The sequence below is a fragment of the Helicobacter sp. 23-1044 genome (assembly GCF_053654695.1).
The window spans coordinates 54,237-110,478 of sequence record NZ_JBSIUQ010000004.1 but is presented as its reverse complement, the minus strand read 5'-3'; the positions used below and the strand labels follow the sequence as shown (position 1 = coordinate 110,478).

Here is a 56,242-nt window from a genome sequence, read left to right as displayed (position 1 = left end):
ACGCGTTCAAAGATAGCGACACTCGCAACAAAGTCTATCCGCAAGAGCTTTCGGCGGATTTGGCGGAGGGGTGCAGGATTTACACGGGCAAAACTCGGGCAAAAAAAGATGGGTGGAGCTATATTGTGAAACTTACCGATTTTGCCCGTGCCACTTATACGAGCGCGTATTTGAGCGAGGCGGACTACTTTGATATCGATAGCGCGCAATCGGTGCATTTAAAGGATATTTGCGGTGTTTGGCTAAATAAGCTTGGCACGAAAGAAGAGATTAGCAGGCTTTACGCGCTCTCTCTTGTGAAAGAAATCAATATTTTGGTAAAACAGAAAAAATCGCTGGTGTTAGAATGAGAATTTTTGTAGCATTATGCTTCGCACTTTTTGCGCTAAACGCAGAATCTAGCGCAGATTCAGCGAATTTATCCGCCGAATCTAGCGCACCAAATCCCGCCGAATCTATCGAAGTTTTAGAAAGCAAACCCCTTGATGATGAGCTAAGTAGTGGCGATGTGCAACGATTTATCCAAGAAGGTTTGGTGGATAAAGAAAATGCGAAAGATTGGGTTAGCAAAAATGACGATGATGATGAAAATGCGCTAGTGAATATCTACAAAAAAATCACAAAAAACGCAGAATCTACCGCAGAATCTAGCGATAAAAACGCCGAATCTACCGACAAAAACGCAGAATCTGACGATGAAATCCCTTCTTTAATAGAAAATGTCTATGGGCATATTGGATTTTTTGGTAAGACGAGCGCGAATCAAAGCGTGGGTGAGCATTTTTTAAATTTCAGCGGTTCGGCGGGATTGCGCTATGATTTTAAAGAAATGGTATTTTTGGATTTGGGCGTGTTTGGATTGGTGGATTTGGTAGGCACACGCAAGATTCGCACTTATGCACTGCCAAATAGCAACTTTGTCCTGCACCGCGCAAATGTGAAATATATCGCAAAAGATGAGTTTCAAAATGAAGTGTTTGACATCACCGCTGGGCGATTTCAAATAAGGCGAGATTGGATTCGCAACTTTGCGCAGGGAGTTAGCGTGAATGCGAATTATGAGTGGTTTAGCGTGTGGATGGATTGGGTAGATGAGATGGCGCGCGCATTTAGGGAGCAAATGAGCGATTTTAATATTTTTAAAACCCGCTATGATGATAGATGGCTCATCGCCACAGGATTGGGCGCAAGTGTCGTGGGCGTGAATGTGGCGCCGTATTATTATTATTTTCATAACAATTTATGGGCGGCAGGTGGCAAGATAAATTATGATATAAATTTCGCGGATAAAAAATGGCAATCCGTTAGCAACGCCCACTTTGCCTACGCGAAAAATAAGCGCGATTTTGACGCTACTTCAAATCATAATGAAAGTCAAATGCTTTGGTTAGAGCAAGTTTTTCGGTGGAGAGGCGAAGATAAAAGGGTTAGCTTTGGCGTGGGGTATGTGCGGATTTTTGGCGGGGCGTTTGAGCTAGCAAATGTCGGCAACTCTTCGCGCTTTGAAGATTATAACACGCAAGGATATGGCATAATTGGCGCAGGTGGCATCGCAAATGGGGGCAATTCTAGCAATATGTTTTTTGCGGAGACGCAGAGCTTTTATGGATTTGTGGGATTTAGGATTGATAATTGGACGATGATGTTTTTAGGGCGCAACTCGCAGGGCAAAAATAGCTATGATTTGCTAAATGATTCTACGATAAATCAGCATCAATACGCACTTGGCGCAAGGTGGCGAATCGTTGAAGGACTTTATTTTGGTGGCGTGGGCGCGTATATGATGGAGAATAAAATCAATAAAAGTTATTTTAAGGGATATTTGGAGTTTAGGATTTGAGATTCAAAGACTAGCGTAAAAATCGCAGAATCTAGCGCAAAAATCGCAGAATCTGTCGCAATTTAGGGGATAAAATGCAATTATTAGAACTTTTACAACGCACAAAAGAGGCGCAAAAAATCATCGCAAATTTAAAAAATACCACGCGAATCGCTGTGCTAGATTCAATGGCAGATGAGATTGTGGCACAAAAAGAGATGATTTTAAAAGCAAATGCAGTGGATTTAAATGGTGCGAAATCTGCGGGGCTACCTGCGCCGATGATTGAGCGACTAAAATTAGATTCGCACGCAATAGATTTAATCGCAAATGCGCTTAAAGACATCGCAAGGCTAAAAAGTCCGCTAGGGCGCGTAATTGAGGGCTGGGTGAATTATAAAGGATTACAGATTCAAAAGGTGAGTGTGCCTATCGGCGTCATTGCGATGATTTATGAATCGCGCCCCAATGTAACAAGCGATTCATTCGCGCTGTGCTTTAAAAGTGGCAATGTTTGTGTGCTGAAAGGTGGCAAAGAGGCGATTAACTCAAACAAAGCCATTGTGGCGATTTTGCAGGGAGTTTTGGAGCGATTTAGTTTGCCAAAAGAGGCGATTTGCTTTGTGGAAAACCGCGAGGCGACAGAAGCGTTGCTAAAATGCGATAAAATTATTGATTTGGTAATCCCGCGCGGTGGGGAAAAACTCATTCGCTTTGTCGCTGAAAATAGCACAATCCCCGTCATCAAGCACGATAAGGGCGTTTGCCATCTTTATATTCATAGCGACAGCGAAGCGCAGTTGGCGATAAAAATCGCCCTAAATGCCAAAATCTCCAAGCCCTCCGCGTGTAATAGCATTGAGTGCATTTTGGTGCATAAGGATTTTGCGCATTTGGCGGAGCTAGTGAGTGCGTTGCAAAAAAATGGCGTGGCGATTCGCGCTGATAAAGATACTGCGAATCGATTCGGGCTTGAAATTGCGCAAGATTCGGACTTTTATAACGAATACAATGATTTGGTTGTAAATCTAAAATGCGTGGATTGCCTTGAGGGCGCGATAGCGCATATCGCCAAATACGGCTCATCGCACTCGGAGACGATTTTGACAAATGATTTGGCAGTGGCGCAAAAATTCGCTGATTGGGTAGATAGCGCGTGTGTGTTTGTGAATAGTAGCACGAGATTTTGCGATGGCGGGGAGTTTGGCTTTGGCGCGGAAATCGGCATATCCACCTCCAAACTCCACGCACGCGGTCCTATGGGGATTGAAAGTTTGGTAAGCTATAAATACAAGATTTTTGGCAACGGCGAAGCGCGCGAGTGAGATTCTGCGAAACAAACATTAGATTCTGCGAAAAATGCTAGATTCTGCGATTTTTATAAAATCTCATCGATTATGTATATTGGACGCCTTTTTACTTCCTTATAAATCTTGCCAATGTATTCGCCAATGATTCCAAGTCCCAAAAACTGCATTCCGCCAAAAAATAACAGCACCATAATCATCGAAGTCCATCCCGCAAGTGGCGTAGCGGTAAAAAACTTCACATAAATCGCATACGCACCATAAATCCCGCACAGCGCAAATAAAATCACACCAAAAACGCTCATAATCCGCAGTGGCGCGATTGAAAAACTAGTAATACCATCTAACGCCAAAGAAAATAATTTCACAAACGGATACTTGCTATCCCCCGCTGCTCGCGCCATTTGCTTGTAATAAACAATCTCACTTTTAAACCCCAAAAGTGGCACAATGCCACGCAAAAATAGATTGACTTCCCTAAAATTTAGCAGTGATTTTATCGCTTTGTGCGAGAGTAGGCGATACTCGATATGATTTGGAATGATATTTACGCCAAGTGCGCGCATAAAGCGATAAAAAGCAAAAGAAGTGTATTTCTTGCGCGCCTTTTCATTTGTATATGCCTTGCGAACGCCAAATACGACTTCATTGCCACGCATAAATTTTTCAATCATCAAATCCATCGCATCAATATCTTGCTGCAAGTCGCCATCAATGCTAATCGCGCAACAAAATCGCATTTTATACGCCACCTTCAACCCCGCCAAAATCGCATTTTGCTGTCCGTAGTTTTTGGAGAGTTTGATAACCTTATGCGCCGTGCCGTTTTTTGCTTGGAGCAAAATCTCGCAAGTCTCATCCGTGCTACCATCATCGATGAAATACAATGCGCTATTTTTGTCGATGATTTGCTTTTCAATCAGCGAGTTGATTTTATTTTGCAGGTGCAAATAAGTCTGCCTTATGCACTTTGCTTCGTTGAAAATGGGGATGATTATGGCGAGTTTTGGAGTGTTTCTATTTTTTATCGGGGGGGGGGGATTTGCATATTTGTCCTTTTAAAAATTTTTCGCAATTTTAGCAGAATCTATAAAATTTCGCCACATTTTTATGCAATCTTTGGCGCAGAATCTAGTGCAGATTTTGCGATTATTTTGCTAGATTCTGCGAATGTATTGTCAGATTCTGCGAATTTTATAATTTTGCGTTTGAATAAGATTCTGCGATTCGCAGAATCTCGCACGAAAATCGCAGAATCTAAAAATTAGATTGCCACGAACGCCCTTAAAATTGCGACTTCTCGCAATGACGGATTATTTAAAATTTGATTCGTGCAACGAATCACAATTCGTAGAATTTGCAAACGAAGTGAAGCAACAATCGAAGTATTTTGCGGTGTTGCTTTGCACGAAGTTTGCTGCCTTGCTAGGAAATAGAACTAGTGGTTCATTGACGACGCAAGGACGGCAAACTTCGTGTGAATTGAATACCCAAAGACAAATTGCCCCACAAAAGCGCAATTTATAGGTCGATTCGCCCTTTATGTGTGTAGATATTTAGTTTGCCATTTCTCGCAAAGCCTATCAAAGTTATGCCTAATTTTAGGGCGGATTTTATGCCTAGTGCAGTGGTTGCAGCGCGTGAGATGACTAGCGGAATGCCACTCATCGCGCATTTGATTACCATCTCCATTGATAATCTCCCGCTTACAATTAGCACTGCGTTACTCAAATCTGCTTCTGCCATAATCGCCTTGCCGATTGCCTTATCAAGCGCGTTGTGTCGCCCTATGTCTTCGCTAACAAAGGCGCGATTGCCACAAAAAATCATCACTTTATGAACGCAACCTGTGAGATTAAAAAGCTCGCTTTCTCTCTCAAACTCGGCGATTTTTTGGCTTAAAAATTCAATGCTAAATCGCGCTTTGGAGCTGACAAATTTTTGCAAAATCCGCCCCTCAAAATTCGCGCTAACCCCCACGCAACAGCCCGAAGTAAGCGTTTTTTCGTGGTATAGATTTGCGATATTTGCCTCATTTATCTTTGCCTCCATAAAGACGCTTAGCCCATCTTGCGCGATTTTTATGCTTTTCACATCGCTATAAGTTTCAATCACGCCTTCATTAAACAAAAAGCCCAAAATATGCGCATCTTGGTCGCTTGGCAGACACATTGTAGAGATGATTTTACTGCCATTTAGATAAAAGCTAACGCGCTCTTCTTTGATGATGAAATCGCTCTTGTTTGTGAAGTTTGTCGCAGAATCTATCGCAGAATCTGCGCTATTTACGCGCAAAATCGGCACTTGCAAAACAAACTCGCTAGATTCTACGAAAATCGCAGAATCTTCGCAAAATGCAGAATCTACCACAAAATCCTCGCAAATCGCAGAATCTCCCCCAAAATCCACCGCAGATTCTGCGTTTTTTCCGCCATAATTCGCAGAATCCACCGCAGATTCTGCGTTTTTTCCGCCATAATTCGCAGAATCTACCGCAGAATCTTCACAAAACGCAGAATCTCCACATTTCGCAGAATCTTTAATGCACGGCAACTCGCATTCCCTCTAATTTGCCATTAGTTTTTAGCTCATCATAGTAAATGCTATGTAGCATCGATAGCTCTTCCTCGCTCATATTTCCGCTTATCATCGCCTCTAACGCCCCTTCAATCGCAAATACCGCCATATAAATATGCGTGATTAGCATCCCCCAAAACGCCATCCCCACGACATTGTGTATCATCGCAGTTAAGCGCAGAGTGTTAATATCCACAGGCTGAAAAAACATAAGCGCGCCCGTTGCCACCATCAAAATCCCGCCAAATGACGCCACCCAAAACCACACTTTTTGCCCTGCGTTAAATTTATGCGCGGGGATTAAGCGGTCTGTTTTATCCCAATATCCGCCCATTATCATCGCCCACTTTGCATCGTGCCACTTTGGAAGGCAGTCTTTTATCCACATCAAAAACATCAAAGTCCCAAATACCGCAAAAATGGGCGTGCAAAGCCCGTGCAAATCCCTTGCAAATCGCACAAGCGCACCACCGCCCAAATACGCGCCAAAAACCATCATAAGCCCCGTTACGCAGATAATCATACACGGCACAGCAGCAAACCAATGCACCAAAATATTGTATTTGCTAAAAACTTTGATTTTTGAGTTATGATTATACCGCCTTGTGCCAATCATCTTATTATGCCCCAAAAACGCAAGCGGGAGAAATAGCACAATACACAAAAAAATCACCGCAAAATATTTCTCTTGCAAAATTGTGAAAAGTTCGCCAAGCCCATTCCACGCGCGAATCCCGCTGATTTTCTCGCCATTATTTAGCCTATCAATGCTAACGCCATTATTTGATAGCACCGAATCGCTAATAACGCCCGAAGTCTGCGTATTTAGCCCCCAATTTTTAATCGCTTCGATTTGCTTCGTGCCATAAATATTTTTGTTGTAACCCAAATCAATCGTGTGAAAATCGCTATTTTCTGCATCTGCCAAAGCGATATTTGGGGCAAATAGTAGCACAAAAATCGCACACAAAAGATTCGCACCAAAAAATTTCATTTTCATAAGCCACACTCCGCGAAACTAGTCATTATAGGCTTTTTGCCACGAGTATGGAATCACAGGTGCGCCACTGCCTTTGTATGAGACGCGCTCACGGATTATCGCGCTTACCGCTTCGCTACCGCCTGCAAGCAATGCTTTTGTGCTACACATAGCCGCACACGCAGGGACTCTGCCCTCTGCAATGCGATTTTGCCCATAAAGGCGCATTTCCTCATCGCTATGTGTTTCCTCAGGTCCTCCAGCACAAAATGTGCATTTATCCATCGCACCGCGTGAGCCAAAAACATCGCTTTTTGGGAATTGTGGTGCGCCAAAAGGACAAGCATAAAGGCAGTATCCGCAACCAATGCAGGTTTTTTTGTCGTGCAGGACAATCCCATCAGCGCGGATATAAAAACAATCCACAGGGCAGACTTTCGCGCAAGGCGCGTCTGCGCAGTGCATACAAGCGATTGAAATCGCCTTTTCTGCGCCAACAATGCCCTCATTTAGCACGACAACGCGCCTACGATTCACGCCCACAGGCAAATGATGCGCTTCTTTGCACGCCACATCACAGCCGTGGCAATCAATACAGCGATTTTCATCGCAGTAAAATTTCACCCGCGTCCGCGGTGATTCGTTTAATCCAAACATTTCTTCATTCATTTTATCCCCCTTAAATTATGCTTTTTCGATTCTGCACAAACCGCTTTTTGATTCAGGACACGCGGTGTTATAATCAAATCCATAGCTACTAACCATACTTGCCGATTCGCCTATCGCATAGGGTTCTGTGCCTTTTGGATATAAATCTAAGCGCGATTTGCCTTGGTCCATACCTGAGAAGTTTTGCGGTAGCCAAATGCTATTATAATCCACTCTGCGCGAGATTTTGGCTGGGACTAGGATTTTTGTATCCATCGTGCCGTGTATCCAAATCAAATCGCCGTTTTTGATATTTAGCTCAGCGGCTTTGTCAGGGTGAATCTCCGCAAACATATCGCCCTCCACTTCTGCCAAATATTTCGCGCTTCTAGTCTCAGCTCCCGTCCCCATATGCGCTACCATTCGCCCGGATAGCATATTGATAGGATATTCTTTTACCCAATCTTTTTCTTTTTGGCGTGAGCGATATTTGATATTTGCCCTAAAATGGTCTTTTTTATCGGGGAAGCTAGGATATTTATCCACCAAATCGCCCCTAAATGAATGCAGTGGCTCTCTATGGAGCGGTATTTTGTCATAATAATTCCACGCCACAGCCCTTGCCTTACCATTGCCATAGGGGCAAAGTCCCGCTTCAAGTGCTTTTTCTGCCAAAATATTATTGCCAAAGCCCACTGCTGCGGTGTGCCCTTTGATTGCTTCTTTTTCATTTTGAGTAAGTTTTGCGCCCAAAGATTCGATATTTTCAGCACTTACGGGCGGGTGTCCAGCCACTTTTGCATTTGGCAATTTATGCGGGGAGAGCATAGATTTGCCTGTGGCTTGGCTCTTTTCGCCCCAATTTACGCGAAAGCCCATTCCACCGCGCATTACAGGCTTTGTATCATCATAAAATACAGGCGTCCCGGGGTGTTTATCACTCCAGCAAGGCCACGGCAAGCCGTAATATTCGCCCTTAAATGGTCCTCTGCCTTCAAGTGTGACTTTATCAAATAAATGCCAATTTTCTTGATGTGCTTTTAGGCGTTTCGCACTCATTCCTTGCAAACCAATGGAGCGAATACTTTGCGTTAGCTCCGTTGTCGCGTCATCTGGCCATATAAATTTATCTCGCCCATCTTTTTTTGCATTTTCATAAAGGGCGCGTTGATATTCCTCTAAAAAGCCCATTCTTTTTGCAAAATCAAAGAGTATTTCCTCATCGGGGCGACATTCAAACATCGGCTCAATGACTTTGCTTCGCCACTGATAGCTACGATTTGTCGCAGCCAAACAACCGCTTGTTTCCATTTGACTAGCCGCTGGCAAACAAAAAATGCCATCTTTTCTATCCGAATACACGGCAAAATCATTCACATAAGGGTCGATAAACACCACTAGCTCCATTTCATTTAATGCTTGTTGATGCAAATGAAGTAGCGAAGAAGTCGTCATCCCCGTGCCAATTACCACAAGTGCGCGAATCTTCGCACCGCCGTTGTTTGCGATATTTTCAGATTCTGTGATATTGAATTTCCAAGTCGTAATCGCATAGCCCGTCTTTTCCATCATCTCTTTGCTTTTGAATCGCCCTTTTAGCCACTCATAATCCACATACCAATGCTTTGCAAAATGTCGCCAATTCGCCTCTGTCAGCGGATAATAACCGGGCAAAATGTCAGGATTCGCGCCCATATCGGAGCTCCCTTGCACATTATCGTGTCCGCGTAAAATATTTACGCCCCCGCCATTTTTGCCAATATTGCCTAAAAACATTTGCAAAATAGGCATAATGCGCGTATTTGAGCTAGCGGTGGTGTGCTGAGTTAGCCCTTGATTCCAAATAATGCAAGCGGGCTTTGCCTTTGCCATCTCTTCTGCGATATGGCGAATCGAATCCGCCGGTATGCCCGTAATATCCGCTACTTCTTCGGGTGGGAATTTCATCGCTTCTTTGATGATTTCCTCATAGCCATCCACGCGCTCTTTTAGATATTTTTCATCATAAAGTTTGCGCTTGATGATATGGTGCAAAAGCCCGTAGGCAAAGGCAATGTCTGTGCCGCTGCGGATTCGATGAAATTCGTTGCATTTTGCAGCCGTTTTGGTAAATCGCGGGTCTACGCACACAAGCTTACAACCTCTCTCTTTTGAGCGCAAAATATGCACCATTGAGACGGGGTGATTCACAGCAGGATTTGCGCCAATGATTAGAATATATTTTGAAAACATCATATCGGCGATGTGATTTGTCATACCGCCATAGCCAAAGACATTTGCCACACCTGCCACGGTTGGCGAGTGGCAAACGCGATTGCAGTGGTCTAAATTATTTGTCCCAAAAAATGCCAAAAACTTGCGGATATAGTAAATCTGCTCATTTGAACACTTAGCACTGCCGATAAACATAACCGCATCAGGTCCGCTTTCATCGCGAATCTGCATTAACTTTTTGCTAATCTTATCCATCGAATCTTCCCAGCTAACGCGTTGCCATTGTCCGCCGACTTTTTCCACAGGATAGCGAAGTCTAGTCTCACTTCGCGCCCTATCGATTAAATCCGCGCCCTTGCAACAATGCCCACCCAAAGAAATTGGGTGGTCTTGCGCGGGTTCTTGTCGCACCCACACGCCGTCTTTTACTTCGGCGATGATTCCGCACCCCACTGAGCAGTGTGTGCAAATCGTTTTAATGCGCTGAATGTCGGTGTATTTTTGCTTTAACTCACTCTCTTTTGCCTGCCTAATCACACGCTCACTATCATCGCCAAATGCCCCGCTAATCCCAGCTACACCAGCTAATGCGGAGAATTTTAGAAATGAACGGCGTGAATTTGTCTTAATCTCACTCATAATTTCTCTCCCTTTTATTTTATGAAAATTACTACCAAAACGCCAAATTCTAGTATTTGCGGTATGGCTTGTGGAGTTTTTGTAAAATTTTGGGGTTGAGACTAGACTTGAAGTCTGCGAAACCCCGAAATTTTGCAAATCTACGCAATCGCATACCCAAAGACGAATTTTTTTATTTTGCCACCGCAAAATATTCCTGCCACTGCTTCGTATCGCCTCGATACAAAATCTCTTGCTTTTTGCTTTTTCCTTTGATTACCGCGCTTTGCGCCTCACCTTTTTTAGAGCAACCAGCAAGTGAGCCTACCGCCACTACCGCACCGCCAAGCGCGGCTGCTTTGACAAAGTTTCTGCGCGAAGTTGCGCTAATATGCTTTGACATTGTGAAATCTCCTTTACTTTTTGAAATTTAAGAGTTTTGATACTCTCGCGCAAATCTTTGACAAACCAAAAATTTGAGCGAAAATATCGCAATTTTCCTAACTACATATTTCCTCCTCTAATGCGATGAAATGCGCTAAAATTGCGCCTATGTGATAATAGCAGGGCAAATCATCTCTTTTTATCAGCAAATCTGCAATAATTGATGCCATCGGGCGTAGGCATTCATTGAAAAATGCGTTTGGATTCACGCCTAAATCCGAGCTAGATTTGAGTAAATTTGTGTTTTCGCACGAATCTTGCAACAAATACCGCATAAAAAGTAGCAAAAAGCCAAAATGCTCTTCGCTCTCTTTGAATCCATCGCTATTTAGGCGAAAACGCGTTTGTTTGACTAACTGCTTTGCTTTTAGCAAACTGCTTCCATTTAAGCAACCCTCGACATAATGCGACAGGTAGAGAAAAATCTGCCCTTTTGGGAGGGCGTTTAGCGTTTTGTGAAGTCGCTCAAATTCGGCGGATTCGTCGAAATCTGCGCTAGATTCTGCGTTTTTAGATTCTGCGCTAGATTCTGCGTTTTTATTCGCTAAATTGCCACCACTTGCGCCAAAGGGTATATCAAAAGTCTGCGAATATTCGCGCTTCAAATCCGCCAAACTTGCATTTTTAAGATAGCTTTTAAGTGCGGTAAAATGCGCCAAATCCGCTTCATTTAGGGGCGAAATCGCCAAAATATCAATTTGCTTTTGAAATAAATCAAAACGCGAATCCAACAATTCAAACAGAAAAAATCCCGCAAAAAAGTCATAATAAAGCGCACGGGCTTGATTTAGCCCCAAATTTAGCATAGAGTTTGAGCTTGTAGCGACTTGCGCGTGATTTTTTGGCTGCAAAACGCGTTTCAATTCGCACCGCCTACGAAATTTGTGGATTTTTCAAACATAATTTTTACCTTGCATTTTTCGCAACATTCTAGCGATTTTAATTTGGTTGAATCGCCCATAAATGCGGGACTTAAAATGCTTTTGACTTTATTTATCGCTTTATTTGTAGCAAAGATTGTCCCGCATTCTACGCATTTAAAAGGCTCATCTTGCGCTAAAACCCTGTAATTTAGAAACGATTCATTTAAGCCATAGCCTTTTAAGCTCATTTCAAGGCAGTTTTCTGCACAAGTATCCACGCAATATCCGCACGCCGTGCAAAGCGATGGATTTAAAAGAAGCGTAAAGCTGTCCTTTGCGTTGATTAAGGCGCGTGTGTTGCAGGATTCAACGCAGGCATTGCAAAGTGTGCATTTGTCCGCGTTGATTTTTAAGTCCGTGTAGATTAGATTCGCGCTATTTTCAAGCATTCCAAAATCGCGCTCTTTGGTTAAGAATCGCACACGATTTGCGAAAGTTTGGCGCAAAAATTCATTGTCGCTAATTTCATAATGATAATGTGGCAAATGCGAAGATTCTGCGCTTAATTCGTCATTGCGAGAAGTCGGCACGACTTCGTGGCAATCCACATTCTGCAAATTCGCAGAATCTTGCGAAATTGGGGCAGATTCTGCGATAAATACTGCTTTTTGCCCTACTACACGCTTATAAAGCTCATTTATAAATTCTACGCATTCTTTTAAATGCGAATCTATTTCGCCAAAAAGGACGCAGATTCGCCCACTCTCTTGCAAAATAGAGATTAGATAAGATTCGTTTAGCAAATTTATGCTTGGCAAAATAAGTGGCGCAAAATCGTTAGCAAATTCATCTTGTGGCGACAAATCGGGGAGACTTGTTGTTCGCTTCGTCAATGAACCATCAGTTCTATTTTCTCGCTCACAACTTCGCAACCCCGATTTTTCGCTCACAATACTAGAATTTGCATTGCTATTTGTGGTAGATTCTGCGTTTTTTATAAACTTTTCAAAATCGCCCTTACTCTCGCACACAACGGCGATTTTGCTCTTAAAATATTTCAACGCCTTATTGAGATTTGTAAGCGTTGCATTTGCCTTATTCATCGCGCCACTTGGGCAAACTGCCACGCATTTACCGCACAGCACACAATCCACCTGCGAAAAAATCAGTTCGCGTTTTGTGTCATTTGCGCTAATTGCCATCGTAGGACAAACCGCTACGCAGTCCTTGCAGTAGGCAAATTCTGTTTTGTCTCTGTGAAAATATTGGCATTTTTTCTCATCAAATAAAATGGTTTTTTCAAAGCTAAAATCCCCGATGAGCGCGTCAATTTCATCGCATAACGCTTCATTGTTTTCATAATCGCTTACAAAATGGACGCCCAATTGTGGCTTTTTGTTTTTGTCAAACGCGCTAAAAAAGGCGATTTGTGCGAAAGTTTGGGTTTTGGATTCGTGCGAATCTACGCTAGATTCGCGCAAATCTAACGGCGAATCTATCATAGATTCACGAAAACTTGCGCTAGATTCGCCAAAATTCACGCAAAAATCCCCCAAACTCCCGCTGTAATCGCTTATAAAAGGCAAAATTTTGATTTTATATTTATCGCTATTTGCATTCGCAAAATCCCGCGCCAAATCGCTATTTCCCACGATAAGAAGCGTGTTATCCACCGCTATATCGCTTTTGGTATTTGCGCCCAAAATGCTAGAAAACTGAAAATCCATTTATTCCCCAAAATCTTTAAATCATAAGTCGCATTTTAGGCACAAAATAATTGTTTAAATCTTAACACGCCACGATTTTAGTTATATAAAAAAATACATATCACAAAAAGTAATTAAATTTGGCGTTTTTGTAAAAATATCTTAACGCAGATTCTGCGTTTTGCCATAAATCGCAGAATCTAGCGCATTTTCGCAGAATCTAATCGCTTATCGATAATCTCTTTTATGCTGTATCGTGGTCGTTTTTTGCTTTCGTTATAAATTTTTCCAATATATTCGCCAATAATTCCAAGTGACAGCATTTGAACTCCACCTAAAAAATAAATCGGCACCACAATTGACGCCCATCCCGGAAGCGCAGAATCTGTAAAAATCGCCACAAAAATTCCATAGATTCCAAGCATTGCGCTTAATAGCGATATGCCAATCCCGGCGATGAAAATCCCACGCAAAGGCACACTTGAAAAACTAGTAATGCCATCAAGTGCGAGTTTAAGCATCTTTGCTAAATTATATTTACTTTTCCCCGCCACTCGCTTTTTTGTGCTAAAATAAACAACTTCACTTTTCAATCCCAAATCCAAAACAATCCCACGCAAAAAGAGATTTACTTCCTTATATTGCGAGATTAACTGCAATGCCTTTTTGCTAAGAAGTCTATAATCTGCGTGATTTTTGATGATTTTCGCACCTAAAAATGCCATTAGTTTATAAAAGCAATTTGCGCTAAATTTCTTAAAAAATCCATCGCTTTTTCTATCCTCCCTTACGCCAAAAACGATGTCATTTCCGCGATTATACGCATCTAAAAAATGTTGAATTTTATCAATATCTTGCTCTAAATCGCAATCGATACTAATAGCGCAATCGCATTTATCACTAGCAAATTCATATCCGCAAAGCAAGGCATTTTGATGACCTTTATTTTTGGCAAGTGAAACTAAAACGATATTTTGCAAACAAGCAATTGCATTTTTTAGTAAAATCACTCCCCCATCGGTGCTTCCATCATCGACAAATACGATAAAACTCGCAGAATCTACGCTGTTTTGCAAAGATTGCAATTTTCCATAAAACTGCTCCAAACTTTTAAGAATTATTTCTTTTTCATTATAAAATGGCACAATAATCGCCAAAATGGGTTTTTTGCCTTTATAAATCGGGGGGGGGGGATTGCAGAATCTGGCGCAGAATCTCCAAAAATTGTGCGATTCGCAGAATCTGGCGTAGATTCTGCGATTTTATTGCAAAATATTAGATTTTTTCGCTTCATCATTTCACTCTATACACACTAAAATGTATCGGCAGTGCATAAACATTACTTGCTAAAATCACCTCGCTATTTTCGCCGACAAATTTTAGTGCGATGATTTTTAGCATTGATTTGATGTTTAGCAAGGGCAAGTTAAATCCTTGCGTGCTTGTGAAAAGCAACTCATAAGATTCTGCGCCCTTAAATTCACGCGTATTAAATGGCGTTAAAACCACCAAATCACCGCTTTTTTTCTCAACCATTGCATTGCTTTTAAACACGCTATACGCAGAATCTGCATCACTTTTCCCAAGCAAAATATTATCAACGCCAATATCGCTTAATAAATCAAATTCGCTGTGTCCCAAATGCACCAAATTTTTTGCAAAACTATGATAAACCTCAACGCCACTTGCGCGATTTACGCCCTCTAAATAAATGTTTGTAGTCGGATTTTGCGATAAATAATTGCCTAAAAAAGATATTGTGGTGGCGAAATTATTTGGCACTGCTTTGTAGTGATTTAGTTGATATAAAAACGAAGGGAGGGCATTTAGCACATATAAAATAATGCAAATATAAAAAATTATTTTTACAAACTTTGCCCTAAAATAGGCGTAAAAATAATATCCAAGTGGCAAAAGTGCGAAAATATACGCTGGAAGCGGATAATGAAATGAGTAGATTTTAAGCACTAAATACGCCAATAAATATAGCATCGCCCCAAGCAAAAGCGCGTCTAAAAGGGCATTTATTTGCTCTTTTTTATAAACTACAAGATAGATTCTATACGCAACAACTCCAAAAACGCCAATAAATAAAAATGGTTCGGTCAAAAGATAATTTAGCGAAATTTTTGCAAAGACAATAAGTTGATTATAGGGCGTATCGCCGTAATTTCCGCTTGTGCTTTTATTTGCGATGACAATAAAATAATACGCCACAATCCAAATAAATGCGCTAATGCAAAGCAAAATATCTAATATTTTTTGCCACAAAGTGCTTGTTTTGAAACTAAAAATAAAATGAAAAAATGCAAATCCGCCAAGCATAATGAATGCTGGTTCTTTATAATAAAGTGCGATGGTTGCGGAGATTATGGCAATTAGTGCGCTAAACTTGCTATTTTGCCTTAAAAAATAAATATAGCAAATAAGAAAAATGCCAAAAAATATGCTTTCAAATTTCTCAGGCACAAATAATCGCAAAAACGCCGTAATAAAGGCAGGTGTGCATAAAAATGCAGTTATTATTAGCATCGATAAAAGCGAGTTTAGATAATAATTCAAAGTGCGATAAAGGCAGATTATTAGCACAAGTGCTCCAAGTGCGCTAAATGCGTAAAATGCGCTTGCATTGATACCAAAAAACTTGCTTATGATATTTAAATCAAACGCATTTAGCGGGAAAAATCGCCCGATTTCTGGCATTATCGAAGGTGGAATATTTGCCCCAAGATGAAGCGTAGATAGCAAAGTGTGGTCATCAATAATGCCAAAATTTGCACGATAAATCATATTTGCCAAATATAGCGCGACAAAAATGCAAAATGCGATAAATGCTTTGTTTTGGGTAGATTCTGCGATTTTTGGGTTTTGATTCGCAGAATCTGGGGATTTTTGGGCAGATTCTGCGATTTTTACATTATGTTTCTGCCCCCCCCCTATTTACGATTTTTTCCATATAATTTCCTTTTATAAAAATTTTAAAAACGCGAATTGTAGTGAAATTTTCCTAAAAAAATATTGCAATTTTTGGTAATTTTTGTAAATATTGACAAATACAATATGATATTGTAAAATTCCGCATTTTTTCAAAATCAAATTTTAAGGATTCATCAATGAGCAAAATACCGCAAACAAACATTTTAGGATTCCCGCGAATTGGGCAAAATAGAGAATTAAAAAAGGCATTAGAATCATTTTGGAGTGGCAAAAGTAGCGAAGGCGACTTGCAAAATGTCGCAAAAGACTTGCGCAAAAAGCATTGGGCATTACAGGCAAATGCTAGTTTTGGCACAAATGGCGAATCAAACGCCCCAAAAGGACTAGATTTTGTCTGCGTCAATGATTTTAGCTTCTATGACAATGTGTTAGATTTAGCCTACGCGCTTGGCGCAAAGCCCGCAAGATTTGCGAATCTAAGCGGATTAGAGGGCTACTTCGCCCTAGCGAGGGGGCATAAAAGTGGCGTGGCGTGCGAGATGACAAAGTGGTTTAACACCAACTATCACTATGTCGTGCCAGAACTAAGCGAAAATGACAGCTACCACGCGGACGCACGGGGCATAATCGCGCAATATAAAGAGGCAAAATCGCTAGGGCACACGCCAAAAATCAACCTTATTGGGCTTTTTAGCTTTTTTGCATTAAGCAAAATCCAAAGTGGCGACTCTCACGCGATTTTCAAAAAGCTAAAAGGCGCGTATTTGGATTTAATCGATGAGATTGTGGCGGGGCTAAAAGCTCTAGATTCTGAAATTATCATCGAATTTAGCGAGCCGATTTTTGTGCGCGGGTTTGATGAGCAAATCTTTGGGCTAGAATGTGGCAAAGGTGGCAGTGCGATAAAGTGCATTTATGATTCTATCAGCGAAAAGGGCGTAAAAGCAATCGTAAGCACATTTTTTGAGCATAGCAAGGAACTCACCGAAATCTTGCTTGACACTAAAATCTATGGCATAGGATTAGATTTTTTAACAGGCGCAAAAAATTTTGATATGCTAGATAAAATCGCGCAAAGCGATAAAGTGCTTTTTGCAGGGATAATCGATGGGCGCAATATTTGGGTGGCAAATTTAGAATCTAAACTTGCTTTACTCGAACAAATCGCGTTAAAATTGCCAAAAGAGCGTATCGTGGTATCGTCCTCTTGCTCATTGCTTCACACGCCTTTTAGCAAGGTTGGCGAAGAGAGTGGCAAAATCTCCGCTGAAATCCTCTCTTGGCTAAGTTTTGCGGAGGAAAAACTAAGCGAAATCGTGCTGTTAAATGCTGTGTTTAGAAATGGCATTACAGACGAAACAAAATCCGCGTGGGAGCAAAATAAGCAGGCAAACCTATCCCGCGCAAAATCCACCCTCACAAATAACCCAAAAATCCGCGAACGCGTGGCGGGGATAAGCAAAAAAGAGCGTGATTTAAAATTTAAAGAGCGCATTAAGATTCAACGCGAAATTTTAGGCTATCCAAACCTTGCCACCACCACCATCGGGAGCTTCCCGCAAACGCCTGAACTCCGCGCATTGCGACTAGGGTATAAAAAAGGCGAGATAAGCCAAAGCGACTATGAAAAGGGCATAAAAGAATATATCATTGATTGCGTGCGATTCCAAGAAGAAGTGGGGTTAGATGTGCTTGTGCACGGAGAGCCAGAGCGCAACGATATGGTGGAGTATTTTGGTGAGCAAATGGAGGGCTTTGTGTTTAGCAAAAATGCGTGGGTGCAAAGCTATGGCTCACGCTGTGTGAAGCCCCCTATCATCTATGGCGATGTGGCGCGCCCAAAGGCTATGACGGTGGAGTGGATAACCTACGCTCAAAGCCTCACAAGCAAGATAATGAAAGGTATGCTGACAGGTCCTGTAACGATTCTAAATTGGAGCTTTGTGCGCGATGACTTGGCGCGTGAAGCGGTGTGTAAGCAAATCGCACTAGGCATCGCTGATGAAATCAACGACTTGCAAAATGCGGGGGTGAAAATCATTCAAGTCGATGAAGCCGCGTTTAAAGAGGGCTATCCATTGCGCGCGGAAAATATCAAAGAATATGAGCGGTGGGCGTTAGAATCCTTTAAAATCTCCACCGCAGTGGCAAAAAACGAAACGCAGATTCACACGCATATGTGTTATAGCGAGTTTAACGACATTATTAAGACAATCGAGGCGTTGGACGCTGATGTGATAAGCATTGAAACGGCGCGAAGTGGCAATGAGCTACTCAAAGTCTTTAAAAGCGTGGGCTATGCAAACGAAGTGGGACCGGGCGTGTATGACATTCATAGCCCTAGAATCCCTAGTGTAGAGGAAATCGTAGCACAGATTAAGGCATTGCTCGAAGTCCTACCACAAAGCCAACTATGGATAAACCCAGACTGCGGACTAAAGACGCGCAAATGGGAGGAAGTGCGTCCGAGCTTAAAAAATATGGTAGAAGCGGTGAAAGTGGTGCGTAAATCGTAGATTTGCGTGGTGGCACAATTTGTTCTTGGGTAATCATTTGCGTTGTTTGTGCATAAAACTGCGCTCGATAGACGCTTTAGTCTTATCTCGCTTGTTTCACACACAAACAACGCAAAGCACCACCGCAACTACTTCGATTGTTTTTTGCGCGATTGAGCGAATCGCGTGTGAATCTAAAATATTGCGTCATTGCGAGATTTTGTGAAGCAAAATCGTGGCAATCCAAGATTCTGCGATTCGCAGAATCTAGCGCAGATTCTGCGATTTTCGTGCGAGATTCTGTGATTCAAGCACAATTCGCAGAATCTTAAAACAAAAAAGGTAAAAAATGTTTGAATATTTCATTAGAAAATTTATTATGAAAATCTTATGCGCCCTTATACCAAGCAAAAAAGGGCGTTTGGCGTTGAGGGAAAAATTTGGCTTTGGAGAGATTTTTATCCCATTAAGCAAAAGCGATTCTTTTGTGCCAAGCGAAGTTTTGGCGCAAATTTCTAAAAAATCACCGCTAGATTTTTACGCATTGCATTGCAAAATCTATAAATCCCCCCCCCCAAGTCACATCTATAAAAACCCATCGCTAAAAGATTTGCAAATCTTAGCGTTGCAAGCCCACACAAAACGCACTCACAGCGGATATTTTGATTTTGATGATGACGCACAAAATCCATATTCGCCCCGCAATCCGTGGGCGTATATCCGCGTGAAAAACGAAGCCCACACGCTAGAATCTAGCCTTTATAGCATTCTCCCAGCCTTTCAGCGTGGCGTGATAGGCTACAATGACTGCGATGATGGGAGCGAAGAGATTATCCTAAATTTTTGCGCGAAATTCCCTAGCTTTATCCCCGCGAAATATCCGCACAGCGTGGATATTTACACGCCAAAACGCAAAGAAAACAAGCTCTATGCGTATTATAATTATGTTTTGAGCGTGATTCCAAAGGGGCAGTGGCTAATCAAAATCGACTGCGACCATATTTATCTGCCTGATAAAGTTTATAAGAGCTTTTATCTGCCCCAAAATGCGTGGGATATGCTGATTTTGAACCTGCTAAATGTGTATTATGATGGCAAAGAGATTTTGATTGACAAAAGGACGCAAAAATCTCGCGCACAAGGCGATTTCATAATGCTAAAAAATATCAATTTAACATTTAAGCAAACAATGCAACGCTGGGGCGTAGAAAATAAAATCGGCTATTTTGAGACGCCAAAACCGCACACCAATCGCAAAATCACCCACGAGCTAACGCAACTGCATTTCCCGTATCAAAAAGATGTCCGTAAATTTGTGGCACAAAATATCGAGTGGATTGCGCTAAAAGAGTGGCAGAGCGAGGATATCGGCGTGGTAATCGATAGGGCGATTTTAGATTCTGCGTATATTAAGACAATGTGTAAAAATTTTAGATAGATTTTTGGATTTGCAAGTGCGGTGCTTCGCACGAATCTAAAATTTAAAAATCCGTCATTGCGAGATTTTGTGAAGCAAAAGTGGCAATCTAAGATTCTGCGAATCGCAGAATCTAGCGCAGATTCTGCGATTTAAAAAATACGCATTTGGCAAATACATGCCTTATGCGCTTATTTAATATAATTTATTTTTCTTTACACGCTCCGCTATATCCTAAATCACAAGCTTTTTTGTAAAAATACTTTGATTTAATTTTGGCTGCTTTTTTCTCGGCACCCTTTTTGTTATGGCTTGTCCGCTATATATAATGCCTAATAGACGGCAAGAATGACTATGTTTGTAGTCGCAAGCTTTTATAAGGTATTCTTCTCTTTTGGTTTCATCTGCTTGAACAAGTCTTGGAAAAAAATTTGTATCGGTGTATTGATTTGATACCTGAAAGCAAGATTCGCCATCTCTTAATTCGCAACCCTTAATTGCATATTCCGCCCAAAGTTTTGCATCTTTTTCATCGCGGGTTCTCCCCTCTATTTTGCGATAAATTTCAGAGGCTTCACCACAGGCAACCCCATTGTTTGCATTACATTTCTTAATAGCATCATCTAAATTTGCCTCATTTACCTCGCCAAATAACGCACTTATTGCGACAAAAAGCAAAAATACAAGTTTTTTCATAAAGCAATCCTTAAAGTTAAAATTTTCTTTGCTTTTAAAAACCAAAGATTCTGCGATTATAACGCAATAAAATATCAATCCATCATCGCAAGGAATTTTTAAAAAAACGCCAAGTTACGATTTTACGCATTTATGCAAAAATGCGAAGTAGATTGCGTAGATTCTGCGATTTTCGTGCGAGATTCTGCGATTCAAGCATAATTCGCAGAATCTATACCAAAATATACCAAAAATTAAATCTTTATTGCCTATAATTTCATAATTTTTTTAGCAAAAAGGGGCGAAAATGGTTGAGCGATATGCGCGAAAAGAAATGAAAAAAAAGTGGAACAAAAAGGCGAAGTTTAACGCGTGGTTGGAAGTCGAAAAGGCTGTCGTGCGCGGGTGGAATGAGCTAGGATTCATCGATGATGATACGGCGGAGAAAATCTGCAAGGACGCGAAATTTGACATTGATGAGATTGAGGAAATCGAAAAAATCACAAAGCACGATTTAATCGCATTTACGACTTCGGTGGCGCATTCGTTAGGGGAAGAATCGCGCTTTTTTCACTATGGAATCACAAGTAGCGATACGATTGATACGGCGGTGGCGTTGCAGATTCGCGATAGTCTTTTTCTAATCATCGATGATTTGGACGCGTTGCTTACGACTTTGGAGCAAAAGGCGATGACTTACAAAGATACGCTTATGGTGGGGCGAAGCCACGGGATTCACGGTGAACCAATCACTTTTGGGCTTGTGGTGGCGATTTGGTTTGATGAGATTAGACGGCATTTGGACGCATTAAAGCGCACTTTGCAAGTCGTCTCTGTGGGAAAAATCAGCGGTGCGATGGGCAATATGGCGCATTCGCCCATCGAGCTTGAAGAAATCGTATGCAAAAATTTGGGGCTAGATTGCGCCAAAGTTAGCAATCAAGTGGTGCAACGCGACAGATACGCAAGGCTAATGTGCGACATCGCGCTACTTGCAAGTAGTTGCGAAAAAATCGCCGTCTCTATTCGCCACTTTCAGCGCACGGAGGTTTATGAATGCGAGGAATACTTCGCGCAGGGGCAAAAGGGCAGTAGCGCAATGCCACACAAGCGAAATCCCGTGCTTAGCGAAAATATCACGGGACTTTGCCGAATCCTGCGCTCTTATGCTATCCCTGCGATGGAAAATGTCGCATTGTGGCACGAGCGCGACATAAGCCATTCAAGTGTGGAGCGATTTATCCTGCCTGACGCGTTTATCACGCTTGACTTTATGCTAAATCGCCTAAATGATTTGCTAAAAAATTTGGTAGTTTATCCCAAAAATATGATGAAAAATTTGGAGCTGACAGGCGGACTAGTCTTTTCACAACGAATCCTATTAGAACTCCCCAAAAAAGGCTTATCACGCGAGGAATCTTATGCTATCGTGCAACGAAATGCGATGAAAGTTTGGGAAGCATTACAAAATGGCGAAGTATCTAAAAATGCAAATGGCGAATATCTATTTTTGCAATATTTGCTAAATGACAGCGAATTGAGTGCCAAAATGTCGCCCGAATCAATCCGCGAATGCTTTGATTATGGCTACTATTTAAAAAATGTCGATAAGATTTTTAGGCGCGTGTTTGGGAGTAGAGTGTAGATTCTGCCAGAATCTAAAAATATTTGTCATTTTGAGCGTAGCGAAAAATCTCAAAAAAACAAAAGAGATTCTTCGGTCGCTTTGCTCCCTCAGAATGACAAAGTGGATGGTTGTTTTGCTTTGTTCGTAGATTCTGCGAATCGCAGAATCTAAATAAAAAAATCGCAGAATCTAATAAAAATCACGCCAAGATTCTGCGAATTTTACACATTTTCGCAGAATCTACTTTAAAATTATCCGCAGATTCTGCGAAAAATCGCTAAAATTACGGCATTTAATTTTAAGGGGGCAAAATGGAAAATTTGAAAGTTTATGAAATCGACAATGATTTTTTGGCGAAAAATGATGGCGCGATTATTCGCACAAGCAAGGGCGATATAAAACTTACGCTCTTTTATAAAGACGCGCCACAGGCGGTTAGCAACTTTATCGCACTAGCAAATAGCGGATTTTACGATGGATTAAAATTTCATCGAGTGATTGATAAATTTATGGCGCAGGGTGGATGTCCGCACAGCAAGGATAATCCGCGCCTTGCAGGGACGGGCGGTCCGGGCTATCGCATAAAATGCGAAGTGGAAAATAATCCAAACAAGCACAAGCGAGGGACGATAAGTATGGCGCACGCGGGGCGCGATACGGGCGGAAGTCAGTTTTTTATCTGTTTTGTGGATTGTCCGCATTTGGATGGCGAACACACGACATTTGGGGCGATTAGCGATGAGGAAAGTTTTGCGGTGCTTGATTTAATAAAGCAAAATGACGAGATTAGGGAAGTTGCGATTTTGCGTAAAAATTAAGGCATTTTGATATAATTTTAGACTTTAAAAAGGGGGAGAGAAAATGAAAAAGGTTTATTTTTTTGCCACTTGTTTAGGCGGGGTGGCGTATTCTGGCACTTGCGTAAATGCGATAAAGTTACTTCAAAAAGCGGGGGTTGAGGTAGTTTTCAAAAAAGACCAAACTTGCTGCGGACAGCCCACGCTAAATTCTGGATTTTATGATGAGAGCAAAAAAATCGCATTGCATAACATAAATTTATTCAGTGAGCCATATCCCATAATCGTCCCATCTGGCTCGTGCGCTGGGGCGATGAAGGTGGATTATTTGGAGTTGTTTGCCGATAGTGGCGATTATGAAAAAGTCAAAGAGTTTTCAAATCGCGTGTTTGAATTAAGCGAGTTTTTATACAAAGAGCTAAAAGTGCAATACGAGGATAAAAAGCCAAAGACGCGCGTTTCGTGGCACTCAAACTGCCACGCATTGCGTGTGGCAAATAGTATCCCATCAAATAAAGCATTGCTTCATCAGCTAAAAAATGTCGAGCTAGTTGAGTTAGAGCGAGAGGAAGAATGCTGTGGATTTGGCGGGACATTTTCGGTAAAAGAGCCCGAGATTTCAAAAGCGATGGTGATGGAGAAAATCGCAGATATAAAAGCGCGAAATGTCGAGTATCTCATCTCTGCGGACGCGGGGTGCTTGCTAAATATCAGCGGTGCGATGGCAAAAAATGGCGTTAGCGTGAAAGCAGTGCATTTATATGACTTTATCGCTGAACGAATCGAATTGTAGATAAGGGGGAGATTATGAGTAGTTTTCATTCAAAAGAGCAATATCACAAAATCATAAATGAGAAGCTAAATGACAAGCAAATGCGAGAAAATCTCAAATCAAGTATGCACACACTAAAAACAAATCGCAAAAATACCATCGCAAATCGCTACAATAATTGGGAGAGTTTGCGCGAGATGGGGCGCAAAGTAAAGCAAAACGCGCTTTCAAAACTGCCTGAACTTTTGGAGCGATTTGAAGTAAATGCGATAAAAAATGGCTTTAAGGTGCATTGGGCGAGTGACTCAAATGAAGCAAATGCGGTGATTTTAGACTTGATGAAAAAAAATAATGCAAATATGATTTTAAAAGGCAAATCGATGGCGAGTGAAGAGATTCACCTAAATCAATATCTAAAAGAGCACGGCATTGACGCAAAAGAGACGGATTTAGGCGAGTTAATCATTCAGCTAATCGATGAGCCGCCCGTGCATATCGTAGTCCCTGCGATTCACAAAAATCGCTTTGAGGTGTTAGATATTTTTAATAATAAATTAAATGCGAATTTGCAAAAAGAGGACGCAGACTCTATTGAAACGCTAAATGGCGTGGCAAGGACGCACCTGCGACAGAAATTTAAGGATTTTAAGATTGGGTTATCTGGCGTGAATTTTGCGATTGCAAATGAAGGGGCGATTTGGCTAATTGAAAATGAAGGCAATGGGCGGATGAGCACCACTGCGTGTGATATTCACATCGCCATTTGCGGTATTGAAAAGATTGTAGAATCTTTTGAAGATGCGAGTATTTTAGATATGCTATTAGTCCCAAGTGCCACAGGGGCGAATATCACTTGCTATAATAATATCATCTCCCACCCGCGCCAAAATGGCGAGTTAGATGGACCAAAAGAAGTGCATATCATTTTGCTAGATAATAATCGCTCTAAAATGTTGGCAGATTCGCATTATTATCGTGCGCTAAGTTGCATTCGCTGTGGGACTTGCCTAAATCACTGCCCGGTGTATGATAAAATCGGCGGACACGCCTATCTTACGACTTATCCCGGTCCTATTGGCGAAGTGGTAAGTCCGCAGATTTTTGGCATTGATAATTGTGCGCCGATGCTAAATTTATGCTCTTTGTGTGGGCGATGTAGCGAAGTATGCCCTGTGAAAATCCCACTAGCGGAGCTAATAAGAGATTTACGAAGCGAAAAGGCGGGGCAGGGGCGCAAAGGCGTGGTAGGATATGCGAATGTAAAACGAAATGAAAGGGATAAGCGAAACTTTGCGATTTTCGCAAATGTCGCTACGAGCGGATTTAAGTGGCGTGTGGCAAACTCGCTAGTGGGGATTTTAGGTAAGTTTGGAGCGATTTTTGGCAGGATAAATCCCGAATTAAGCGCGTGGATGCAAAATCACACATTTCCGCAGTTAGATGGGAACTTACACTCAAAAGTCAAAAAAATGCAGGGGGTGATTTATGAGTAAAGAGGCGATTTTAAATAGCGCAAAGAGCGCGTTGCAAAGCAATAAATTAAAGGACGCAGTCCGCGAATACGGCGGAGAGATTAAGCACGGCAAAGACACTCTAATCGATGAATATATCGCAATGCAGAGCGCAAATAAGGGCATTATCGTAGAATCTAGCGATTTGACAGCGGATTTGGCGCAGATTCTGCGTGATTTGGGTTCAAAAAGCAATATTTACGCCAAAAACGCAGAATCTTTCATCGCCCCGCTAAAAGATGAGTTTAATCTCACCGCTTATGATAAAAGCGTGGATGAGATTCGCGATACGCTTTTTAGCACGGATACGGCGATTATTAAGGCGGAGTGCGGGATTGCGGATATTGGCGTATTTGGCGTGGCAAGTAGCGCGGATAATCCGCGATTGGCGAGTTTGATTACCAAAAATTGCATTGTGATTTTGGAGAAAAAAAATATTGTGAAAAGCATAAAGGACGGCATCGCAAAACTGCGTGGCGAAAATCTGCCTAGCAATATGATTTTAATCGCCGGTCCTTCGCGCACAGCGGATATTGAGCTAAAAACGGTGTTTGGTGTGCACGGACCGCAGGTTGTGTATATTATTTTGGTGTAGAAAATGCGCGTAATTTTGCTTTGTGGTTTTATAATTTTTAACGCACTTTTGGCGCAGAATCTCGCATTAAATCCGCAGAATCTCGCATTAAATTCGCAGAATCTCGCGCCAAAATCGCAGAATCTAAATGCACCAAATCCGCAAAATCCCAAAAAACCACATTACATCCTCCCGCAAAAACCGCTCATCGTGGAATATGATGCCTTTAAACAAGCAGAGAAGTTCTGCGCTACTCAAAAGGGCGATAATCTATCGTGCTTGATTGGCAATCTGCGCCCTTTTAACGGGCATATTTGGACGAAAATAAGCGGTGGCGTGGGGCATTTTGCCATTATTTTTTACGCACTTGATAGCAAGGCAAATATCACCCACGCACGAGGGATAAAGGGGCGATTTTGCGAGTTTTACGATACGCTTGGAGGGCGGCATTTTAGCGAGCTGCGGGGCGATGGGATTAGCTATGTGGTGAGTTATCCATTTAATGCGAGTTCATCGCGCAATCCCGCCTTTATCTCTTGCGGATTTACGCAGGGCAAGGCAAAAGTGGCGCAAACTTCACAGGCAATTAGCGTCATTCCGCATAGCATACATTTAAATGTCGCATTTATGGACGCAAAAAATAATCTAATGGATTTCAGCGTGGCGCAAAATCTCACGCTAAAAGCGCAAAATAATCCGCTCTTAATCACTCCAAACGCGACTGCGCGAACGGCAAATGGGGCGATTGATAGAGGATTTAGCGAGAAGCTAGTCCCGCTGTATGTGAGATTTCGCGCCGATAGCGGACTTTGCGCTAGTGTGGGGGAGCAAATCACAGGCAGTGCGACATTTAAAAACGGGCGATTGGCGGGGAATAATTTAAGCGTGAATTTTAGCGATGTGGCAAATGGCGAGTTAGAAATCGCGTTTGTAAATAAACTTGATTGGCGCGATAGGATGGAGGGGAAATGCGTGGATTCTGCGAATTTTAGCGCAGAATCTAATTTTGCAGAATCTCCCGCAAACTTCGCACAAAACGCAGAATCTAATGTAAATTTCACGCAAAACGCAGAATCTGCGCTAGATTCTGCGAATTTTAGCGCAGAATCTCATAAAAACGCAGAATCTAATTTTATCGCAGAATCCACCACAAAATCTAGCGGGAAAATCCCCTGTCAGCGTCCCATCGTCCTTAAAAAGCGCGTGTCGATTATCCCGCATTCTTTTAGCGCGATTTTGGAAAATAATGGGCGGATGCTTTATTACAATCAGCATTCCTTTATCCCCGCAATTCCGTATCTCCCCTTTGCTAAACTCACGCTAAATGCGCTAAACTCGCAGAATCTGCCTTTGAAAAACTTCACAAGCACCTGCTACGCGCGAGATTTAAGCATAAAGTTTGATGACAAAATAAACAATTTTATTTTTATAAACGAAAATATGCCCGATTCAATCATCCCTAAAAATACATTTTTGGATGCTTCGATTTCTCGTGTGGTGCGGAAAATCTCGGTGAGCGGAATAAAAGATAGGGATTTAACCCCGCTTGATTTGTTTAACTCTCGCGTGGTGAATTTAAATGATGGCGTGTTGCAAGTGGAGTTTTTGGGCGATTTGGGGGTGAAGTATGCTATCAAACCGCTCATTAAAAAAGATTGGCGAATCGCCCTAATGCGCGGGAAAATCGCACTTTTGCCAAATGCAAATGCAAATGAAAGTTTGGTAGCAAATCCAAAGATTGCCTATCAGTTTTTCTGCAAATCGCCTGCGTGCAAAATCGTGGATATTGAGAGCGTGATTTCCCCGCGCACGCGCCTGCCAAAGGCAAATGCGGGTAATTGGTATGTGAATACGGCGCATTGGCGCGACTTTAAGGTGGTGGCGCAGAATCTCGCACTTGGCGAAAATATAAGCGTATTTTCGCTTGGAAGCGTGGTAAATGGCGTCCAAACCCTCGCCCTAAAAAGCACGCAAAAAGGCAAGTTTGACATAAAAATAATGCAAGGCAGTGGCGAAAATGACTTCGCGCAGTTTTTATACTTTTCGCCCGCGTTTGAAAATATCCGCGAGGATTTGGGCGAGAGCGTTGAAATTGAATTTAGATAGAGTTTAGAAAGGTGTAAGGTTATGAAAATATTAAATATCGCCTGTGGGAGCAGAATCTCGCTAGATAAAAATCACATTTGGGAAAATATCGACTTTTCTCCGCTTGATAAGCGCGTGAAAAAGGTGAATTTGCTGAAAAAACTGCCCTATCCAAATGAGACTTTTGATGTGGCGTATAGCAGTCATTTTTTGGAGCATTTGACAAAGGAAAATGCACTGCTATTTTTGCGCGAAGTGCGGAGAGTGATGAAAAAAGGCGGAATTTTACGCATTGTGGTGCCTGATTTGGAAAATGCGGTGAATGAATATTTGAATATCCTTAAAAAATTGCGCAATAGGGGGGGGGCAAAATCAATTAAAAGAAATTTGGGAGCGGTATGATTGGATTTTAGTGGAGTTATTTGACCAAATGATACGCGTAAAATCAGGCGGTGAGATGGGAAAATATCTGCAAAATCTGCAAATTGACTCGCAAAATTTGCACAAATCGCAGAATCTGCAAAGCGACTTGCAAAATCCGCATAAATCGCAGAATCTGCAAAGCGACTTGCAAAATCCGTATAAATCGCAGAATCTCCCCAAATTTAGCGATGATTTTAGAAAATACATTATTTCTCGCACGCAAGATTCTGCGCCAAATGCGCTAAATGCGCCAAAAACGCGCTTTATTGACAAACTCACAAAAGACAAAATTGCAAATAAATTCCTAAATCTATATTTGCGTTTTGTGCGATTTCTAATCCCGCCGTCCTTGCGCGATGAGATTTTCATCCAAACGAGTATTGGCGAGCGGCACAAATGGGCGTATGACGAACTTTCCTTAACGCGAATGCTGCAAAATGCGGGGTTTGGCGAGTGCAAAAGATTTGAGTTTAATACCTCGCAGATTCTGCATTTTAATGAGTTTTTGCTAGATTGTAATGAAGGTGGAGGGGCGTATAAAGGGGCGAGTTTGTATGTAGAAACGCGCAAATAGGGGCAATTTGTCTTTGGGTATTCAATTCACACGAAGTTTGCCCCATTGCGTCGTCAATGAACCACTAGTTCTATTTCCTAGCAACGGGGCAAACTTCGTGCAAAGCAACACCGCAATTACTTCGGTTGTTGCTTCGCTACGCTCGCAAAACAAGGCAAAGCCGAAGTTTATTTATCCAATCCTGCGGATTGAGATTCTGCGAATCGCAGAATCTAGTGCTATTTTTCGTCATTGCGAACGAGCGAAGCGAGTGTGGCAATCCAAAAAAAATGTCATATTTAGCGAAGTGAAATATTTCAAAAATTTTAAACAAAAGAGATTCTTCGCCTACGGCTCAGAATGACAATATGGAGGGCGATTTGCAGAATCTAAAATTCTCCCCATTTCCAAGCGCGTGAGGATTTACACAAAACTCTCTCCCTCACTTGCGGAGGGGATTAAGTGGGTGGGTAGATTCTGCGAAAAACGCAGAATCTAGCGCAAAAAATCCAAAAATCGCAGAATCTGCCCCCACTTCGTCATTGCGAGGCAGTTTGAGCGAAGCGAAAACAACGAAGCAATCCAAAAAAAAAAAAAAAAAAAAATAAAATAAAATGGATTGCCACGATTTGCCAAAGGCAAATCTCGCAATGACGAAAATAAACACAAAATCTCGCAATGACGAGATTTAGTTGAGACTCTTTGCTTCACACTTTGTGCTTCGCGCGAGAATGACAATTTAAGATAAATTCTGCGAATTTCGCAGAATCTAATAGATTGCTTCGGCACTTTGTGTCTCGCAATGACAAAGTGGAGGCAGATTCTGCAATTTGCATTTGATTTGCAGAATCTTTTGCTTTATTTGAGATTTTCGCCTATGGCTTAGAATGACAAAAAATCGCAGAATCTAAATTATAGATTGCCACGATTCTGCTTCGCAGAATCTCGCAATGACGAAGTGGAGGCAGATTCTGCGTTTTTAGTTTCAATTGCAGAATCTTACGCGCCGTTACAAACAAAGCAAATGATTACCAAAAAAACAAATTGCGCCACCCAAACGCCACTAAAAAAACAAATCACAAAACACCAAATCGCCACCCAAAAACAAATCACAACAAAGCAAATCGCCTCAAATCACATTTCCATCCCATACAAATGATTTATCGCCTCCACGAGCGAGAGCGCAATCGTCCGCATAAAACTCAAATCATTTAGCATCGAAGTGCCCTCCGCGAAACTTATGCTTTTCCCCGCCACAAGCGCATCGATTTTGTTTATAATATCCAAATCATCATATTTGAAAAACGCCTTGTATTTTATGATTTTTTTCACGATGGGGGCGTTTTCCTCGCTGTCAGTTATTCGCAACTCTTCGATTGCACGAAGCAACTTTGCCAAAGTCCCGCGCATTTTGCCATACTCATCGGCAAGGACGGCATTTTGCGAGAGAGAGTATTTTTGCAAATTCTTTTGCACCAATCGCATTTGCTTTGTGGCATCGACAATGCTTTTCCCCGCCATTTGCAGGGCAAAGACCTCTTTCATCTGCGCTTCCTGCCCCATTTTTGTTTTGGCACTCGCGGTAAATTCCATAATGGCGTTTGAGAGCGACTTGATTTTACTCTCATACAGCGCGTCAATATCGATTTCATCTTTTAGTATTTTCTTATTTTTTAGCAAATTGTCAATCGGCTCAAATGAGCGAATCTGCGTCCTATCAAACCCAATGCTCTTTGCGATAATCCCTAGCGCGTTGTCATAAAGGTGCTTTGTCTCATTTTTAATCGCCTCCAATGACGCGTTTGCAAAGTCGATTTTTGATTCGTCCAAATAAATGGGACTATCCAAATCCCCGCTTTTGCGCTCTCTCACAAATCGCATTAAATAATACACGAATCGTTTAAGTAGCGGGATTATAAGTGCGATTCGCAACACATTAAAAATTGTGAGAAATATTGCAACTTTGAGATTTATATCCGCAATGTGAAGCGCATTTGAAGCAATCTCCGTAATCCACAAAAACGGCTCATACAAAATCACCGCAATTAGCGCGGTGATGAGATTAAATGAAATATGCGCCACAGCCAAGCGTTTGCCATCGATACTCGCATTTAGCGCGCCAAGTCCCGTTGTGATAGAGCTACCAAACTGCGCTCCGATTGATAGCACCATTCCAGATTCAAGCGACATTTGCCCTGTGCTTAAAGTCGCCATAATTAGCACCAGCGTGGCGTGGGTGGATTGCATAATGAGCGTTGCCATCGTGCCAACAAGGAAAAAGATTAGCATTCCGCCAAATCCACTCATATTATAGCGCGTGAAATCAAGCACTTCTTTGTAGGAATCAAAGCCGATTTTTATATACGCAATGCCTAAAAACACAAAGCCAATCCCAGCCAACACATAGCCAAAGCCTTTGACTGCCTTTAATTTATGAAATAAAAACACCACGCCAAAGGCAATGATAGGCAGTGCGAATGATGAAATATTTGCTTTATTGCCAATTAGTGCGATAATCCAAGCACCCGTGCTATTGCCTAAATTTGAGCCTAAAATAATGCCTACGCCTTGAATTAGCGAGATGATACCAGCTGAAACAAATGAAATCGCAAAGAGCGATACAAGCGTAGAACTTTGCATAAAAGTCGTGGCAACCGCGCCAAAGAGAATGCTTTTTAGGGTGCTATTTGTGGCAGTTTTCATCGCACCCTCCAAAAATCCGCCGCTTAACATTTTGAATCCATCTTGCATTACAAGCATACCAAATAAGAAAACCGCCGCGCCAGAGATGATTTCGATAGTCGCGCTGTATTTGTAAAATATGTAGCATAGCGCAAGCATCGCTATTGGGATAAATATCTTTTGCATTTCCGCCCTTTGTGTAAGTGATAAAAGCGGAGATTATATCATAATTTGAATTGATTTGGAGAATCTAATGGGTAGATTTTGGGATTTTTGGCGTGAATCGCAGAATCTGTGATTGAAATATTTATAGATTCTGCGAATTTCTTGGGGATTTATAGATTCTGCGAATTTATAATTTTTGCACCAAATAAGTGCAAAATTTATTTACAAAATCTATAAATCATCATCTATAAATCATTATCTTGCCACGCTTTTAGTTTTTTATACAACTGCGCTTTTATGCGACTTATCGCACCGCTGTAATTACTCGCTTTGCCGATGATTAAAGTATTGAAAATCGCATTACCCACGCAGTCTTTGATATTTACTTCAAGTGTGATTTTCACCTCATCGCCTTTTTGAATGCTGTATCGATTTTCAATCATAAATGTCTTATCGCCTTTTTGCTCTAATGTGAAAAATTTCTTATATTCCGCATTCAGCCCGCTATCCACGCGACTAAAAGTCTCACTGCTACCACTTGCAAACGCCACATAATACCCGCGCGAATTATTTGAAAGCAGATTCTGCAAATCATCGATTAGCTTTTGCGCGATTACCTTGCCATCTAATGCGCGGATTTGCATTGCCTTATTTGCGAGGATATCGTAATGCTTTGCTAAACTCACCTTGTGCTTTGGCGAGATTGTGGCGCATTTCATCGCGTTTGCGTCATCTAAAAGCGTGTTTATGGCAATTTTGGCAGTTTCGATGTCTGTGTTTAGTTGCTTTATGATTTTGTGCTTTGCTATGCGAGATTTCACATAAAAGACGCCATCAACTTCCTCTTGCTTAATATATTCCACGCTATTTAGCTCAATGCCAAGCACGCTTACATCGATTTTTGAATCCGCCTTATTGCTTTGCAAATCATTGATTTGTGATTGCTCGATGCTTGTGGCAGACTCGATTTTTAGCGAGATTTGCGAACTTAAATCATTTAGCGCGACACTTTTCGCAGAATCTAGCGTATCTCCGCTCCCCACGCCATATAAATACGCAGAATCTTCGTCATTTTCCAAATACCACGCAGGATATTTCACATCCCCACAAGAGCTGATTATAAAACTAACAAAAAAAATACATAAGATTCTGCGATAGAATCTAGTCATTCTTAAATCCATCAATTAGCTCATCGACAGATTTTGCTAACGCTTTTGCCGCTTCTTTATCCACGCCATCGGCTTTCATAAGATTTTTTTTGAGTAAATCCGTATCTAATTGCTTAACTTCCACCAAAACCCACATATCATTTGTTTTGCTAATCCATTTTTTAGTAGCTTTTGAACCTGCTAAAACCTTGCTTACACTTATGCGAATCGCCTGAACTGCCTCTTGATTTACACTTTCGCTATCGCTAGTATTTAGCTCTCTATATTTGCTTTCAACATTTGCTGAAATCTGTCCTGCTAGTTTGTTTCTAGCGTCTGCTTCTGCTTGGGTTACCGCAAAGCTAATGTTGCCATTTTTGATTTTCGCGCTACCACTTGCGCTTAAACCGCTTGATTCGCCCAAAACCCATTCAGGTGCGCCATCTAATGCCGCATTGATTTCTGCATTATCCGTTGCAATATTGCTAGTGCCACATCCGCTAAATACAAATAATCCAAACACCACCGCTACTAATAAACTTCTCATCTTTACCTTCCTTTTTTTAAAATAAAATTTCGCATTGTAACTTAAAATTATTGAATTTTTATAAAAATCATAAAAATTAGCAGTTATTCTTTTAAAAAGTGCTACAATCACATTTCATTTTAAATCAAAGGGAGGTAGTATGGAGGATAATAAAATTATCGAGAGTTACACGGGCGTAGCCAAAGGCAATAAGGCAAGTAGAATGCCTGCCACGCTAGATTGGCTACAAAGCGCGAGTGGGCTATTTTTGGCGTTGTTTATGATAGCGCATATGTTTTTTGTATCTAGTATTCTTATCAGTGAAAAGGCGATGTATAAAGTTACGAAATTTTTCGAATTAAGCTTTATATTTGAAGGCGGATGTCCGCTTGTGGTGTCAATCGTGGGGATTGTGGTGTTTTCGGTGTTTGTTTTACACGCGCTTTTGGCGATGAGGAAGTTTCCTATCAATTATCGTCAGTTTTTGCGATTCAAAACGCATAAAAATATGCTCCACCACAAAGACACTTCAAATTGGGGGATTCAGGCTTGCACGGGATTTGCGCTATTTTTCTTGGGGAGCATTCATTTATACATTATGATTACTCAGCCTCAAACAATCGGTCCTGTGGGCTCATCATATCGATTTGTCCATCAGCATTTTTGGGCGTTGTATATTGTGCTTTTGTTTGCAGTGGAGTTGCACGGCTCAATCGGGCTTTATCGTTTGGCTGTGAAATGGGGCTGGTTTGAAGCAAAAACGCCTGAGGCGACTTTGAAGCGACTACGCACTGCAAAAATCTGTATGAGCGTGTTTTTCATCGTGCTAGGACTTGCCACTTACGCAGCTTATGTGAAAAAAGGCATTAGTTTGGATAGAAAGACGGATTATATGCACTACGAATACACTGAATTTCAAAAATAAAGGGGAGATATATGAATATACAATACTGCGATAGTTTAATCATAGGTGGCGGTTTGGCTGGGCTTCGCGCAGCGATTGAGTGCAAAAAAATGGGATTAAGCACCATTGTTTTAAGCCTAATCCCTGTAAAGCGAAGCCACTCAGCAGCCGCACAGGGCGGAATGCAAGCAAGTCTTGGCAACTCAAAAATGAGCGATGGCGACAATGAGGACTTGCACTTTATGGATACTGTAAAAGGGAGCGATTGGGGTTGCGACCAGCAAGTGGCTAGAATGTTTGTAACCACTGCGCCAAAAGCGATTAGAGAACTTGCACAATGGGGCGTAGCGTGGAGTCGAATCAAAAAAGGCAAAAGAGATGCGATTATCAACGCACAAAAAACCACAATCGAAGAAGAGGATTTTAGGCACGGCTATATCCACTCACGCGATTTTGGTGGGACAAAAAAATGGCGCACTTGCTACACTTCGGACGCTACGGGACATTCGATGCTTTATGCAGTGGCAAATGAATCTATAAAGTTAGGCGTGGATATTCAAGATAGAAAAGAAGCAATCGCGCTAATCCACGAAGATGGCGTGTGCTATGGCGCAGTTGTGAGAGATTTGGTTACAGGCGAACTCATCGCATATATTGCCAAAGGGACACTAATTGCCACAGGTGGCTATGGGCGAATCTACAAAAACACTACAAACGCCGTTATTTGCAATGGCGTGGGCGCAGGAATCGCATTAGAGACAGGAATCGCAAAGTTAGGCAATATGGAGGCAGTGCAATTTCACCCCACGCCAATCGTGCCTAGCGGGATTCTTTTGACGGAAGGTTGCAGGGGCGATGGCGGAATCTTGCGTGATGTCGATGGCTATCGCTTTATGCCAGATTATGAGCCTGAGAAAAAAGAACTTGCAAGCCGAGATGTGGTTTCACGCCGAATGATGGAGCATATCCGCAAAGGCAAGGGCGCAAAATCCCCTTATGGCGACCATATTTGGCTTGATATTTCGATTTTGGGAGCGGAGCATATTCACAAAAATTTGCGTGATGTTTATGACATTTGCAAGATTTTTAATGGCATTGATGTAACCAAACAATGGGCACCTGTGCGCCCAATGCAGCATTATTCAATGGGCGGGATTCGCACAAATTATAAGGGCGAGTCGCATTTAAAAGGACTCTTTGCCGCAGGTGAAGTTGCGTGCTGGGATTTGCACGGATTTAACCGATTAGGCGGAAACTCTGTAAGCGAAGCGGTGGTAGCTGGAATGATTGTGGGCGATTATTTCCGCGAATATTGCGAAAAGAAAAAGATAACGCTAAAAACAAGCACCATCGAAAAGGCACTAAAAGCGCAACAAGATTATATCGAAAGCCTAATAAACGCCAATGGCAAGGAAAATATCTTTGAGATTAAAAAGCAAATGACAGAGATTATGGATAATAATGTAGGCATTTTTAGAGATGGAGAGCATTTGCAAAGCGCACTCAAAGGACTTGCCGAGCTTTATAAGAAAAGCAAAAATATCCGCATAAGCAACAAAAATCTGCATAATAATCCCGAGTTAGAGGAAGCATATCGCACGCAAAAAATGCTAAAAATCGCCCTTTGTGTGGCGCAAGGCGCATTTAATCGCACCGAATCACGCGGGGCGCACACACGCGAGGACTATCCAAAACGCGATGACAAAGATTGGCTAAAACGCACCCTTGCTTCGTGGGAGAAGCCCGAAGATGATATGCCGACAATAAGCTATGAGGATTTGGATGTCAAAACTATGGAGATTCCCCCTGCTTATCGTGGATATGGCGCCAAGGGCAATATTATCGAGCACCCTGACACCGCAGCGCGTCAAGCACAAGTCGATAATATCACCGCCACTATGCAAAAAGAGGGCAAGGATAGATATGCGATTCAAGAGGCTTTGATGAAATTTGACTTGCAACCGCAATATAAAGCGAGAAATCAACGATTAGGAGATGCAAAATGAGTGAGAGAATTATAACAATTAGGGCATTGAAATACGACCCATTAAGCGCGATAAGCAAACCGCATTTTAAAGAATACAAGCTAAAAGAGCTTGATTCGATGACTATTTTCATCGCGCTAAATGCGATTAGAGAGACACAAGATGCAGATTTAAGCTTTGATTTTGTGTGCCGTGCAGGGATTTGCGGAAGCTGTGCGATGATGATAAATGGAGTGCCAAAATTAGCGTGTAGGACGCTAACAAAGGACTATCCAAGTGGCGTAATCACACTAGCACCGCTACCTGCATTTAAGCTAATCAAAGATTTGTCCGTAAATACGGGCGTTTGGTTTGAGGGAATGACAAAGCGCGTGGAGGGCTGGATTCACGCAAAGAGCGAAAAAAGTATCGCAGAATTAGAAGAGCCAATCGAACCCGAAGTGGCTGACGCGGTATTTGAGCTAGATAGGTGCATTGAGTGCGGTTGTTGCGTGGCTGGGTGCGCTACAAAAGTAATGCGTGATGATTTTATCGCACCTGCTGGGCTAAATCGCGTGGCTAGATTTATGATAGACCCGCACGATAAGCGCACAGAGGCTGATTACTACGAATTAGTCGGCAACGATAACGGCGTATTTGGCTGTATGTCGCTAATGGCGTGCCAAGACTACTGCCCAAAAGAACTGCCTTTGCAAAGCAAAATCGCATATTTGCGCAGAAAAATGGTAGCACAGGCGTTTAAGTAAGCGCAGAATCTCGCGCCAAAATCTTAAATAGATTCTGCGAATTATAAGAAAAACGCAGAATCTCGCAATGACAAAAATTCGCAGAATCTTGCAAAAAACGCATTAGATTCTGCGAAATATAATTTTAAGGACTAATAATGGCGATGGTGTTAAATAAAAGCACACAAATTTTGATTGATAATTTTATCGATAAGCATTTTCAAGGAAAAGACAAAGCAAAAATAAAGAAAGATGCGCTAGAAATCGCAGATTCTATATTGGAGCAAAGCAATAAGGATGTGGATAAATTAGCTACAAAAAATGATATTTTAGAGATTAAATATGAATTGCTAAAATGGCTCGTTATGACGCAGATTGCGATTGCTGGACTATTAGTCGCTACAAAACTTATGTAAAAGATTCTGCGAAATCGCAGAATCTAATTTAAATTGTCATTTTGAGTGTAGCGAAAAATCTCAAAAAAAAGAGATTCTTCGCTCACTTAGAATGACAAAAAAATTTGGATTGCCGCGTTCGCTACGCTCACTCGCAATGACGAAAAATCGCAGAATCTCGCAAAAATTCGCAAATTTTGCAGAATCTTAATGCCAAATTCCCACAGATTCTGCGTTTTTTCTTATTTAATAAAATATTAACGATTTTTTTAATATAATCACAAATTTTTATTTTTAAAGATAAGGATTTTGCGTGGAGTGGATGGATAGCGCATTTAGCGATATTGAAAATGCAAAGAATTTAGATGAGTTAGAAAAAATTCGCATTAGCATTTTGGGTAAAAAAGGCAAATTAACAGAGGAATTTAGCAAGTTAAAATCGCTAGATTCTGCGGTAAAAAAGGAAGTGGCAAAAAAGTTAAACGACGCAAAGAGCGAGTTTGAAGGCGCACTAGCAAAGGCAAAGCGCGACATTTCGCAAAAAATATTAGCGCAAAAAGTGGAGAGTGAGAAAATCGATACTTCGCTTTTTACGCCAAATGCGGTGCAAAATCTCGCCCACCCCATAAACTGCACTTTTGATAAAATCATCGATTATTTTGTCGGGGCGAATTTTAGCATTTCAAGCGGTCCGCTAATTGAGGATGATTTTCATAACTTTGAGGCGTTAAATCTCCCCAAATTCCACCCTGCGCGAGATATGCAGGATACTTTTTATTTTAAGGATTCGCATTTGCTTCGCACGCACACTTCGCCCGTGCAAATTCGCTCAATGCAACGCCTGATAAAATCAAAAGGCAAATTTCCGCTAAAAATTATCTCGCCGGGCGCAGTTTTTAGGCGTGATTATGATATCACGCACTCGCCTATGTTTCATCAAGTGGAGGGACTTGTGGTAGATAGCGGGAATAAGATAAGTTTTGCGAATTTAAAATTTATTTTGGAGGATTTTTTGCGCTATATTTTTGGCGATGAGATAAAGGTGCGATTTAGGGCGAGTTTTTTCCCATTTACCGAACCAAGCGCGGAGGTGGATATTGGATGTATTTTTTGCAAAGGGAAGGATGAAAAATGTCGCGTTTGCAAGGGGAGCGGATTTTTAGAAGTGCTTGGATGTGGCGTGGTAAATCACAGCGTTTTTGGCGCACTGAAATTAAAAAATGTCAGCGGATATGCCTTTGGACTTGGCATAGAGCGATTTGCGATGCTTTTATATGGCATAAATGATTTGCGTAGTTTTTATGAGAGCGATTTACGATTATTGGAGCAGTTTTAATGAAATTTAGCAGAAATTTATTATCAAAAATCATTGATATTTCAAAAGTTAGCGATGAAGTCCTTTACAAAACGCTAAATGATATTGGATTGGAAGTAGAGAGTTTTAGCAAAATTAGCGTGCCTAAAAATGTCGTAATCGGCAAGGTGGTGGAAAAGTCAAAGCACGAAAACGCCGATAAATTAAGCATTTGCAAAGTTGATATTGGAAGCGAAGTTTTGCAAATCGTGTGTGGCGCGAAAAATGTCGCCAAAAATCAAATCGTCCCTGTGGCAAAAGTCGGCGCGAAACTCGGCGATTTGGAGATAAAAAAGGGAAATTTGCGTGGCGCAGAATCTAATGGGATGATTTGCTCATCTACCGAACTTGGATTGCCAAAGATTGAGGAAGGCATTTTTGTTTTGGATGATAGCATTGGCGAAGTTGTGCTTGGCAAGGAACTTTGCGAATACACGCTTTTTGATGATAGCATTTTTGAGATTGCAATCACGCCAAATCGTGGGGATTGCCTAAGTGTATTTGGCGTGGCGATGGATTTACTTGCCGCACTAAATTTAAATTTACAAACGATAAAAAATAGAGAGAAAAATAATGAAATCGCCCCCGGCATTGGCAGAATCTTAAATATTTCCTTTGAGAAAAATCTCCACACTTCACTTTGCTACAAAGTCGCTCAAATCAAAGATTTATATTGCAATGCGGAGTTACGCCTAAATCTCGCGATAAATGATATGTTAAGCGATGATTGTCTGCATAATATGCTACGATTTAGTTGCTATATGACGGGAGTTATCATCCGCGCGTATGCCTTTGATAAGTTTGCAAACTCTGAGGATAAAATCATTTTGCAAATCAAAAGAGATGAGAATGGAATGGAGGGCGTATTTTTCGAGGATAAAAAACTCTCAACAATCGGTTTGGGCGATGAGATTTTGGCAAATAAGCATTCGCAACTTGTGGTTTTTGAGGCGAGTTTCATCCCACCGCACATAATCGCAGAATCCATCTTTAAAAACGCCATAAAAAGCGACTGCAAAACTTCGTATTTATCTAAAAGAGGCAGTTCGCCGCTGCTTGAAGATGGCATTTTGTGTATTTCGTATTTGTTAGAGAGTATGTCGCAAAGCATTATTTACTCATCCACGCAAAATTTGCTCCAAAACTACCCACAGCGCAGAATCGACTTTCACTTTGAGGATATTAGCGCAATTATCGGCAATATGATAAAAAATGAGGAAATTACAAGCATTCTAAATCGAATGGGATTTATGATAAACTCCGCTAGTGATGATAAAATCAGCGCAATCCCCCCGCGCTACCGCCACGATATAAGGTTTGTGCAAGATATCGCAGAAGAGATTTTGCGACTAAAAGGCATTGATTTAGTGGAGGCAAAGGCGCAGATTCTGCCAAATAGCGCGAATATAAATGATGATTATAGATTTTATAAATTTAGGCGAAATATCGCTAAAAAGGCGATTTCACGGGGATTTTTTGAGGCGTTGCATTATGTATTTTGCCAAAGGGCGACTTTGGAAAAGTATAATCTGCCCTTGATTGCGGAGAATTTAGACTTGCTAAATCCTATCACAAATGAGTTAAACACCCTTCGCACTTCGCTTATCCCTTCAATGCTTGATTCGCTAAAACGCAATCAAAATTTTGGGTATGAAAAACTTGCACTTTTTGAAATGGGAAGCATTTATAACGCAAAGCGGGAGGAATCGCAGAATCTCGCCTTTGTAGCGGGAGGATTAAAAAGCGAGTGCAAATATCCCACGCCAAAGGGGGAAAAGTGGGATTTTTATGCGTTTGCAAGTGCGATTAGCGATATTTTGGGTGGAGTGGAGTTAGAAAACGCAGAATTTGCGGTGGATTCTGCGAAAGATTCTGCGGTAAATTCAAATAAAGATTCTGCAAATAAAGATTCTGTCAAACGCAAGAAAAGTGCAAAATATGCCACATTCGCAGAATCTAGCGGCGATTTATTCCACAAAGGCATTTGCGCAAAAATCATCAAAAATGGCGCAATAGTGGGCATAATCGGCGCGCTAAATCCATTTATCGCAAGTGATTTGGAGATGGAAAATATTTTTATGGCGCAAATTGATTTGGAGAGTCTTTTTAGTGCAGAGAAAAATACCGCATTTATGGAGTTTTCACACTTTCAGGGGATGGATAGGGAATTTAGCATTTTGGTAGATAAAAACACAAATTTTAGCGAGATAAAAAGAGCGATTTTAGAGGCGAAAATCCCGCACCTAGCGAAAATTACCGCCCTTGATTTATACAAAAGCGATGAGTTTGGAGATAAAATTAGCATTAGTTTTAAGGCGACATTCCAAGCGATGGATACCACGCTAAAAGCGCAGGATTTGGGCGATAAGAAAATATTGGAGATTCTGCGCCAAACTTTTAATGCGGAGATACGATGCGAATAACGAGCATTTCGCCCAAAAGCGCGGGATTTGGGGCGGAGATTACAAATATTGCAAGTGATAAATCAATCTCGCATCGCGCGGTAATTTTTGCGTTTTTAAGCGAAGGGGAGAGCAAAATCCGCAATTTTTTATTTGGCGAGGATACGCTAAATACGCTAAAAATCGCAATGCAGTTAGGAATGCGCGTTTTTGCGGATGGCAAAGCAGTGCAAAATATCACCCAAATCCCGCAAGGTGCGGAGTTAAAACTGCTTCGCCACAAAGATGGCATTTTGGAGGCAGATGATATTTTAGACTGCGGAAATGCTGGGACTGCCATTCGCCTGTATTTGGGACTTTTGGCAGGGCAGAGTGGCAAATATTTCGTGCTTACAGGCGATAAATATTTGCGAGTGCGCCCGATGGGACGAGTGATTGCGCCTTTGCGAAGTATCGGTGCGGAGATTTATGCTAGGGCAGGGCAGGTTGCGCCAATTACGATTTTGGGGCGAAAATTATCGCATTTTTCATTTCATAGCAAAATCTCATCTGCGCAGGTAAAAACCGCGATGATTTTAGCAGCCCTAAACGCAGAATCTAGCGAAAAAAGCGCATTTAGCGAAGTCTCATTAAGTCGCAATCACAGCGAAAAAATGCTACTTGGAATGGGAGCGAATTTAGAAATTTGCGAAAATAAAATCGTAATCACCCCGCTAACTTCCCCGCTAAAACCGCTAAATTTAAGCATTCCATCCGACCCATCAAGTGCGTTTTATTTCGCTATTTTGGCACTTATCACAAACTCCCATATTGTGCTAAAAAATATGCTTTTAAACAAAACTCGCATTGAGGCATTTTGCGTGTTGCAAAAAATGGGGGCAAAAGTTGAGATAAAATGCGAAGATTCTGCGTTTGAGGAAGTGGGGGAGATTTGCATTTATAAAGATTCTGCGCTAAAAGCGGTGGAGTTAAGCGAAAATATCGCTTGGTTGATTGATGAAATCCCGGCATTAGCGGTTATCTTTGCCTTTGCTAGTGGCAAAAGCGTGGTTAGAAACGCAAAAGAGTTACGCACAAAAGAAAGCGACAGAATTAAAGCAACTTTGCAGAATCTAATTAAATTTGGCGTGGAGTGCGAGGAATTTGAAGATGGATTTAGCGTTTGTGGTGGATTTAAAATGCCAAATAAAAAAGTTTCAATCGATAGTTTTGGCGACCATCGCATTGCGATGAGTTTCGCGCTATTTGGGGCGGTGTGCGAAGTTGAAGTGCTAGATTCTGCGTGTGTTGATGTGAGTTTTCCAAACTTTTTGGAGATTTTGGGGCGATTTGCGGAGATTGAAAATTATGAAAACTAAAAGAGCGGAGAAATATGGATTTTGCTTTGGCGTAAAAAGGGCAATCCGCCTTGCCGAGCAGAATAAAAATGCCATCTCATTAGGTCCGCTAATCCACAATCAAAAGGAAATCGAGCGATTAAAAAATGATTTTGGCGTAAAAGTCGAAATGGATTTAGAAAAGGTTAGCGCGGAAAAAAGCGTCATTATCCGCACGCACGGCATTCCAAAAAATGACTACAAAAAGTTAGCACAATCTAGCGCAAAAATCATCGATGCCACCTGCCCCTTTGTGAAAAAACCACAGCAAATCGCCAAAGAATTAAGCGAGGATGGGTATGAAATCATAATCTTTGGCGATGAAAATCACCCCGAAGTGAAGGGCGTGGCGAGTTATTGCGGGGAGCATTTTCAAATCATAATCCACAAAGACGCCCTGCAAATCCCACAAGGCAAAGTCGCCCTAATCTCGCAAACCACCAAAAATATCAATGATTTTTTAGAAGTGGCGAACTTTTTGATAGCGCACTGCGTGGAAGTGCGCGTGTTTAACACAATCTGCAATGCGACTTTTGATAATCAACACGCAGTTAGAGAACTCGCGCAAGAAGTGGATATTTTAATCGTTGTGGGCGGGAAAAATAGTAGCAACACAAAGCAACTTTTAAATATCGCCTTGCAATTTTGCAAGGATAGTTATTGCGTGGAGGATGAGAGCGACTTGCGGTGCGAGTGGTTCGCGGGGAAGGTGCTTTGCGGTATTACGGCGGGTGCTTCTACGCCTGATTGGATAATCAATAATGTCGAAGCGGAGATTCAAAAAATTTGAAATGCTGATTTTTTTGAATGCGATGGGTTTGGCGAAATGCGAGATTTTGGCGAAGTGCGGTTTTAGTGAAATGTGCGAAAATTTGAAGTGCGCGAAATTATCGAAATAAGGGGATTTGTAAGATGAAAATAGCGATTTTATGCGGTGGGAGCGGGAGTAGATTATTCCCAATTTCGCGCGAGTTGATGCCAAAGCAATTTGTGCCATTTTTTGGAGAAAACTCGCTTTTTAAAGAGACGATTTTGCGAAATCTGCCTTTTGCAGAGGACTTTGTGATTATCACAAATGAAGCGCATTATTTTTTAGCGAAAAACGAAGTTGAGGGAATATCGCAGAATCTGCATTTTATTTTGGAGTGCGTTTCTAAAAATACCGCTTCGGCACTGCTTTTTGTCGCACTGCAAAGCAAAAGTGATGAGGTGATTTTGGCACTGCCTAGCGACCATATTATCAAAGATTTGCCAAAATACAAATGCGCGATACAAAACGCAGAATCTCTTGCAAAGCAGGGTAAAATCGCCCTTTTTGGCATAACTCCCACAAACGCAAACACAGGTTATGGATACATTAGCGATAAAAATGGCAAAGTCGCCTTTTTTGAAAAACCCGATTTTGCCACCGCGCAAAAATACCTAAAAGATGGCGGATATTTTTGGAATAGCGGGATGTTTTGCTTTAAGGCGGGGGTTTTGATTGATGAATTCAAAAAATATCATCCAAAGTTGCTAAAACTCGCCCAAACCGCGCTAAAAAATGCACTCAAAGCAAGTGATTTTACGCATTTGAAATGCGAGGACTGCGAGAGTTTGGAGGATATTAGCATTGATTATGCGATAATGGAAAAGTCGCAAAATCTCGCGCTAATCAAAGCGGACTTTTCGTGGAGCGATGTGGGAAGTTTTGATGCGTTAAGCGATGAATACCCCAAAGATAGCGCGGGGAATGCGAGTAAAGGCGAAGTTTTGGCACTAGATTCTGCGAATAATTTTATTTTGAGTGAGAAACTCACCGCGCTTGTCGGCGCGAATGATTTGATTGTGGTGGATAGCGCGGACTGCCTTATGATTGCCAAAAGGGGGGAGAGTCAAAATGTCAAAAAAATCACCCAAATTTTAAAGCAAAAAAATAGCGATTTGGTGAAGTTTCATAATTTGGTTTTCCGCCCGTGGGGCAGTTATCAAGTGCTTTTGGAAAGTGCGTTTTATAAAATCAAAAAAATTGTCGTCCGCCCCAAAAAACGCCTGAGTTTGCAAAAGCACTTCCATCGCAACGAGCATTGGATAGTGGTAAGCGGAAGCGCGGTGGTTAGCGTGAATGGGGAGGAATTCGTCCTAAATCGCAATGAAAGCACCTATATCCCGATGGGAAGCGTCCATCGATTGAGTAATGAAGGGAAAATCGATTTGGTAATCATCGAGGCGCAGGTGGGCGAGTATTTGGGGGAGGATGATATAGTTCGCATTGATGATGATTTTAATCGAAAATAGGGGCAATTTGTCTTTGGGTATTCAATTCACACGAAGTTTGCCGTCCTTGCGTCGTCAATGAACCACTAGTTCTATTTCCTAGCAAGGCGGCAAACTTCGTGCAAAGCAACACCGCAAATACTTCGATTGTGATTACGCACTTCGTGCGAATCAAATTGCAAAAATCCCGTCATTGCGAGGCGAATATCGCCGAAGCAATCTAAAAAAAATCCGTCATTGCGAGAATGGACGAAGTCCATTCGTGGCAATCCATTTTTAGATTTTGCGATTATTTGTCATTCTCGCGCGAGTGAAACAAGCGAAGAATCTCTTTTGCTTTGAGATATTTCGCTTCGCTCAATATGACAGATATTTTTAGATTCGCCAAAATTCGCAGAATCTCTATTTTGTTCCCCCTCCCTTGCGGAGGGGGATTAAGGGGGTGGGTAAAATAATCCGTCATTGCGAGAATGGACGAAGTCCATTCGTGGCAATCCACAAAAAAAATTGTCATTCTGAGCGAACAAAGTGAGCGAAGAATCTCTTTTGCTTTGAGACTTTTGAGATATTTCGCTTCGCTCAATATGACAGATATTTTTAGATTCGCCAAAATTCGCAGAATCTCTATTTTGTTCCCCCTCCCTTGCGGAGGATTCTGCGATTTTTCCCCCTCCCTTGCGGAGGGGGATTAAGGGGGTGGGTAATTTTCGCATTAGATTCTGCGTGTAGATTCTGCGAAATGAGTGCAAATCGCAGAATCCGCATTACTCTCCGCCATTGCGAGATTTTGCGAATTTTACAGAATCTAATGCGTAGTCGCAGAATCCACTCCCATTTCGTCATTGCGAGGCACGAAGTGCCGAAGCAATCCAAGATTCTGCGATTTGCAGAATCTAATTAAAAAAAAACACGAAAATCGCAGAATCTAGTGCAAAAAAATCCGTCATTGCGAGAATGGACGAAGTCCATTCGTGGCAATCCACCACCACTTCGTCATTGCGAGGCGCACGAAGCGAAGCAAGTGCAACGAAGCAATCCAAGATTCTGCGATTCGCAGAATCTAAAACAGATTGGATTGCTACGATTCTGCTAACGCAGAATCTTGCAATGACGAAAGAAAATACGCTAAATTTTGAGAAATTTGCAGAATCTTAAAATGACGAAATAATGATTGATTGCCACGATTCTGCTAACGCAGAATCTCGCAATGACGGATTATTTTACCCACCCCCTTAATCCCCCTCCGCAAGGGAGGGGGAAGTTGTTTGATTTGCCCTCCGCAAGGGAGGGGGAAAAAGTCGCAGAATCCGCTACCATTTCGTCATTGCGAGGCGCACGAAGCGAAGCGAGTGCAACGAAGCAATCCAAGATTCTGCGTTTCGCAGAATCTAATAAACAAAACGGCGAAAATCTCGCAGATTCTGCAAATTAAATAAAAATCGCAGAATCTGAAAAGAGTTTCTTCGCTCGTTTCACTTGCGCGAGAATGACAAAAAAATATGGATTGCCACGATTCTGCTAACGCAGAATCTCGCAATGACGGCGTAATCATTTAGCAGAATCTCGCATAAAAACGCAGAATCTAACATAAAATCGCAGAATCTAAATAGAGATTCTTCGCTCACTTTGTTCGCTCAGAATGACAAAACAATAGATTGCCACGATTCTGCTAACGCAGAATCTCGCAATGACGGCGTAATAATTTCGCAGAATCTCGCATAAAAACGCAGAATCTCGCAATGACGGCGTAAGAGCAGATTCTGCGATTTTCGCGCGAGTCGCAGAATCTAACACAAAAAACACGAAATCGCAGAATCTAACACAAAAAAATCCCAAAATCGCAGAATCTAGTGAAAAAAATCCCCAAAATCCATCGCATTTCACAAATTGCCAAAATCCCATCACATTTCACAAATTCGCAAAATTCTAATATCGCTCACATAAATACACATAATCGCAGTATTTGCAGGGTTTTATATCCTCGCAGCGGGCGAAATCCACCTCGCCACCTAGCGCGCCAAGCGCAGAATGTAGCATCTCTTTTGCGCTTAATTCCGCGCTTTCATCCATAATAATTTCTTTATTATTTAGCAAGTCAAAATAAAGGCATTCGATTTCACAAGAGCCGTATTCGCGCTCAATAGCGAGTTTGTAAATCAAAAGTTGCAAAAATCCATTTTTCCCCAAAATGTCGGTTTGGAGTTTGTAGTCGATTATGCGGATTTTCTCCCCCACCTTGTCAATCCTATCGATTTTACAGGTGAAATCAAATCCGCCAAATGCAAATTCCACGCTTTTCTCCACCGCCAAAATTTTCGCTCCATTTTTTAACGCGCTACTTTGCTCTCTAAAAAACGCGCTTAATTTTTTTAGCATAATTTCTAAGTCTAATCTCTCGCTCTGCGCGTAAGATTCTGCGAATGCCCTAATTTTATGCAAATTAAAATCCTGCCCCATTTCGCAGAGTAAATTATGGATTTTTGTGCCTAAAAATTCCTCTTTTTCCTCGCTACTACGCAGTTTTTCGCATAAATATGAAAAGTAAAATTTCCGTTTGCAGTCTAAAAATATTTTTATCGAACTCGCAGAGAGGCGCATTTGCGGGACTTTTGCGATGATTTTATCATCAAAATATTTTTTTGCCTCGCCCACCTCATAAAAATGCCACATTTTATCGCCGTCAAACTCCGCCACCTCGCACAATTCGCCCAAATCATTTAGCAAACTCGCCACAGGCGCATTTTTGCAACACGCGATTTCGACAAATTCCGCATTATTTATCAGCATAAAATAATAGTGCCTTTGCAAGTTCTCTTTATCACGCAGAGTAGGGAGGTTTAGCCGCTTTCGCAACGCGGTATTTAGAAACATATCATTATCATTTAGCGCGGGGATAAACTCGCTATTAAAATCTACAATGATAACCCGCTCAAATTTAATCAACCTACTCTCCAAAATCCCCATTACACGCACTTTCCCGCCGTTATTATCATCTAAATTTTTGATATTTTTTAGCAGAAATTCGATGATTTCATCACTGCTTAAAGTCGCCAAAATCTCACGCATCGCAAAAATTTCCGCATCAAAGTCATTTTTCACCGCTTCTAAAATCTCATCACACGATTTTTGGCGTAGATTCTGCACTTTTTTAATCAACTTTATGTCCCTAAATCCCATCGCATAATTTAGATTTTTCTCAAACAACTGCAAATATTTCGCAAAATTCTCATCAGGCAAAATCACCGCAATGCTCTGCGCTCCGTCACTCAACCACTCATTTATCTTCGCAATCACAAGCAAAACTTGACTTATCCGCAAGTCAAATTTATAGAGATTGATTTGCTTTGTGTGTCTTTGCAACGCGCCTTTTTCGCGGAGTTTGCCATCATTTAGGCAGAGTGAATAATGCGTATTTTGGGAGAGATTCTGCGATAGGATATTTTGCAAAAGATTTAGATTGTATTTTGTGGTGGTGAAAAATAGCGTGAGATGGGTAGATTCTGCGATTTGGCGTAAAAGTTGCAGTTCTTTTGCACTTAAAATCCCGCCTAAAAAAATATCGATTTCATCATAAGTTTGCAGGAATTTTTGATTGATTTTGTGATTTTTATTGCTTAGATTCTGCGCCGCTAACTCGCTTTGATATTTCTCATAAATGCGCTCCAAAACGCTCAAATGGTCGCTGTAATCGCCATAAGTATCGTGCGTATCAATGTCACTAATTTTCACATTCGCAGAATCTAACTCATCAAAAAACTGAAAAATAAAATTTGAATGCTCCAAAAAACTAATGAAACTTTTCTCAAATCCCAAATCGCTAATTTCGATATTTTTAATCGCCCTCCACAAAAATAAAATGCGGAGATTCTGCGAAGTTTGCGTGATATTTCCGCCACTTAGCGCGTATTCAAAAAACTCGCCAATGCTTTTGCAAGGTGGCAAAAACGCAGAATCTGAATTTTTCGCAAACTCTAAAAGTGCCCTTTGTGAGGAAAATACGGAGAGTTTCATAGAGTTTAGCGAGATTTTGCGGGAGATTCTGCGATTTTTGCGGTGGATTCTGCGTTTGTTGCGATAGATTCTGCGCCGATACGTTTTGTGATTGTTTGCGCTACGCCCTTTGCGCTAAATCCAAATCGTTCAAACACCGCTTCGCCCTTGCCACTTGCGCCAAAACTATCCATTCCTATCACAAAATCCGCGAATCTATACCATTCTAACCCGCGCGAAGCTTCAAGCGCGAAAATTTTGGGAGATTTTGCGTTTGCGAAATTTCGCCCCAAAATATCATCGATAAACGCAGAATCTTGGCGCACTAGCAAATCAAAGCAAGGCACAGAAACTACGCGCACGGCAATGCCTTGCGATTCTAATAGATTCGCCGAATCCAATGCCAAATGCACTTCGCTACCGCTTGAAAGAATGACTATTTTTTTGCGTGAATCAGCGTTAGATTTGCCACTAGATTCGCCACCAAAATCTCTCAAAATATACGCACCACGCGAACAATCGATATTGTGCGAATCCAAAATAGGCAGATTTTGGCGCGATAGCACAAAGGCGCAAGGGAGATTTTGCGCCAAAGCAATTTGCCAACATTGCGCGTTTTCATTGCCATCGGCTGGGCGAAATACTAGCAGATTTGGCATTGCGCGAAAATGGCTTAATTGCTCGATAGGCTGGTGCGTTGCGCCATCTTCGCCCACGCCAATTGAATCGTGTGTCCAAATATAAAACACGCGCAATTTGCTAAGCGCGGCGATTCGCACACTTGGGCTCATATAATCGCTAAATACAAAAAATGTCGCACAAAACGGCACAAAAAGCCCATAAGCCGCAATCGCATTGCAAATCGCGCCCATTGCGTGTTCTCTAATGCCAAAGTGCAAATTCGCACCACGCGGGAAATCGCCACTATTTTTTAGCGCGGTATTGTTTGAGGGGGCTAAATCCGCGCTACCACCGATAAAACTTTTGCAATGCTCACTAATCGCATTTAAAATAATGCCGTTTGTTACGCGCGTAGCGACACCTTTTGGATAGTCTGCCTTGCTAAAATGCGGGAGTTTTAGCGAATCAAAATTTGGATTTAGTAGCGAATCAAACAGCGATTTTTTGCCACTGCGCTTTAAATTTTGAAGCCACATTTGATAGTGCATATCGCCCACTTCAACCGCGCTCTCAAAGGCGATTTTGGCGTCTTTTGGAATGACAAATTCGCCCACAAACTCGCCCCCCGCCATTTTTTTGGCTCTCTTTAAAATCTCCGCTCCCAAAGGTGCACCGTGTGATTTGTGGCTACCCTCTAACTCTAACGCGCCCTTTGCGATTTTGGTTTTGGCGATTATAAGCGTGGGTTTTGTCGCCTTTTTTGCGCGTTTGAGTGCCAAATCTATTTGCCTAAAATTATGCCCATCAATCTCAATGATGCTAAATTTTTGCGCCAAAAACCGCGCTTTGACATTCTCATCAAAGGCGATTTTCGCGCTCCCTTCAATCGTAATGCCGTTGCTATCATAAATCAAAATTAAGTTATTTAGCCGATGAAGTCCCGCCAAAGAACACGCCTCATAGCTTATACCCTCGCTCAAATCGCCATCGCCACAAAAGCAATAAACTTTGTGATTTATCAGTTTTTTGCCAAGCAATTTTTGCGCGTATTTAGATGCTAACGCGAATCCCACAGCATTTGCAACGCCCTGCCCAAGCGGACCTGTCGTCATCTCAATGCCATCAATTAGCCCATATTCAGGGTGTCCCGCCGTTTTGGAATCCAACTGCCTAAAATTTTTCAAATCCTCCAAACTCACATCATAACCACTCAAATGCAAAAAGCTATAAAGAAGCGCACTTGCGTGCCCACCGCTAAAAATAAGCCTATCGCGGTTTATCCATTTTGGCTCTTTTGGATTGTGGATTAGGTGCTTTGAGAGCACAGCAAGAAAGTCAGATAGCCCCATAGCAACGCCGGGGTGTCCGCTATTTGCCCTTTGCACCATATCCGCACTTAAAAATCGCAGTGTGTTTGACATTTTTAGCTCTAAATTCATATTGTGGTGTCCTTTTGTAAGTTGAAAAGCGAAATTTTAGCAAAAAATGTTAAATTCGCAGAATCTATCTTAAAAAATTGTTTAGATTCTGCGAATCGCTTTTGATTTGCAAGTCGCCGAAATAGATTGCCACGACTTGCCTTAGGCAAGTCTCGCAATGACGAATAAATCACTCGAATCTAAAATGTATAAATGTATCTTGCAAATCCTATGATACTAAATGGCGCACTTTCGCCAAATCCAATTCGTGGCTGAATAATCGCCTCGATTGCGTGATGATTTTTTACCACAAATCGCAAACCGATATTACCGCCAAGTGTGCCTATCGGTGGGCTTGAATCGCAATATTTCCATTCATATTTACTCGCGGTTTTATCCATAACTTCATCAAAATTACTACTACATATTCTATCGTATTGATAATTCATCACGCCACCGCCCACATTTACGCCTACAATCATACCGACTTTAAATTTTTGAGATTTATTAAAATTAAACATTAAATCCAAATTGCCACTAAAAATATGCGCATCTATGGGATTTATCCCAGCTGTGGAGAAAAGAAACTGATAGTCCGCATAAAGGCGCATTCCAAAGATTCCACTCTCTCCAAAAAACCACTTATATCCCAAAAGTAGCTCGCCACCATACTCCACGCGTGAATTATCAATCGTATAACTGACATATTTGCTCGTGTGCTCGCTCTCATCAATCGTGTATCCCAGCGCAAGTCCCGCGCCTAGCATAAATCCGCTAGGTTCTTTTGAGTTGATTTCGAGATTTTGCTGTGGGTGCGAAGATTCGCCACTTTTTGCCTGTTTTATTTTATTTTGCAACTCTAAAATGCGTAATTCTTTTTCTAACTGCTCGATTTGCGCGTCTTGTGAGATTTCTTGTGCGATTAGAGTTACGGCAAATGCGATTGCAAGTGCGATTAAATTTATGATTTTCATTTATCCTCCTTTTGTAAAAAAGAGAGAATTGTAACTGCCCCCCCCCCTTAAAGTTTTCTTAAAAAATCCTTAAAGTTTCCTTAAATTTTTCGCGCGAGATTCTGCGAATCGCTTTTGATTTGACAAAATTCGCACGAATTTATATAATTCGCCGTTTTTTTTAAACAAAAATTGCCTTTTGGCGATTTTGCATTTTTCAAAAAAATCGTTCTTTTAAATCAAATTTTCTAAATCAAAAATGCGATGCTATTTTTGAGGAAAAATCGTGGCTGTGCAGTTGTGAGCGAGGAAATAGGACATTAAGTCCATTGACGAAGCGAACAACAAATCTCCACGATTTTAACCAAAAAGAGCGAGTATTAAGGGGCTGATTGGCGTTCGACTAGGATAATTCGGCATTTGACTGCATACCAGTTTGATAAATCTGTAAAATTATCACCTAAATTTAAACGCTAACAATAGCAAACTTGCTCCAGCCTACGCTAAAGCTGCGTAGTCTTAACTAACCTTTTGGAGCGGGATTTGGCGGGTTTCTAGCATTCGCTTAAATCTCTAACTTTTCGCTAGATGCGCTTTTATCGATATTTGGGGCGATAAAGGCAAAGAAAACGCCCTAAATTGCTTATGTGCGTTTGCGATTCGGCGCGTATAAAAAGATTTAGATTCGCTTTTAAGTATGTCGAGGTCTCTTGCTAAATGTTTTAGGACTGGGGTTCAATTCCCCACAGCTCCACCAGATTCTGCGATTTTAATCCAATATTATTTTATTTTTCTACATTTGATTTTTGTGTGATTTTTGTGTTTGATTTTTATAAGTTTTTTATTCAAATAAAAACAATTCTTATTTTTTAAGTTAAATTTTATGATTCACTCACTAAAATTCGCAAAAATTTTTCAAAAAAGGCGGTTTTATGGAGTTTCTTAAAGAATATAGCGATTTGCTTGTGTTTGCGATTTTGGGATTTATGAGCTTTTTGGTGGTGTGGTTTAGCGTGGAGCGGGTGATTTTTTACGCGCGAATCGATTTTAGCACCTACCACAGCGCAGAATCTTTTGAAGAGGCGATTACCAAAAATCTAACTACGCTTTATATCATCTACTCAAACGCCCCATACATCGGGCTTTTAGGCACGGTGGTGGGTATTATGATAACCTTTTATGATATGGGCGTAAGCGGGACGATGAGCGTAAAAGACATTATGCTAGGGCTCTCGCTTGCGCTAAAAGCAACGGCACTAGGGCTTGTAGTGGCGATACCCACGCTAATTATTTATAACGCATTTTTGCGAAAAGTGGATATTTTGCTAAATAAATTTAGGGGCGCAAAATGAGATTACCCCGCAAAGATGGGCTAAACATCGTGCCTTTTATTGACATAATGCTAGTGCTTCTTGCTATCGTTTTAAGCACGGCGACTTTCATCTCGCAAGGGCACATCAAAATCAACCCCGCTGAATCAAGCTCCGCACAAGCACCCAAAGACAATCAAACGCTTATAATCACCATTGATGGCGCAAATCAAGCATATATCGATGGCAAAAACGCCACGCTAGATGAGATTCGCGCGAAAATTAAGGCATTAAAAAAAGGCGACTTAATCGAACTCACAAGCGATAAAAACGCCACATTTCAGGCGTTTATCGACATTTTAGACATCATCAAAGAGAGTGAAAATGAAAACTTTGTCATCAAAACTAAAAATAAATAAATTCTCGCCCTTACAGATTGGCTTTATCGCTTCTTTTATCCTACATAGTGCGCTATTTGCGTCTTTGCTGGACTTTAAAAGGCTCACACGCGAAAATTCAATGCAATCAAAATCGCTAAATATCGCCATCGCAAACATCGCAGGGCAGAATTTGGATTCACAACAAGCAAAAAAATCGCCCCAAAAAAATTATAAAAAGCATAAAAAACACAAGCACAAGCACAAAAAACATAAAGTTTTGCAAAAAGAAATGCCTTTTGCGCCTTCGCAAACGCCACCGCAAGAGCAAAAAATACAAGAAATCGCAGAATCTAGCGAAGATTCGGCGGTGGATTCGAGTGCTGGTGCGAGTGTGAATCAAGGCGAAATAATAGAAATTTTAGGCAGTGGCGATGCCTTGCACGCAAGCATTTTAGATATCATCAATAAAAATCGGGGCAACTACCCCAAAATGGCGCGAATGCAAGGATTGCAAGATAAGATTCGCGTGGAGTTTATTTTGCTGACAAGTGGCGATGTGCGCGAGATTCGCATTATCTCTGGGCGACATAGGATTTTGAATAATGATGCCATTTCGGTGATAAAGCGCAGTGCGGGGCAGTTGCCAAAGCCGGAGAGGAATAAGAGGGTGAGTGTGGTTTTGGCGTATGATTTGGTGAAGTGAGTTTTTATGCGCTCAATTCGTTCTGGGGTGCATCTTTCGTAGATTTGCTAATTTTTGGGAGGCTCACAGACCGCAAGTCTAGCTTCGCTCCCAAAAATTAGCAAAAATTACAAAACCTCCACCGCCATTACTTCGATTGTGATTCGCAAGGCGAATCAAATATAAATAAATCCGTCATTGCGAGATTCGGCAACGCCGAATCGAAGCAATCCACGAAAACAAAGCGAATCGTCTCCATTTCGTCATTGCGAGACTTGCCTTTGGCAAGTCGTGGCAATCCAAAAAAAATTGTCATTCTGAGCGAACGAAGTGAGCGAAGAATCTCAAAAATTCTCCCACTCCCTTGCGGTGTAATTCGCATTTTTCTCCCCCTCCCAAATGCGCGCGGGGGATTAAGGGGGGGGGCGGGTAAAAAAAATCCCAAAAAAAATTTCGTCATTGCGAGACTTGCCTTTGGCAAATCGTGGCAATCCACATATTAAAATCTACGAAATAGATTGCCACGAAGTCGCCCAAAGTGCGACTTCTCGCAATGACAAAATAGGATTTTGCGCTAGATTTTGCGATTATAAGAATCTACCCCACCCCAAACTCCTCCCGCAAGGGGAGGGGCTTTATGATTTCACTCTCTCCCGCAAGGGGAGGGGTTTTTTCTTTTCTCTCCCGTGCGAAGTATTTTTTCTAATTTATTTCTCCCCCTCCCTTGCGATGTGATTCGCATTTTTTCTCCCCCTCCCAAATGCGCGCGGGGGATTAAGGGGGTGGGTAAAAAACTCTCACATTTTCATTTCTACACATTTTTTACAAGTTTTTTGTATTTTTAAAAACAATTCTTATTTTTTAAGTTAGATTTAAAAATTAAATCGCTATATTTCGCCCCTTTAAAATTCAAAAAATGGAGAAAAATATGAGAAAAACAAAACATTCAGTGCTTTTAGCGTCCTTGCTCTTGGGGGGGGGCGCAATTAGCGTTGCATTAAGCGATGAGTTAGTAACAAGCGAAGATGAAGTTTATGTCGGCGAGAGCGTAATAAGCGCAAGTGGCTATGAGCAGAATCTAAAAGATGCTCCCGCGAGTGTGAGCGTGGTAAAGGCGCAGGATATAAAGTCCCGCCCCGTGCGCGATATCGCGGAGGCGATTTCAAATGTGCCGGGCGTCTCTATCGATAGCAGTGTAAGCAAAACGGGCGGATATGGCATTAGCATTCGTGGTATGGGTAGCGCATACACGCTGATTTTAAGCGATGGCAAGCGGACAAATGGCGATTCAAGCCTTTTTCCAAATGGTTTTGGCGATAGTGTGACTAGCTTTATGCCACCATTAAGTGCGATTGAGCGAATCGAAGTCATACGCGGTCCCGCTTCTACGCTCTATGGTAGCGATGCGATGGGAGGCGTGGTAAATATCATCACAAAGAAAAACTTTGAGCGATGGGGCGTGAGTGTCGGGGCAAACTACACAGCGCAAGAAAGCAAGGCATTTGGCGATACAATGGGATTCAATCTCTACACCGCAGGTCCGCTAAATGAAGCGAAAAATTGGGGATTAATCTTTCGTGGTAACTTTCAAAATCGCCTCTCCGCAAGAAGTCTAAAAGTTATCCCAAACGGCACAAATGGCACACTCAAAGACGCCTCCCGCAATCAAATCGTAGGATTAGCCCCAATGCTTGGATACAATCTAGGGACGCGAATCCTTTGGAGCGATACAAGCACCACGCAGGGCGGAGCACCACTAAATAGCGTGTATTTTGATGTGGATTATGCGCAGTTATCGTATGATAATAAAAAAGGACTACTTGGCGACTATAAAGGCGATAGAGCGGCAAACGGCTATGGCGCGGATATGAATATCTATCGCTTTAATAGTATTGTAAATCACAAGGGCAACTATATCGATGACTCAAA

At 41.6% G+C, this 56,242-nt stretch carries 63 protein-coding genes, 1 other RNA gene and 1 pseudogene (2 of these 65 only partly in view); 38 read left to right on the top strand and 27 right to left on the bottom strand.

The window, feature by feature from the left end:
- The 3 genes from ACWIUD_RS05290 to ACWIUD_RS05280 all read left to right on the top strand — a co-directional run.
- Positions 1-350, top strand: partial view of a hypothetical protein gene (locus ACWIUD_RS05290; RefSeq protein WP_454147406.1) — the 3' portion only. The gene continues 244 nt to the left of window position 1, outside the view; only the last 350 of its 594 coding nucleotides appear in the window; its start codon lies off the left edge, out of view; it ends in the stop codon at positions 348-350.
- The gene (locus ACWIUD_RS05285) at positions 347-1,840 is read left to right on the top strand and encodes an outer membrane family protein (RefSeq protein WP_454147404.1); all 1,494 of its coding nucleotides are present in this window, start codon (positions 347-349) and stop codon (positions 1,838-1,840) included. Before ACWIUD_RS05290 ends, ACWIUD_RS05285 begins: the two co-directional genes overlap by 4 nt.
- Before the next feature lie 74 nt (positions 1,841-1,914).
- Complete coding sequence (locus ACWIUD_RS05280) at positions 1,915-3,144, top strand: glutamate-5-semialdehyde dehydrogenase (RefSeq protein ID WP_454147402.1); 1,230 nt, start codon at positions 1,915-1,917, stop codon at positions 3,142-3,144.
- 53 nt (positions 3,145-3,197) lie between these two features.
- Here ACWIUD_RS05280 and ACWIUD_RS05275 read toward each other — a convergent pair whose 3' ends face one another.
- Positions 3,198-4,076, bottom strand: coding sequence for a glycosyltransferase (locus ACWIUD_RS05275; protein WP_454147400.1), 879 nt, complete (start codon positions 4,074-4,076; stop codon positions 3,198-3,200).
- Here ACWIUD_RS05275 and ACWIUD_RS05270 point away from each other — a divergent pair.
- Positions 4,065-4,394: a hypothetical protein gene (locus ACWIUD_RS05270; protein WP_454147398.1), complete on the top strand. Its 330-nt coding sequence runs from the start codon at positions 4,065-4,067 to the stop codon at positions 4,392-4,394. The genes ACWIUD_RS05275 and ACWIUD_RS05270 overlap by 12 nt on opposite strands.
- Before the next feature lie 37 nt (positions 4,395-4,431).
- A complete protein-coding gene (locus ACWIUD_RS05265; protein WP_454147396.1) occupies positions 4,432-4,653 on the top strand; it encodes a hypothetical protein in 222 nt (73 codons plus the stop codon).
- On the opposite strand, the gene fdhD is transcribed toward ACWIUD_RS05265, so the two are convergent.
- The 10 genes from fdhD to ACWIUD_RS05215 form a co-directional block, all read right to left on the bottom strand.
- Positions 4,648-5,679, bottom strand: a complete 1,032-nt coding sequence (gene fdhD / locus ACWIUD_RS05260) for a formate dehydrogenase accessory sulfurtransferase FdhD (protein WP_454147394.1) — start codon at positions 5,677-5,679, stop codon at positions 4,648-4,650. The genes ACWIUD_RS05265 and fdhD overlap by 6 nt on opposite strands.
- The gene (locus tag ACWIUD_RS05255) at positions 5,666-6,703 is read right to left on the bottom strand and encodes a formate dehydrogenase subunit gamma (RefSeq protein ID WP_454147392.1); all 1,038 of its coding nucleotides are present in this window, start codon (positions 6,701-6,703) and stop codon (positions 5,666-5,668) included. The genes fdhD and ACWIUD_RS05255 overlap by 14 nt, the downstream gene beginning before the upstream one ends.
- A gap of 18 nt (positions 6,704-6,721) precedes the next feature.
- The gene (fdh3B, locus tag ACWIUD_RS05250) at positions 6,722-7,351 is read right to left on the bottom strand and encodes a formate dehydrogenase FDH3 subunit beta (protein WP_454147390.1); all 630 of its coding nucleotides are present in this window, start codon (positions 7,349-7,351) and stop codon (positions 6,722-6,724) included.
- Between the two features lie 15 nt (positions 7,352-7,366).
- The gene (locus ACWIUD_RS05245; RefSeq protein WP_454147444.1) at positions 7,367-10,183 is read right to left on the bottom strand and encodes a molybdopterin-dependent oxidoreductase; all 2,817 of its coding nucleotides are present in this window, start codon (positions 10,181-10,183) and stop codon (positions 7,367-7,369) included.
- Positions 10,184-10,355: 172 nt separating this feature from the next.
- Positions 10,356-10,565: a twin-arginine translocation signal domain-containing protein gene (locus ACWIUD_RS05240; RefSeq protein WP_454147388.1), complete on the bottom strand. Its 210-nt coding sequence runs from the start codon at positions 10,563-10,565 to the stop codon at positions 10,356-10,358.
- Between the two features lie 97 nt (positions 10,566-10,662).
- A complete protein-coding gene (locus ACWIUD_RS05235; RefSeq protein ID WP_454147386.1) occupies positions 10,663-11,469 on the bottom strand; it encodes a TorD/DmsD family molecular chaperone in 807 nt (268 codons plus the stop codon).
- Positions 11,466-13,196 (bottom strand): 4Fe-4S dicluster domain-containing protein, encoded by a 1,731-nt coding sequence (locus tag ACWIUD_RS05230; RefSeq protein WP_454147384.1) that lies wholly within the window; start codon positions 13,194-13,196, stop codon positions 11,466-11,468. The genes ACWIUD_RS05235 and ACWIUD_RS05230 overlap by 4 nt, the downstream gene beginning before the upstream one ends.
- Before the next feature lie 179 nt (positions 13,197-13,375).
- A complete protein-coding gene (locus ACWIUD_RS05225) occupies positions 13,376-14,320 on the bottom strand; it encodes a glycosyltransferase family 2 protein (RefSeq protein WP_454147382.1) in 945 nt (314 codons plus the stop codon).
- The gene (locus tag ACWIUD_RS05220) at positions 14,293-14,472 is read right to left on the bottom strand and encodes a hypothetical protein (protein WP_454147380.1); all 180 of its coding nucleotides are present in this window, start codon (positions 14,470-14,472) and stop codon (positions 14,293-14,295) included. The genes ACWIUD_RS05225 and ACWIUD_RS05220 overlap by 28 nt, the downstream gene beginning before the upstream one ends.
- Positions 14,469-15,974 carry a hypothetical protein gene (locus ACWIUD_RS05215; protein ID WP_454147378.1) on the bottom strand — a complete coding sequence of 502 codons (1,506 nt, stop codon included), beginning with the start codon at positions 15,972-15,974 and terminating at the stop codon, positions 14,469-14,471. Before ACWIUD_RS05215 ends, ACWIUD_RS05220 begins: the two co-directional genes overlap by 4 nt.
- Positions 15,975-16,288: 314 nt before the next feature.
- On the opposite strand from ACWIUD_RS05215, the gene metE reads away from it, so the two are divergent.
- Genes metE through ACWIUD_RS05195 form a run of 4 tightly spaced genes read left to right on the top strand, consistent with a single transcriptional unit; the run spans position 16,289 to position 20,045 of the window.
- A complete protein-coding gene (gene metE / locus ACWIUD_RS05210) occupies positions 16,289-18,628 on the top strand; it encodes a 5-methyltetrahydropteroyltriglutamate--homocysteine S-methyltransferase (RefSeq protein ID WP_454147376.1) in 2,340 nt (779 codons plus the stop codon).
- 37 nt (positions 18,629-18,665) lie between these two features.
- Positions 18,666-18,833, top strand: coding sequence for a hypothetical protein (locus tag ACWIUD_RS05205; RefSeq protein WP_454147374.1), 168 nt, complete (start codon positions 18,666-18,668; stop codon positions 18,831-18,833).
- A complete protein-coding gene (locus tag ACWIUD_RS05200; protein ID WP_454147372.1) occupies positions 18,796-18,939 on the top strand; it encodes a hypothetical protein in 144 nt (47 codons plus the stop codon). Before ACWIUD_RS05205 ends, ACWIUD_RS05200 begins: the two co-directional genes overlap by 38 nt.
- A gap of 47 nt (positions 18,940-18,986) precedes the next feature.
- Positions 18,987-20,045 (top strand): beta-1,4-N-acetylgalactosaminyltransferase, encoded by a 1,059-nt coding sequence (locus ACWIUD_RS05195; protein ID WP_454147370.1) that lies wholly within the window; start codon positions 18,987-18,989, stop codon positions 20,043-20,045.
- A gap of 213 nt (positions 20,046-20,258) precedes the next feature.
- Here ACWIUD_RS05195 and ACWIUD_RS05190 read toward each other — a convergent pair whose 3' ends face one another.
- Complete coding sequence (locus ACWIUD_RS05190) at positions 20,259-20,720, bottom strand: hypothetical protein (RefSeq protein WP_454147368.1); 462 nt, start codon at positions 20,718-20,720, stop codon at positions 20,259-20,261.
- Between the two features lie 286 nt (positions 20,721-21,006).
- Here ACWIUD_RS05190 and purB point away from each other — a divergent pair, with 286 nt between their 5' ends.
- Genes purB through ACWIUD_RS05135 form a run of 11 tightly spaced genes read left to right on the top strand, consistent with a single transcriptional unit; the run spans position 21,007 to position 29,405 of the window.
- Entirely contained in the window at positions 21,007-22,344 is a 1,338-nt protein-coding gene (purB, locus tag ACWIUD_RS05185) for an adenylosuccinate lyase (RefSeq protein ID WP_454147366.1), read from the top strand.
- Positions 22,328-22,474 (top strand): hypothetical protein, encoded by a 147-nt coding sequence (locus ACWIUD_RS05180; RefSeq protein WP_454147364.1) that lies wholly within the window; start codon positions 22,328-22,330, stop codon positions 22,472-22,474. The genes purB and ACWIUD_RS05180 overlap by 17 nt, the downstream gene beginning before the upstream one ends.
- A complete protein-coding gene (locus tag ACWIUD_RS05175; protein ID WP_454147362.1) occupies positions 22,455-22,607 on the top strand; it encodes a hypothetical protein in 153 nt (50 codons plus the stop codon). Before ACWIUD_RS05180 ends, ACWIUD_RS05175 begins: the two co-directional genes overlap by 20 nt.
- 30 nt (positions 22,608-22,637) lie before the next feature.
- A complete protein-coding gene (locus ACWIUD_RS05170) occupies positions 22,638-23,144 on the top strand; it encodes a peptidylprolyl isomerase (protein WP_454147360.1) in 507 nt (168 codons plus the stop codon).
- 43 nt (positions 23,145-23,187) lie between these two features.
- Positions 23,188-23,916: a (Fe-S)-binding protein gene (locus ACWIUD_RS05165; RefSeq protein ID WP_454147358.1), complete on the top strand. Its 729-nt coding sequence runs from the start codon at positions 23,188-23,190 to the stop codon at positions 23,914-23,916.
- Between the two features lie 14 nt (positions 23,917-23,930).
- Entirely contained in the window at positions 23,931-25,388 is a 1,458-nt protein-coding gene (locus ACWIUD_RS05160) for a LutB/LldF family L-lactate oxidation iron-sulfur protein (RefSeq protein WP_454147356.1), read from the top strand.
- Positions 25,381-26,001: a LutC/YkgG family protein gene (locus tag ACWIUD_RS05155; RefSeq protein ID WP_454147354.1), complete on the top strand. Its 621-nt coding sequence runs from the start codon at positions 25,381-25,383 to the stop codon at positions 25,999-26,001. The genes ACWIUD_RS05160 and ACWIUD_RS05155 overlap by 8 nt, the downstream gene beginning before the upstream one ends.
- 3 nt (positions 26,002-26,004) lie before the next feature.
- Positions 26,005-28,086, top strand: coding sequence for a hypothetical protein (locus tag ACWIUD_RS05150; RefSeq protein ID WP_454147352.1), 2,082 nt, complete (start codon positions 26,005-26,007; stop codon positions 28,084-28,086).
- Between the two features lie 21 nt (positions 28,087-28,107).
- On the top strand, positions 28,108-28,467 hold the full coding sequence (locus ACWIUD_RS05145) for a class I SAM-dependent methyltransferase (protein ID WP_454147350.1): 360 nt from the start codon (positions 28,108-28,110) through the stop codon (positions 28,465-28,467).
- Between the two features lie 55 nt (positions 28,468-28,522).
- The gene (locus tag ACWIUD_RS05140) at positions 28,523-29,062 is read left to right on the top strand and encodes a hypothetical protein (RefSeq protein WP_454147348.1); all 540 of its coding nucleotides are present in this window, start codon (positions 28,523-28,525) and stop codon (positions 29,060-29,062) included.
- 7 nt (positions 29,063-29,069) lie between these two features.
- A complete protein-coding gene (locus ACWIUD_RS05135) occupies positions 29,070-29,405 on the top strand; it encodes a hypothetical protein (RefSeq protein WP_454147346.1) in 336 nt (111 codons plus the stop codon).
- A 78-nt stretch (positions 29,406-29,483) separates the two neighbouring features.
- Here ACWIUD_RS05135 and ACWIUD_RS05130 read toward each other — a convergent pair whose 3' ends face one another.
- Together ACWIUD_RS05130 and ACWIUD_RS05125 are read right to left on the bottom strand one after the other, a co-directional pair.
- Entirely contained in the window at positions 29,484-29,708 is a 225-nt protein-coding gene (locus tag ACWIUD_RS05130) for a hypothetical protein (protein WP_454147344.1), read from the bottom strand.
- A gap of 40 nt (positions 29,709-29,748) precedes the next feature.
- On the bottom strand, positions 29,749-29,877 hold the full coding sequence (locus tag ACWIUD_RS05125; RefSeq protein ID WP_454147342.1) for a hypothetical protein: 129 nt from the start codon (positions 29,875-29,877) through the stop codon (positions 29,749-29,751).
- 83 nt (positions 29,878-29,960) lie between these two features.
- Between ACWIUD_RS05125 and ACWIUD_RS05120 the strand changes: the two genes are divergently transcribed.
- The gene (locus ACWIUD_RS05120; protein WP_454147340.1) at positions 29,961-30,200 is read left to right on the top strand and encodes a hypothetical protein; all 240 of its coding nucleotides are present in this window, start codon (positions 29,961-29,963) and stop codon (positions 30,198-30,200) included.
- Here the strand turns inward: ACWIUD_RS05120 and ACWIUD_RS05115 are convergent.
- The 3 genes from ACWIUD_RS05115 to ACWIUD_RS05105 all read right to left on the bottom strand — a co-directional run bounded on the left by ACWIUD_RS05115 (position 30,176) and on the right by ACWIUD_RS05105 (position 33,583).
- Positions 30,176-31,909, bottom strand: coding sequence for a Na/Pi cotransporter family protein (locus ACWIUD_RS05115; protein WP_454147338.1), 1,734 nt, complete (start codon positions 31,907-31,909; stop codon positions 30,176-30,178). The two genes, ACWIUD_RS05120 and ACWIUD_RS05115, sit on opposite strands and share 25 nt — an antisense overlap.
- A 224-nt stretch (positions 31,910-32,133) precedes the next feature.
- Positions 32,134-33,057 carry an LPP20 family lipoprotein gene (locus ACWIUD_RS05110; protein ID WP_454147336.1) on the bottom strand — a complete coding sequence of 308 codons (924 nt, stop codon included), beginning with the start codon at positions 33,055-33,057 and terminating at the stop codon, positions 32,134-32,136.
- The gene (locus ACWIUD_RS05105; protein ID WP_454147334.1) at positions 33,050-33,583 is read right to left on the bottom strand and encodes an LPP20 family lipoprotein; all 534 of its coding nucleotides are present in this window, start codon (positions 33,581-33,583) and stop codon (positions 33,050-33,052) included. Before ACWIUD_RS05105 ends, ACWIUD_RS05110 begins: the two co-directional genes overlap by 8 nt.
- Before the next feature lie 139 nt (positions 33,584-33,722).
- On the opposite strand from ACWIUD_RS05105, the gene ACWIUD_RS05100 reads away from it, so the two are divergent.
- The 9 genes from ACWIUD_RS05100 (at position 33,723) to ACWIUD_RS05060 (ending at position 44,980) form a co-directional block, all read left to right on the top strand.
- The gene (locus tag ACWIUD_RS05100; protein WP_454147332.1) at positions 33,723-34,487 is read left to right on the top strand and encodes a fumarate reductase cytochrome b subunit; all 765 of its coding nucleotides are present in this window, start codon (positions 33,723-33,725) and stop codon (positions 34,485-34,487) included.
- An 11-nt stretch (positions 34,488-34,498) separates the two neighbouring features.
- Positions 34,499-36,472, top strand: coding sequence for a fumarate reductase flavoprotein subunit (locus ACWIUD_RS05095; RefSeq protein WP_454147330.1), 1,974 nt, complete (start codon positions 34,499-34,501; stop codon positions 36,470-36,472).
- Positions 36,469-37,197, top strand: coding sequence for a fumarate reductase iron-sulfur subunit (locus ACWIUD_RS05090; RefSeq protein WP_454147328.1), 729 nt, complete (start codon positions 36,469-36,471; stop codon positions 37,195-37,197). Before ACWIUD_RS05095 ends, ACWIUD_RS05090 begins: the two co-directional genes overlap by 4 nt.
- A 137-nt stretch (positions 37,198-37,334) precedes the next feature.
- Positions 37,335-37,592: a hypothetical protein gene (locus ACWIUD_RS05085; RefSeq protein ID WP_454133832.1), complete on the top strand. Its 258-nt coding sequence runs from the start codon at positions 37,335-37,337 to the stop codon at positions 37,590-37,592.
- A gap of 301 nt (positions 37,593-37,893) precedes the next feature.
- Complete coding sequence (pheS, locus tag ACWIUD_RS05080; RefSeq protein ID WP_454147442.1) at positions 37,894-38,907, top strand: phenylalanine--tRNA ligase subunit alpha; 1,014 nt, start codon at positions 37,894-37,896, stop codon at positions 38,905-38,907.
- Positions 38,907-41,348, top strand: a complete 2,442-nt coding sequence (gene pheT / locus ACWIUD_RS05075; protein ID WP_454147326.1) for a phenylalanine--tRNA ligase subunit beta — start codon at positions 38,907-38,909, stop codon at positions 41,346-41,348. Before pheS ends, pheT begins: the two co-directional genes overlap by 1 nt.
- Positions 41,339-42,685, top strand: a complete 1,347-nt coding sequence (gene aroA / locus ACWIUD_RS05070) for a 3-phosphoshikimate 1-carboxyvinyltransferase (RefSeq protein ID WP_454147324.1) — start codon at positions 41,339-41,341, stop codon at positions 42,683-42,685. The genes pheT and aroA overlap by 10 nt, the downstream gene beginning before the upstream one ends.
- Positions 42,675-43,493, top strand: coding sequence for a 4-hydroxy-3-methylbut-2-enyl diphosphate reductase (locus ACWIUD_RS05065; protein ID WP_454133840.1), 819 nt, complete (start codon positions 42,675-42,677; stop codon positions 43,491-43,493). Before aroA ends, ACWIUD_RS05065 begins: the two co-directional genes overlap by 11 nt.
- Before the next feature lie 122 nt (positions 43,494-43,615).
- A complete protein-coding gene (locus ACWIUD_RS05060) occupies positions 43,616-44,980 on the top strand; it encodes a mannose-1-phosphate guanylyltransferase/mannose-6-phosphate isomerase (protein WP_454147322.1) in 1,365 nt (454 codons plus the stop codon).
- A gap of 268 nt (positions 44,981-45,248) precedes the next feature.
- Here the strand turns inward: ACWIUD_RS05060 and ACWIUD_RS05055 are convergent, their stop codons facing one another.
- From ACWIUD_RS05055 to ACWIUD_RS05045, 3 genes are read right to left on the bottom strand one after another with little or no spacing between them, the layout of a single operon-like run.
- Complete coding sequence (locus ACWIUD_RS05055; RefSeq protein WP_454147320.1) at positions 45,249-45,422, bottom strand: hypothetical protein; 174 nt, start codon at positions 45,420-45,422, stop codon at positions 45,249-45,251.
- A complete protein-coding gene (locus ACWIUD_RS05050) occupies positions 45,394-45,672 on the bottom strand; it encodes a hypothetical protein (RefSeq protein WP_454147318.1) in 279 nt (92 codons plus the stop codon). The genes ACWIUD_RS05055 and ACWIUD_RS05050 overlap by 29 nt, the downstream gene beginning before the upstream one ends.
- Positions 45,584-45,832 (bottom strand): hypothetical protein, encoded by a 249-nt coding sequence (locus ACWIUD_RS05045; RefSeq protein WP_454147316.1) that lies wholly within the window; start codon positions 45,830-45,832, stop codon positions 45,584-45,586. Before ACWIUD_RS05045 ends, ACWIUD_RS05050 begins: the two co-directional genes overlap by 89 nt.
- Positions 45,833-45,913: 81 nt before the next feature.
- Between ACWIUD_RS05045 and ACWIUD_RS05040 the strand changes: the two genes are divergently transcribed.
- Both ACWIUD_RS05040 and ACWIUD_RS05035 read left to right on the top strand, forming a co-directional pair.
- Positions 45,914-46,114: a hypothetical protein gene (locus tag ACWIUD_RS05040; RefSeq protein WP_454147314.1), complete on the top strand. Its 201-nt coding sequence runs from the start codon at positions 45,914-45,916 to the stop codon at positions 46,112-46,114.
- Positions 46,115-46,130: 16 nt separating this feature from the next.
- A complete protein-coding gene (locus ACWIUD_RS05035) occupies positions 46,131-46,391 on the top strand; it encodes a hypothetical protein (RefSeq protein WP_454147312.1) in 261 nt (86 codons plus the stop codon).
- 40 nt (positions 46,392-46,431) lie between these two features.
- On the opposite strand, the gene ACWIUD_RS05030 is transcribed toward ACWIUD_RS05035, so the two are convergent.
- From ACWIUD_RS05030 to ACWIUD_RS05005, 6 genes and pseudogenes are all read right to left on the bottom strand, one after another.
- Positions 46,432-46,584 (bottom strand): hypothetical protein, encoded by a 153-nt coding sequence (locus tag ACWIUD_RS05030; protein WP_454147310.1) that lies wholly within the window; start codon positions 46,582-46,584, stop codon positions 46,432-46,434.
- Complete coding sequence (locus tag ACWIUD_RS05025; protein WP_454147308.1) at positions 46,562-46,861, bottom strand: hypothetical protein; 300 nt, start codon at positions 46,859-46,861, stop codon at positions 46,562-46,564. Before ACWIUD_RS05025 ends, ACWIUD_RS05030 begins: the two co-directional genes overlap by 23 nt.
- 24 nt (positions 46,862-46,885) lie before the next feature.
- Positions 46,886-48,970: a PD-(D/E)XK nuclease family protein gene (locus ACWIUD_RS05020; protein ID WP_454147306.1), complete on the bottom strand. Its 2,085-nt coding sequence runs from the start codon at positions 48,968-48,970 to the stop codon at positions 46,886-46,888.
- A gap of 80 nt (positions 48,971-49,050) precedes the next feature.
- Positions 49,051-51,009, bottom strand: a pseudogene (gene tkt, locus ACWIUD_RS05015) (transketolase); the annotation flags it as partial.
- Positions 51,006-51,182: a hypothetical protein gene (locus tag ACWIUD_RS05010; RefSeq protein ID WP_454147304.1), complete on the bottom strand. Its 177-nt coding sequence runs from the start codon at positions 51,180-51,182 to the stop codon at positions 51,006-51,008. The pseudogene tkt and the gene ACWIUD_RS05010, both read right to left, overlap by 4 nt.
- A 6-nt stretch (positions 51,183-51,188) precedes the next feature.
- A complete protein-coding gene (locus tag ACWIUD_RS05005) occupies positions 51,189-51,962 on the bottom strand; it encodes an outer membrane beta-barrel protein (protein WP_454147302.1) in 774 nt (257 codons plus the stop codon).
- Positions 51,963-52,325: 363 nt separating this feature from the next.
- Between ACWIUD_RS05005 and ssrA the strand changes: the two genes are divergently transcribed.
- The 4 genes from ssrA (at position 52,326) to ACWIUD_RS04985 (ending at position 54,334) form a co-directional block, all read left to right on the top strand.
- Positions 52,326-52,698: a transfer-messenger RNA gene (ssrA, locus tag ACWIUD_RS05000) on the top strand.
- A gap of 175 nt (positions 52,699-52,873) precedes the next feature.
- Positions 52,874-53,293, top strand: coding sequence for a TonB-system energizer ExbB (exbB, locus tag ACWIUD_RS04995; RefSeq protein WP_454147300.1), 420 nt, complete (start codon positions 52,874-52,876; stop codon positions 53,291-53,293).
- Complete coding sequence (exbD, locus tag ACWIUD_RS04990; RefSeq protein WP_454147298.1) at positions 53,290-53,670, top strand: TonB system transport protein ExbD; 381 nt, start codon at positions 53,290-53,292, stop codon at positions 53,668-53,670. Before exbB ends, exbD begins: the two co-directional genes overlap by 4 nt.
- Entirely contained in the window at positions 53,636-54,334 is a 699-nt protein-coding gene (locus ACWIUD_RS04985; RefSeq protein WP_454147296.1) for a TonB family protein, read from the top strand. Before exbD ends, ACWIUD_RS04985 begins: the two co-directional genes overlap by 35 nt.
- 127 nt (positions 54,335-54,461) lie before the next feature.
- On the opposite strand, the gene ACWIUD_RS04980 is transcribed toward ACWIUD_RS04985, so the two are convergent.
- Entirely contained in the window at positions 54,462-54,695 is a 234-nt protein-coding gene (locus ACWIUD_RS04980) for a hypothetical protein (RefSeq protein WP_454147294.1), read from the bottom strand.
- Positions 54,696-54,787: 92 nt separating this feature from the next.
- Between ACWIUD_RS04980 and ACWIUD_RS04975 the strand changes: the two genes are divergently transcribed.
- Both ACWIUD_RS04975 and ACWIUD_RS04970 read left to right on the top strand, forming a co-directional pair.
- Entirely contained in the window at positions 54,788-55,048 is a 261-nt protein-coding gene (locus ACWIUD_RS04975; RefSeq protein ID WP_454147292.1) for a hypothetical protein, read from the top strand.
- A gap of 193 nt (positions 55,049-55,241) precedes the next feature.
- On the top strand, positions 55,242-56,242 hold the 5' portion of the coding sequence (locus ACWIUD_RS04970; RefSeq protein ID WP_454147290.1) for a TonB-dependent receptor domain-containing protein. Its footprint extends 1,282 nt past the window's final position; only the first 1,001 of its 2,283 coding nucleotides appear in the window; its start codon is at positions 55,242-55,244; the stop codon falls past the right edge of the window.

Coding starts and splice junctions, on each gene's coding strand:
- ACWIUD_RS05285 (WP_454147404.1), top strand. CDS start 347: ATGAGAATTTTTGTAGCATTATGCTTCGCACTTTTTGCGCTAAACGCA.
- ACWIUD_RS05280 (WP_454147402.1), top strand. CDS start 1,915: ATGCAATTATTAGAACTTTTACAACGCACAAAAGAGGCGCAAAAAATC.
- ACWIUD_RS05265 (WP_454147396.1), top strand. CDS start 4,432: ATGACGGATTATTTAAAATTTGATTCGTGCAACGAATCACAATTCGTA.
- ACWIUD_RS05255 (WP_454147392.1), bottom strand. CDS start 6,703: ATGAAAATGAAATTTTTTGGTGCGAATCTTTTGTGTGCGATTTTTGTG.
- fdh3B (WP_454147390.1), bottom strand. CDS start 7,351: ATGAATGAAGAAATGTTTGGATTAAACGAATCACCGCGGACGCGGGTG.
- ACWIUD_RS05245 (WP_454147444.1), bottom strand. CDS start 10,183: ATGAGTGAGATTAAGACAAATTCACGCCGTTCATTTCTAAAATTCTCC.
- ACWIUD_RS05240 (WP_454147388.1), bottom strand. CDS start 10,565: ATGTCAAAGCATATTAGCGCAACTTCGCGCAGAAACTTTGTCAAAGCA.
- ACWIUD_RS05230 (WP_454147384.1), bottom strand. CDS start 13,196: ATGGATTTTCAGTTTTCTAGCATTTTGGGCGCAAATACCAAAAGCGAT.
- ACWIUD_RS05220 (WP_454147380.1), bottom strand. CDS start 14,472: ATGATGAAGCGAAAAAATCTAATATTTTGCAATAAAATCGCAGAATCT.
- metE (WP_454147376.1), top strand. CDS start 16,289: ATGAGCAAAATACCGCAAACAAACATTTTAGGATTCCCGCGAATTGGG.
- ACWIUD_RS05195 (WP_454147370.1), top strand. CDS start 18,987: ATGAAAATCTTATGCGCCCTTATACCAAGCAAAAAAGGGCGTTTGGCG.
- ACWIUD_RS05190 (WP_454147368.1), bottom strand. CDS start 20,720: ATGAAAAAACTTGTATTTTTGCTTTTTGTCGCAATAAGTGCGTTATTT.
- purB (WP_454147366.1), top strand. CDS start 21,007: ATGGTTGAGCGATATGCGCGAAAAGAAATGAAAAAAAAGTGGAACAAA.
- ACWIUD_RS05170 (WP_454147360.1), top strand. CDS start 22,638: ATGGAAAATTTGAAAGTTTATGAAATCGACAATGATTTTTTGGCGAAA.
- ACWIUD_RS05165 (WP_454147358.1), top strand. CDS start 23,188: ATGAAAAAGGTTTATTTTTTTGCCACTTGTTTAGGCGGGGTGGCGTAT.
- ACWIUD_RS05160 (WP_454147356.1), top strand. CDS start 23,931: ATGAGTAGTTTTCATTCAAAAGAGCAATATCACAAAATCATAAATGAG.
- ACWIUD_RS05155 (WP_454147354.1), top strand. CDS start 25,381: ATGAGTAAAGAGGCGATTTTAAATAGCGCAAAGAGCGCGTTGCAAAGC.
- ACWIUD_RS05150 (WP_454147352.1), top strand. CDS start 26,005: ATGCGCGTAATTTTGCTTTGTGGTTTTATAATTTTTAACGCACTTTTG.
- ACWIUD_RS05145 (WP_454147350.1), top strand. CDS start 28,108: ATGAAAATATTAAATATCGCCTGTGGGAGCAGAATCTCGCTAGATAAA.
- ACWIUD_RS05140 (WP_454147348.1), top strand. CDS start 28,523: ATGGGAAAATATCTGCAAAATCTGCAAATTGACTCGCAAAATTTGCAC.
- ACWIUD_RS05125 (WP_454147342.1), bottom strand. CDS start 29,877: ATGCAAATTGCAGAATCTGCCTCCACTTTGTCATTGCGAGACACAAAG.
- ACWIUD_RS05115 (WP_454147338.1), bottom strand. CDS start 31,909: ATGCAAAAGATATTTATCCCAATAGCGATGCTTGCGCTATGCTACATA.
- ACWIUD_RS05110 (WP_454147336.1), bottom strand. CDS start 33,057: ATGACTAGATTCTATCGCAGAATCTTATGTATTTTTTTTGTTAGTTTT.
- ACWIUD_RS05105 (WP_454147334.1), bottom strand. CDS start 33,583: ATGAGAAGTTTATTAGTAGCGGTGGTGTTTGGATTATTTGTATTTAGC.
- ACWIUD_RS05100 (WP_454147332.1), top strand. CDS start 33,723: ATGGAGGATAATAAAATTATCGAGAGTTACACGGGCGTAGCCAAAGGC.
- ACWIUD_RS05095 (WP_454147330.1), top strand. CDS start 34,499: ATGAATATACAATACTGCGATAGTTTAATCATAGGTGGCGGTTTGGCT.
- ACWIUD_RS05090 (WP_454147328.1), top strand. CDS start 36,469: ATGAGTGAGAGAATTATAACAATTAGGGCATTGAAATACGACCCATTA.
- ACWIUD_RS05085 (WP_454133832.1), top strand. CDS start 37,335: ATGGCGATGGTGTTAAATAAAAGCACACAAATTTTGATTGATAATTTT.
- pheS (WP_454147442.1), top strand. CDS start 37,894: ATGGATAGCGCATTTAGCGATATTGAAAATGCAAAGAATTTAGATGAG.
- pheT (WP_454147326.1), top strand. CDS start 38,907: ATGAAATTTAGCAGAAATTTATTATCAAAAATCATTGATATTTCAAAA.
- aroA (WP_454147324.1), top strand. CDS start 41,339: ATGCGAATAACGAGCATTTCGCCCAAAAGCGCGGGATTTGGGGCGGAG.
- ACWIUD_RS05065 (WP_454133840.1), top strand. CDS start 42,675: ATGAAAACTAAAAGAGCGGAGAAATATGGATTTTGCTTTGGCGTAAAA.
- ACWIUD_RS05060 (WP_454147322.1), top strand. CDS start 43,616: ATGAAAATAGCGATTTTATGCGGTGGGAGCGGGAGTAGATTATTCCCA.
- ACWIUD_RS05055 (WP_454147320.1), bottom strand. CDS start 45,422: ATGACGGATTATTTTACCCACCCCCTTAATCCCCCTCCGCAAGGGAGG.
- ACWIUD_RS05050 (WP_454147318.1), bottom strand. CDS start 45,672: ATGCGAAAATTACCCACCCCCTTAATCCCCCTCCGCAAGGGAGGGGGA.
- ACWIUD_RS05040 (WP_454147314.1), top strand. CDS start 45,914: ATGGACGAAGTCCATTCGTGGCAATCCACCACCACTTCGTCATTGCGA.
- ACWIUD_RS05025 (WP_454147308.1), bottom strand. CDS start 46,861: ATGGGATTTTGGCAATTTGTGAAATGCGATGGATTTTGGGGATTTTTT.
- ACWIUD_RS05020 (WP_454147306.1), bottom strand. CDS start 48,970: ATGAAACTCTCCGTATTTTCCTCACAAAGGGCACTTTTAGAGTTTGCG.
- ACWIUD_RS05005 (WP_454147302.1), bottom strand. CDS start 51,962: ATGAAAATCATAAATTTAATCGCACTTGCAATCGCATTTGCCGTAACT.
- exbB (WP_454147300.1), top strand. CDS start 52,874: ATGGAGTTTCTTAAAGAATATAGCGATTTGCTTGTGTTTGCGATTTTG.
- exbD (WP_454147298.1), top strand. CDS start 53,290: ATGAGATTACCCCGCAAAGATGGGCTAAACATCGTGCCTTTTATTGAC.
- ACWIUD_RS04985 (WP_454147296.1), top strand. CDS start 53,636: ATGAAAACTTTGTCATCAAAACTAAAAATAAATAAATTCTCGCCCTTA.
- ACWIUD_RS04980 (WP_454147294.1), bottom strand. CDS start 54,695: ATGCGAATTACACCGCAAGGGAGTGGGAGAATTTTTGAGATTCTTCGC.